The organism is Nocardiopsis sp. KDC1DS13DA1 (assembly GCF_055632325.1).
Genome location: NZ_JBVMUY010000047.1, coordinates 1 through 56818, shown reverse-complemented (window position 1 = coordinate 56818; position 56818 = coordinate 1). Strand labels below are relative to the sequence as shown.

Genomic DNA, 56818 nt, shown 5'->3' with positions numbered 1-56818 from the left:
ACGTGCGCCCCGACGACGTGTTCTGGAACGCCGCCGACCCCGGCTGGGCGTACGGCCTCTACTACGCCATCCTCGCCCCGATGGCCGCCGGCAGGCGCGGACTGCTCCTGCACGCCGGGTTCTCTCCCGCTCTGACCTGGGACGTGATGGCGAAGTTCGGCGTGACCAACTTCGCCGCCGCCCCCACCGTCTACCGCGCCCTGCGCGGGGCCGACGCCCCCGTCCCCGACGGTGTGCGCCTGCGCGCGGCCTCCTCCGCGGGCGAGCCGCTCACCCCCGAGGTCGTGTCCTGGGCGGAGGAGGCGCTGGGCGCCACGGTGCGCGACCACTACGGCCAGACCGAGCACGGCATGGTCGTCGTCAACGGCTGGGCCGACGCCGTGCGCGCACCGGTGCGCCCCGGGTCGATGGGTGAGGTGATGCCGGGCTGGTCGGCGGAGGTCCTCCTGGACGACCGCGACGAGCCCGCCCCGCCGGGGACCACCGGCCGCGTGGCCCTGCGCGCGGACGGGAGCCCGCTGATGTGGTTCACGCACTACGCGGACGCGCCGGACCGGACCGCCGAGCGCTTCTCCGCCGACGGCCGCTGGTACCTCACCGGCGACTCCGGGTCCCGTGACGAGGACGGCCACTTCTACTTCGCCTCCCGTGACGACGACGTCATCATCATGGCCGGGTACCGCATCGGCCCCTTCGACGTCGAGAGCGCGCTGCTGCGGCACGCACTGGTGGCCGAGGCCGCGGTGGTGGGCGCCCCCGACGCACTGCGCGGCGAGGTCGTGGAGGCGCACGTGGTCCTGCGCCCCGGGGCGGTCGGCGACGAGGCCCTGGCCGACGAGCTGCGCGACCTGGTCAAGACCCGGTTCGCCGCCCACGCCTACCCGAGGGCCGTGCACTTCACCGAGAGCCTGCCCAAGACACCCAGCGGCAAGATCCAGCGCTACCTGCTGCGGAGGCGCAGCTCCGACAACCGGGAGTGAGCCGCGTCCGCCCCCGGCGGGTGGTGGGCCCCGCTTCCGTCACCCGCCGTGTCGGCGGCCCCGCCGGGATGAGGGGCCGGGGCGCCCTCCGCACCGCCGCCGACTGGCTCCGGTCCGAGGACGAGTCCTCCGGTCTCTCCCATGCCTACCGCCTCGCCCTCGCACCGCTTCGGCGGGCGTCCGGAACCCCCGCTGACCGGGGTGTCGGTGCTGACCGGGGCCGCCTCCGAGCACCGGGGGAGGGACGACCGGCTGCCGCCCGCCATCCTCGTCAACGTCAACCGCGTGGGGCGCTCCCTGAGGACGGAGGGCCGTGTCATCCGGGTGCCGTTCGGTCCGCTCCTCCCCGGTGGCCGGTGGGGCCGCGAACCGCGGCCGGTGAGTTCCTCGACCCGGGAAAGCAAGAGAATCGACAGGTGGTGGGGAAGGTACCGACCGGGGTGTGCCGGGTCGCCCCGCGTTCCGCTGGAAGGCGTGCACCCTCCGGGTGCGCGGGGTCTGGTCCTGTGGTGCATCCCCGCGGGTGTACCGGACTCCTGTCACTGCCATCGGATGAGAAGTCCGGTGATCTGGTGTTACTCCGTGCCTTTTCGTGCCGTTTCGTGTCACCCCATCCGATCCTCCGTGCCGTCTGAGGCCGCATGATGCCGCCTGGTGTCGTGCCAGTACGGAACTGCGGAGCATAAACGGAGCACGAACCGGGGGTGGGCGGCGTCCGATGGATGGCTGGCTTTGTTGTCAGTTACCTTGCTCGGAAGGCTTGGGATCTCTCGAGTCGTGTACTTCGACCAGGCGGTAGGTGTCCTGCTGACCGTCGGCGTGGTGGCCGGTGATCCGGCTGATGCGAGGGGCGTTCGTTTCCGGGGTGATCTCCAGTCTGGTGATGTGGTCGGCGGCGGCTCCGTCGTAGGGAGAGGGGGTCCTGTGGTTCGGGGTCGCGCTCAGCGCGGTTTCCGTGGAGTCGGCTGCTGCTGTGACGTCGGTGAGCAGGCCGATGATTCTGTGGGGTTCGATGAGTTCGGCGAACCAGTCTCCTGCCCAGAAGGCCCAGTCCGCCTCGTGGACGGCCTGCGGGTCGATGTGTTGTTCGGTGGTGTCCTCGCCCAGTCGCAAGTGGATGGTGTCTCCGCAGCGGCTGATGATTCGGTCGTGTGCTCGCACGGTCCACACGTCGTGGCGTTCGATCTCCACCTGACGTCGTAGGTGGGTGAACTCGTTGCTGCCGTGGTCCACGTAGGGGGCGAAACCGCGCCGTGGTTCTCCCTCCGGTGTCACCGTTGGCGCGGCCTGGTGTGCCTCGGCGATGAACAGGCCGCGGGCGGGTAGGGCGGCGGTGGTGGCGAGCCGAGCCAGAGCACTCGCGGCTGCGATCCGGTTACTTTCGGCCATGAGATGTTCCCTCCCCCATTCAGGTGGATGTGGAGTCCCTCCAGGCGTATGAGACGTACTCCTCGACGGGGCCGTCAGGGGGCTGCTCTGGCCTGATCCATGTGGCCTGGAGGACGTGGTAGGCGGAGCACCTGTGAGGTCGGGTCTGTACGTGGATGGCGTCGTCGCCCAACGGGTGGTAGACACACACTTTTCCTGCTGAGACCCCCGTATGTGGTTGGGGCTGTTCCACGCACCTTTCCTCGGTGGATGTGGATTCGTCGGGGATGCCGCGTTCGTCGACGTGGGGGAAGGAGAGCAGGACGACACGGATGGGCGAGTTGCCGGTCAGGATTCTGGCTTGTCCTGTGTCGTTTTCGAGTTCGGGCCAGGCAAGGCTTTCTGGGGTGGATTTCGGGTTCCGGCCCAGGGTGGAGAGGAACGGGGTGAGTTCCAGGTCCCCGATCTCCAGGAGCGGGGGTTCGGGCGGTGGGGTGCGTTCAGACACTTGTCTCCAGACGGTGCCGGGCACTGTCTCGCCTTCGGGGGAGGCGGGGGAGGGAGGAACAGAGCATGATGTGAGGAGGAGACAAGCCCCCACGCAACGCCATGCTCGGTGGGCGAAGGCTCTCAGCCGCATGTGATCGCGTTGTCGTTCTGTTCATACGATGCGGCGGAGAAGGTCTGCGTGCCTGTGCTGACCTCTCCGAACCCCTCCGTGCGGTAGCGGTATTGGCTGCCCTGGTCGCACGGTGTGGTGATCGTTCGGCGGTACTCTTGCACGTTGCCGCTGGTCTTCGTTTTTGGGTCGAGAGTGGAGACGCGCTGCCAGCCGAACCAGCGTGATCGGTAGGTCTTGGCCGAAACGGTGTTGGAGACCAGGACAAGGTCCCTGCAGAAGCTGGTGACCCGGGTGTGGATCTCTTTGTATCGGGTGCTGTAGTGCGGGTAGTTGACCTGGATCCCGCAGTTTCCGCTGGGCTGCTGGGCCCGTTCCACGGCGGTGTAGGGGGCTTCGGAACGCGGGAGGCCAGGGGTGGCCTCATCCTGGTCTTGGGCGTGGGCGTGGGCGGGTGTGGCCAGCCCGCAACTCATTGCTATGGCGATCACTACGGCAGCGAGTCGGTGGGGCCGGGGGTGTTTAGGGCTGCGCATGCGCTCAAGCTATCACTAAGAGTTACTAGAATCCCGCCCTTCGTGAACACGTGGGTGGTGTCGTGTGGGGGCCAAGGACCCTCTACCGACGTTTCTCAAGACGCGTGCCGGGATCGCCTTCCCGTCACTCATGAGAACCGGGTAGCCGTCAAGGGGGTGTTGGGTTCGGTCGGCGTTGTGTCGCTGGAGGCATTCCGGTAGGCGGTCGAGCGGCCCGCTTGGTTGGTGCTGCGGGACTATGGGAGGGCCCGTCGGTACGGGTGGGGGCGGGGTGTGAACAGGGGTCTGGTCCCATCTCGGTCCCACCCTGGTCCCATCAGTGCGGCGAGTCCTCTGAGGCGAGGTCGCGAGCCCTGTCTGAACTGGGTTTTTGTGGCGCGCCCGGCAGGATTCGAACCTGCGGCCCCCGGATGAGAAGTTCGCTGGTTACGCACCGAGATGTGTCGCTACGTAACGTTCCGTGCCGCACCATCCGATCCACTGTGCCGCCCGGTGACATGCCGTGCCGCCCCGTTCCAAAACCGCGGAGCACCGACGGAGCACGCACGGGCCGACGGTGGCGTCCGATGGCACCTTGAGAGGTCCTGGCGTGTTGCGGTGGATTCTCGCGCGAGTCCGTTGGACGGCCTTTCGGCCGCGCTCGTCTTGCGTGTGCACCTCAACCCTCGGCGAACAGCCCGTGGGTGAGCAGCCGCTGGTTGGCCGCGCTGCGTTCGGCGACCACCGCGGGGTCGAAGACCGGTGTGTCCAGGCCCGGTCGCATCGCCGGTTCCAGGAGCATGGGACCCAGGACGAGGAAGAGTACCTGGTAGGGGGCCCACCGCTCGTCCGTGCCGCCCATCGCCGAGAGCCGTACCCGTACCCCCTCCAGGAGACGGGCGAAGAGGCGGGCGCTCAGGTCGCTGCCTTCTGCCAAGGCGCGGCGGAGGTATTCACGCCGGATCGCGTCCGTTCCGAACAGCCTGGCGCTGGCCTCGCCGAAAGCGGCGAGGCTCTCCGGTTCGCCTTCCCGTTCGCCGATGTCGGAGAGGATCGTGTCGAAGGCGTCCAGGACGTCCTCGTCCACGGCCTCGCGCAGTTTCTCCTTGGAACCGAAGTGGTGCCGGACCAAGGCGTGAGAGACCCCGGCGTCGGCCGCGATGGCGCGGAGCGAGGTGCTGGAGAAGCCGTGTTCGGCGAACAGGCGCAGCGCGGACATCCGGATGCGGGCCCGGCCGGTGAGATCGGCACTGTGCGTCATGGGCGCACAGCCTAGCCGTCCCACCGGCGGGGTGCCGTTCACAGCACTCGGCGAAGGTAGGGGGTTCGACTGGCGGCCCAGGCCAGGGCGAAGCTCAACACCAGGCCGCCGACGGCGGACAGGGCGAAACCCTCCCACGGGCCTGCGGCGAGGGCATCCGCCGTGTACTGCAGGGCGACGACCACCGGAACGTGGATGAGGTAGACGGTGAAGGCCAGCCCCGCCAGGGCGAGCGGCAGTCGGCTCGGCCGGGCGGCCCGGCGGCGGAACAGCACGAGCAGGCCAATGGACAGGGAGACGCACATCAGCGTCTCCATGGTCGACCACAGCAGGGAGCCGGTGTTCCAGCCGCCTGCGGTGTACCACCTGCCCAGTTCCTCACCGAAGGCCAGGTGGGCTCCGGCGAGCGCCGTGCCGAGGGCGAGCCAGGCATACCCCGAGCGGTCGGGGAAGGCCGTGAGCCAGCCCTGCCGGTAGGCGAGGAGGCCTGCCACGAAGAAGGAGGACTGCAGGGCCAGGTCGGCGGGCTCGGCCTGGATGAATTCCAGGAGCGGGACCCAGGTGTCCACGGGGTACCAGACCCGCAGTGCGAAAGTCGCCAGCGCCACCAGGGCCACGAAGAGCAGGATCGCGGCGGTCGAGGGGGCCCGGGGAGAGGTGTCCGTGGAGGAGGGCGCCTGGCTGGGCAGCCGGGCTGTCAGAACGCGCCACAGGGTGTACAGGACGGCGTAGACCAGCAGGTGCTGGATGAACCACAGGTGGGCGAACTGGCGGTCCGGCCAGATGGGGCCGGACCAGCCCTGAGGTCGTTCGGCGCCGCCCATGTAGATGTCGGCGTAGTAGGTGGCGAAGCCGAGGTCGGGGTGGGGGCGGAAGTTCAAGTAGTAGGCGTACATCAGGACCGGGACGACCACCAGGAATCCGATGAGCACCAGCGGCAGGAACCGCCGGAAGCGTTCGCCCAGGAAGGCCTTGGCGCCCTTGCGGTCGTAGGCCGCGGGGACGAGGTAGGCGGAGATCAGGAGGAAGAGGCTCATCAGAAAAGTGCCCGCGACGAGTGCGGCGTTGGAGAGCAGGGGTGCCTGGGTCTGGCCCTCGAAGTACCACCAGTCGGCGGGGCCGTAGGGCTGTGCCGCGTGGAGGAGCACGACGAGTGCGATGAGTAGGAGTTTGAGGTGGTCGAGGTAGTACAGCCGACCGCTGTCGGCCGACAGGTGCTGTCCAGATGGATTTTTTACTGTCCACATGGACAGCACACTAGATGGGCGCATCAACGGCTGCCAGGGGTCCGCGTGGATATCAGGGAACTCTCCGGGATCTCCCCGGGGTGCGTGTCAGAGGCGGCCGTTGGTGCCACGGCCTCAACGGTGGGCTGGCATGTACCGGGTGGCCTTCTGTGTCCGTCACCGCGACCGCCCCGAACCGTCTGTCGGGGACACCGCCTTCCCCAACAGCTCACCGGAGCGGCGGTGGATCCCCGGCTCGGCCTGCAACTCGGCGATGCGCTTGTTCGCCGCGGCCAGCCCGGTCTTCTCGGCGCCGGTCAGACCTGGGGTTCTGTGGCGCACCCGGCAGGGTTCGAACCTGCGGCCACCGGACGAGAAAGGCTCCTTCGTCAGGAGGACACCGGGAATGGCGCTGTTCAAGATCGGCGCAAGGTGTGTTCAAGGTCCGGCTGGGAGGATCCTGCCATCGGATGGATGCCTGCCCACGTAAGTGAAATCCGATGGTCGGCCGGTCCGCTCCGCATTCCAGACAACCAGCTACTCCGACATCTTCCAGGTAGGGCGTGCTGGCACCGTGCCCTCGAACGAGACGCACGTCCCTTACTCCTAAGGATCACCACATGAGCACCACGCGCATCGCCCGCCGCGTCGCGGGGCATCGTCGTGCCCTCACCGCAGCCGTCCTTGTGTCGACTATGGCCACGTTGTCCCTGGTGACCGCCGCACCCGCGTATGCGACGCCTGACAACTGCACGAGGTGGACTTCGGGCTCGCGTGGGCAGACGATCAACGTCGTATGCACGAGTGGCACGGGGCGCTACGGCATCGCCGCAGCATGCTGGGATGGAAGGTCTGCGACCAGCAGGGTCGTCGACATCGGACAGACCGCCTCTGCTATCTGCTACAACAGCTCCGTTCGCAGTTCCGTCCTCCACTTCTACTCCTAGGAGCTCATCTCCTGTGGTGGGTCTGCGTTAACAGATCCGTGTGCGGGCGATGCCGGCGAGGGCCGGGAAGCGATCGGCCGGTACCGGCGGTGTAGGCGGCGGCATCCGGCCAGCCACGCCATGGTGCGCGCGATCCGCCACCGGTGCCGCCCCCACCGCTTCGAGGACTCCACCCCCGTGCCGGCCAGGCGGTGCGCGACCTCCGCTCGCGCAGCCGGACCGGCGCGATCCCCTGTACCAGGGGCACCGAACCCGTCCGGCGCCAGCCGTTCCGCCGTCGGACGCGTGGCCGGGTCACCGAGAACCCACATGGGATGAGCCCACAGGTCCGGGGCGATCGCCCCTGCCGTCCTCGTGCCCCGGCTCCGAGAAACGGGTGGAAGAGGGCTCACTGCTCCCGCACCCCTGTCCTCCCTGTTCCGGCGTTCACGGCAACAGCAGCATCGTCATGGCGGAAGGCGCCCTGTGTCAGGGTTTTCGCGGATAGGCTGGCGATGCGTACGCATCCCCGCTTTCGGTCCACCGACTCCTTGTGCGTGGAAGGGAACCGTGTGAACCAGTCCCCCCGGATCACACCGGACGAAGCCCAGATCATGCTGGCCATCGTCTGCGAGAACGCCTCCGCCGTGCGCGACCGGCTCAGTGACCGCCCCCAGGGCTCCGCGTTGGTCGACCAGGTCGGGGACGCGGTGCGCTCGGGCCAAGACCCGGCCTCCGCTCTGCAACTCCTCCACACCGCCCTGACGGTCTCAGGTGTCCTACACGGCCTGTACGCCTTCGACTCCGTACCTACGCTCCCCCCAGAGCTCCGGAGCCTGAACGCGGCCGGGATCGGCCGGGCCCGGCCAGCCCCGGCCGACTACCGCTGCCCCCAGGACCGGTGTGCACGGTCCTGGAGACCGAGCCCCGCCGAAGAGACCCCCACCTGCCACATCGACGGTGCGCGGATGACACCCGGCCCGAGAACCTAGACGATGGGCGGACTGCTGGCGGCGCTGGGAAAGAAGCTCACCGAGCAGTGGCTGACCCTGCTCGCCCTGCCCGGGGCCCTGTACGTGGCGGCGGCTGTGGGCGCGCGGACTCTGGGACGGGACCACACCTGGGACCTGGATCATCTCATCGACCAGATCACGACGTGGGCCGAGGACCCGCGGATCGATACCGTCGCCGGGCAGGTGGTCGTGCTTGTCGCGGTGGTGGCCGCCGGCGCCCTGCTCGGGCTCTTCGCCCAGGGGGTGTCCGCGGCTCTGGAGCGGTTGTGGTTCGCTGCCGACTGGGCTTCCTGGCCCTGGTTTCTGCCCCGTGTGGTGGCCCCTGTCGTCGGGTGGCGCCAGAGGCGGTGGCGTGCACGCCACACCGCCGTTGAGCAGGCCCGTTCCCCCGAACACCGGTACCGGTCCGCAAAGGGCCACACCTATGAGGTCGCCTACGACCGGATGGCTCGGACGAGTACGGAAAGCCCGCAGCGTCCGACCTGGTGCGGGGACCGGCTGAACGCGGTGGCGCAGCGGCTGGAGCGGGACCACGGTCTGGACGCGGCGGTGGTGTGGCCGCACCTGTGGTTGGTGCTGCCCGACCAGGTGAGCTCGGAGATCGCCGAAGCCCGTCAGAGTCTGGGTCGGGCCATCACCCTGGTGGCGTGGGGGGTGTTGTATCTGGGCCTGGCGGTGTGGTGGTGGCCTGCGGTAGGGGTGTTCGCGGTCCTGTGCATGGTGGGGTGGTGGCGGACGCGGGCGGCGACCGAGGCGTACGCGACCTTGGTGGAGGCGGCCGTGCGGTTGCACGTGGGCGACCTGACCGAGCGACTCGGTGTGGAATACGACGGGTTGCTCACCAGACGGGTCGGGCAGGACGTGTCCAATCGGTTGCGTGCCAGCTTTCCTCCGGCCTCGAGCACCTGAGGAACGAGAACCTTGCATCCGGGGCAAACGTGCGGGGACGGTCCAGCGGACTCGTGTCCGCGACCCCGGATAAGGCCGCCGTCGCCCCCGACCGCGCGCGTGGTCGGACCGGGGCGCCGTGCTTCCTGCCGACCGCCGCATTCCTCGGCCGGTGCAGCGCGCCGGCCGTGGGCTGAGGTCTGATCTCGGAACCAGCCACTGTGCTAGGCGCCGATGTGCAGATAGGCCGCCCAGAGCGTTGGCGCGGCCACGCGGTCCCATCCCCCGAGCTCCGACGGCAGGCCCGCACCGTCGCGTACCGCTCGGACCGCGCCGCGCAGAGCCGCTGCCACCCGGGTGAGATCGGGCCTGTCGCCGCCCGTGCGCAGGCGCGCGTAGAACTCGTCGGCGACGATCACGGAGACCGCGTCGTTGATCGGCCACAGCGTGCCCACCACGTGCGGGAACCCGGCCAGTTGGAAGGCTGTGCAGACGTGGATGGACTCGTCCCACAGGTCGGGGACCCGAACGGTGGCCGTCTCACACGCCGAAAGGTAGGCCAGGCGTGCCCGGTCGAGGCTGACGGTGCCCAGCCGGGCTACTGTCAGCGGGGAGGAGGCGTCGTCGGCCAGCACCAGCCGGCTGAGCGAGGGATCATCGGTGTGGCTCACGCCGTGGCAGGCGAAGTGCGCTACGCCGCGGTCGGGCAGGGCGCGCAGGACCGCGTCGCTGCTGATCGGTGTTCCGTCCGACCCGAGCATGACCGCTCCGGGCAGGTGACCGACGACCTTGGACGCCTCCTCCTCCACATGCTTGAGCAAGGGGGTTCCGGCCTGGCCCGCGACCCCGGGCATCGCGACAACCAGCGCGTGACCGCCCTCCTCCTCCTTCTCCTTGAGGATCGCGGCCTTCTCACGGCCGCGTGCGTGGCGCAGGGCCCGGACACTGGGCGTGGCGGAGGAGACCACGCGGTCCAGCACCGTGCGCGGGGGCCCCTGGGCGCGGGAGGCGTGGTGGCCCGCGGCGTGGATCGGCAGCTGCCCGAACAGGCCGCCGGTCACCCACCAGATCCGCGGCGGATCCTGCTCGGATCCGGTGATCCCCAGCGCGTCCAGGACGGGTCCCGCGGCCACGTCCCACAGCCAGGCCAGGGTGTCCGACAGAACCTCCTGGGTGCTGGTGCCGCCTGCCGCCTCCTGGCCGGGCACGCCCGGGGTACGCACCTGTCGCAGGGCCTCGACCCGGTCGGCCAGATCGCGGTGGGTCACGTCGGGCAGGGGCAGGTGCCGGATCCCGGACTCGGTGAGCAGGAGGGCGTCGCACCGCTCGGGGCTCGCGTTCAGGACCACGATCGGCCCCCGGTCGGCCTCGGCCAGCAGCTCGTCCGGTCCGGGAGGCAGCCCGAAACCGGTCAGGCCGGTCTCGGCGCGGATGCGCTCGATCAGGGTGTCGAGTTCACGGGAGAGCCTGCGCCGGTCCAGTGCGGGGCCCCGCGCCCACACGCCTGTGGTCTGTCCCTCGTCGGCCGGGCCGGACCCGCCCGCCAGCGCCGCCAGCGCGGGTTCGGCGGCCAGGGTGCGGGTGGAGGGGGCGAGGGACGCGAACGCGGACTCGTCCAGCGTGTCGCGCAGCGTGACGAACCGTTCGGCCAGTGCGGGGTGCCCGCGCCGAAGGTCGGTGAGTTCGCCGCGCATGTCGAGGGCCTGGCCGATGAGGACGCCCCGGCCCGTCTCCAACGCCGCCAGTGCACGCACGGCCCGCTCGGCGGGTGTGCCGTCCGGGGCGTTCAGCGCCGCGGCGGCGGCCCGGGCGGCCAGCCCGGGGAAGCGCTCCAGCGCGTTCTGCTGGTCGGCACGGCGAAGGCTGCGCGGCGCCGCCCGGACCAGCAGACGCACGGCGGCGTCCAGGACCTCGTCCGTCTGCGCGGGATCGGTCGTCGTCTGCGCGACCCCGAGGGCGGCGCTGATCCGCAGGGTCGCAGGCACCGACTCCGGCTTCCAGGCCCGCTCGAAGGCCACGCGAGCGGCCGTCCGGTCGGTGGGCCGGTTGGTGAGCCGCCACCGGTCGTACAGCGCGTTGCCCAGGCCGAACAGTGCCCGGGCTCCTTCGGGAGCCCTGTCGAAGCCCTCGGGTACGGCGGTCTGGAACTCCTGCACGGCCTCGTCCAGGTCGTCCGGGTCGCCGCCGTACGTGAAGCGATTGTGCAGGGCCTCGGCCAGGAGTGCGCGGTGTGCGGGCATCATGGAGTGCCCGTCCGGTAACAACGCGACGGCCTGGCGCATGCCCAGAACGGCCTGGTCCAAGCCGCCCCCGTCACCGCCGCGGTACCGGGCCAGGTGTGCGCGGGCCAGGCCGTTGAGGAAGACGGGCAGGTCCAGGTGGTCACCCGGAGTGGCCGTGACCGCGGCGGCGTTCGCCTCCACCGCTTCCTCCAGGTCCTTCCGGTTTCCTGTGCCGACGAACCGCGAGACCAGTGCCGCGCCGAGCGCGTGGGAGGCCGTACCCCGGTGCGGGTCGTCCTCGGCCAGCGCGGCGGCGCTGGCCCGCAGGGCGGTGACGGACTCGTCGGCGTCCTCGGTGTCCCCGGTGCACAGGTAGCGCGCGTGGAGGGTTCCGCCGAGCGAGTGCAGGGCCAGGGCCCGCTCAGCCCGGTCATCGGGGCAGGCGTGTACCGCGCGTCGGCCGAACCGGACGGCCTCGTCGAGGGCGGATGCGTCACCGGTGTGATCGAAGCGCGTGCGTAGCGCCACGCAAAGGTTGATCTGGGCCCTGATCCGGACGGGGTCGCCCTCCGGGGCGGCCCCGGCGGCCTGTTCGAGGCGGCTGAGGCCCTGCTCCAGGTCGTCGTGGTTCCGGGTGCGCCAGAACCGCACGACCCTGAGCAGCCCCAGGTTGGCGAGGAGCCCGGCCAGGTCCTCCGGCGGATCGGGCCTGCGCTCGGCCGTGTCCACGGCCGCGGTGGTGACCAGCACGGCGCGGTCCAGGGGCGCGGGGCGGGTGGTACGGCCCGCCTGGAGGCTCAGGGCCTTGCCGAGGTTGCCCAGGGCCGCGGCCCGGTCGACGTCCTCCGGCGGGGTGGCGGAGACGATGCGCTCCCACAGGTCGACCGCGGAGTCCACGGTTGCGGCGTGGTCGAGGGCGGCCGCCATGTCCAGTCCGATGACCGCGCTGGCGAAGGCTCGTTCGGCGAGCAGGGGGAGGAGGTCGCCGGGCAGCGGCTCGTAGCCGAGGATGAAGTGCTGCCCCAGGAGCTTGGCGGCAGCCGCCCGCTCGGCTTCGCGCTCCTCACCGGACAGTGCCTCCGCCCGGGACCATCGCGCCCAACCGAGGACGAAGGCGATCTCCAGGTCGTCAGGGGCGGCCTCGTGCCACTCCCGGAGTTGTTCGACCTCGGCCACGGCCTGCGGTTCCCACAGTCCGGCCGGGTCCGCGCCCGACACGTGTCGGTTCACGCGCTCGAACACGGTTCCCAGCAGTTTCTTCCGCATCCCGCGCCTTCCTGCCGGACGTGTGTCGTCGGCGTCAGGATGCCAGCACTACCGGGACCGGTGGACGCGATTGTTCGGCGAAGGCCGGAAGCGGCCACCCGGGTTTCGGGTGCGGGGTGTCGTGGGCCGCGTGCGATCGGGGCCCTGGTACGCGCCGGGGCCGCCTCGCGGAACCCTCCTCGCACCGGTGCGCCGCGTCGGCCTCCGCCTGGGGGACGGCGAACCCGGGGAAGGGTCCGTACCCGCGGCCTTCGCCGGCCGGGTACGTCACGGGGCTGGGCGTCACCCCCGAACTCCTTCGGGGCGCCGTCTTCGCCTGCGGCGGCGTGCGGCCCCGAGGGGTCCGGACCGCGCCGCCGCGGGTGGCGGAGAAGAATCCCGGACCATTCCTCCCGTCCTGTCACACAGGCGCGTCGCGCGGGGTCATCACATCGAGATCAGGGGGCGACCCGCCGCACCGACCGCGTGCGGGCGTCCACGAACCGACAGGAGCGTCCGTCATGTCCACCGCCCACACCGTCCTCACCCTCGTGGCCGCCGCCATGGTGGCCTTCTCCGCGGTCTCCGTCTTCCTGCGCGTCTCGTGGGTGGTCGATCCCCTGGACGACTACGGCGTCCCCCGTTCCTGGTGGCCCTGGCTGGGGGCCGCCAAGGCCGCGGGGGCGGCGGGTCTGCTGGTCGGCCTGTTCGTCCCGGTCGTCGGCGTCCTGGCCGGGGCCGGCCTGGTGCTCTACTTCACCGGTGCCGTCGTCACCGTGCTCCGGGCGCGGGCGTACACCCACGTGGCGGCTCCCCTGGTGTACGCGGCGCCGGTGGTGGCCGCCCTCGTCCTGGGCGCTGCCGCCTGAGCTTGCGCGGGCACCGGCGGGGGAGTGTGATGGGGGTGAGGGGGCGCTTTCGCGCAGAGCGATGAGCCCCACCATCTGATACTCGATCTCTTCTGGGCTTGGGTCTCCAGTTCTAGGATGGTGACATGGAACGACCGCTCCCACGCCCGGAGTCACTTCGCGAGCGCAAGCAACGGCGCACCCGCGGGGCGATCATCGAAGCCGCACACGCCCTGTTCGCCGAGCGCGGTTTCGACCGGGTCACCGTCAACGACATCGCCGAACGGGCCGAGGTCGGCCGGGCGACGTTCTTCCGGTACTTCGGGGACAAACAGGAGGTGATCTTCAGCGACCAGCAGCATCCCGACCCCGCCTGTATGAGCGAGTTCGTACCGCCCCCCGAGGAGTCCCTCGGCGACTCCCTGGAGGCCGCGCTCACCCATCTGCGCCTGGTCGTGGCCGCGCTGGTGGCGCGGCTGGTCGAGGACCACGAGGTGTACCTGCGCCACGAGCGCCTGGTGTCCCAGCACCCCGAACTCTTCGCCCGCAGCCTCACCAAGTACCGCGGTTACGTCGAGGCGATGGACCGGATGCTGCGCGACCGCGGGGCCGACCGCGCCACCGCCGTGCTCGCCGCCGAACTCGCGCTCGCGTGCTTCCACACGGGCCGGGACGAAGCCGCGGACGATCCGGCGCGCCTGCCCGGAGCAGTCGACGCGGCCTTCGCCCGCCTCCTGCGGTGACGCTCCGGCCACTCCCCGCCGAACCGGGCGAGGAGCTCTCCGGCCTTGTGCGTCAGGGCCGCTGCTCCCCGGCGGTGTCCGGCTCGGGCGCCTCCTCCGCCGCGACCCAGCTGGAGAGCAGCATCAGCGCCTCGTGCGAGGGGGAGGCGGGCTCCGCGGTGTAGGCGGTGATCGTGAGGCCGGGTGCGGCCGGGAGGTCGAGGGCGTCGAAACGCAGCGTCAGCTCGCCGACCGCGGGGTGGCGGAACAGCTTGCTGCCGTTCCAGTGGGCCCGTACGTCGTGGGCGGCCCACCGGGTCCGGAACTCGGTGCTGCGGGTGGCCAGCTCTCCGACCAGCGTGGTGACGGCCTTGGAGTGCGGTGACCGGGCGGCCTCCATGAGCAGGAGGGCGACGGCGTCGTCGGCGGCCTTCTCCCAGTGGGGGAAGAGCTCGTCGGCGCGCTCGTCCAGGAAGAGGAACCGGGCCAGGTTCGGCTGCGCGGTCCGGCGCTCGAAGACGGGCGCGTAGAGGGCCCGGCCCAGTCGGTTGGCAGCGATGATGTCCAGGTGGGCGTTCTGCACGATGGCCGGAGCGGTGACCATGGCGTCGATGAGCCTCTGGACGCTCTCGGAGACCGGGGTCCGGTTACTGCGTGCCCGTGGCGGTTTCCCGGCCGGCCTCGCGCCGACGGCCCGGGCCAGGTCGAACAGGTGCGCCGTCTCCACCTCGTCGAGCCGCAGGGCCGTGGCGACGGCGTGGAGGACCTCGTCGGAGACCCCGGCCACGCGTCCGCGCTCGATCTGGACGTAGTACTCGGTGCTGACCCCGGCCAGGATGGCGACCTCCTCCCTGCGCAGCCCGGGGACCCGGCGGCGGATCCCCGGCGGCAGCCCCACCTCCCCGGGGGTGATCCTGGCGCGACGGGTGGTCAGGAACTCTCTGATGTCCTTGCTGGTCTCCATACTCCGAGGCTAGGCCGGTCGGGGGCGGTGAAGGAGAGACTGCCAGTACCCCTGACAAGCGGCGTCTCCCACGGGCCCGCACGGTCCCGCAGTCTGGGTACAGCCGCCCGGACGGGGCGGACGACAGCACAGGAAAGAGCACTGACGATGGAAGCCATCACCTTCCCCAACGGCCCGGTCACCATGGCCGGCAACCTCCACCTCCCGGCGGACTTCGACCCGCGGGGCAGCTACCCCGCGATCGTCACCGTCCACCCCGGCGGCGGAGTCAAGGAACAGACCTCGGGCCTGTACGCGGCCAAGATGGCCGAGCAGGGCTTCGTGGCCCTGGCCTTCGACGCCTCCCACCAGGGCGACAGCGGCGGCGAACCGCACCACCTGGAGGACCCGGCCGCCCGCGTGGAGGACGTCCGCGCCGCCGTCGACCACCTCCAGTCCCTGGACTACGTCGACGCCGAGCGCATCGGCGTCCTGGGCGTCTGCGCGGGCGGCGGCTACGCCGTCAACGCCGCGATGACCGACTACCGCATCAAGGCCGTCACCACGGTCAGCGGCCTCAACATCGGCACCTCGTTCCGCCGCGGCTGGTACGGCACCTCCTCGGACGCGGCCGCGGTACCGACCCTGGAGGCCGTCGCCCGGCAGCGCACCGCCGAGGCCACGGGAGCCGAGCCCGCCATGGCCCCCTACGTCCCGGCCGAGCCGGACGAGAACACACCGCGCGACCTGGTCGAGGCCAGTGACTACTACCTCACCCCGCGCGCCCAGCACCCCAACGCCAAGAACCGGTTCCTGTTCACCCGGAGCGTGTCCAGGATCTTCACGTTCGACGCCTTCCACATGGTCGAGGACCTGCTCACCCAGCCGATCCTCATCGTGGCGGGCAGCCAGGCGGGGTCGCTGTGGATGTCCACCGAACTGCACTCACGGGTGCGTAGCCCCAAGAGGCTCGTGGTCGTGGACGGCGGAGCGCACATGGACTTCTACGACGTGCCCGAGTACGTCGAGCGCGCCGTCTCCGAGGCCGTGCCGTTCTTCAGGGAGAACCTCGCCGCCGACCAGGGCTGAGGCCCACCCTTGCGCCGGGCGTCGGCGGGGGATCGCACACCCCGCCGACGCCCCTTCGCGTTTCGGCCGCCACGCGTTCCCCCTCTGTCCGGGGGCCGACCGGGGGGCGACGGTGACGGCCCGGCGTTCCACCCCCTCAGCGGAGGCTGTCGCCGTACACGTGCTCGACCGTCATCGTCATCAGCACTCTGCGGTCGGCGACCATCGCCGCCCGGTACTCCTCCCAGTCCGGGTGCTCCCCGGCGGCGCGCCGGTAGTAGTCCACCAGCGCCCCCGCCTCGGGGCCGTGCGGGTCGCCGCCCGGGCCGATGAGCGTCACCGCCCCCTCGGCGGTGGCCCACGCCCTCCCGTCGGGGGCGGTGACCTCCAGCGCCGCCCACGGGTCGCGGCGCAGGTTCGCCGTCTTGGCCCGGCCCTGGGTCATCGACACGTACAGGGTCTCGGACGGCCGGTCGTAGAAGGGCATGACCGGGGAGAGCTGCGGTCGGCCGTTGGCCCTGATCGTGGCCAGGACGCCCAGCCGCGCCCCCGCGAGCAGGGCACGGGGGTCGAACGGCGCTTCGGAATCGTGCATCGGTGCTCTTCCTCGACGTGGGTGGGTGCTCCCGACCCATCATCGACCGTCACACCGGTGTGACGGCCAAGGCCGCGCCCGGGTGCGCCCCGCCCGGCGCGCCGGTGGCGCACACCACCGCACACTTCGCGTGCGTGCGACGTCACACCGGGGCCGTCTCCTTCAGCATGCCGCGGGACCGCGCGGACGCGGACGCCGAGTCCGTGGCCCAGAGCCGGGACCGCGACCTGTACATGACCGCCCGGTCCCGCGCGTACGGCGTGGTCCTGGAGGCGGTGGACGCCGGAGAGCCGGAGCAGGAGAGCGACTCCGTCCTCGTGCACCTGCCCGGCGGGGTGTTCGTCCAGGTCCTCGCGCTGGCGCAGCACCCCGGGGGGCCGCCGTCCCGCGACGAGGTCGACGCCGCCGCCGTCACGGCCGCCGAAGCGCTGCTGTGAGCGCCGCGCCGCGCAGCCCCCACCACACCGCCGTGTAGGTGGCGAGGCCCGCGCACCCACCCGTCACCAGACCGATCAGGAGATCACGCACCGCGTCGTACGGGCTGGGCGCGGGCCCGGAGGCCAGCCCGGTGACCACCGCTCCGGTCACCGCGCACAGGGCGATCGTGCCGAGCACGGCGCCGCGCGTACCGCGTCCCAGCCCGTCGGCCCCCCGGTCCCCGGCCCGCGCGCGGCGCACCGTCCACCAGGCCACCGCCGCCAGGCCGACCGCCGAACTGACGTACATCAGCACGTTGAACAGCAGGTGCGGGCCGACGATCGGGGTGCTCAGCAGCGGCCACGCCCGCACCGCCGCCCCGCCGAGCTGGGTGAAGGAGTCCCACACCATGTGGGTCAGGGCCCCGGTCGCCAGCGCCGCCCCGGTCAGGAGCACCCTGCGCGGAAGTGCCCCCGCCCCCGCGGCGGAGCCGTCCACCGCGGGCCGGGCCTGCGCGGACGCCGCCAGGGCGCGCAGCGGGGCCCGGAGGACGAACCGGTACAGCACCAGGACGAGCGCGCCCAACAGCACGTCCGTGCCCACACCCCACGGGTGGTGGGTGTGCGCCGACGGCACTGGGACCGGCAGGTAGTACGGCAGGTCGGGCACGAGGGCGCCGACGACGAGGGCGGCCGTGGGCAGCCGGGTGCGGGACAGCGGCAGCACCGCCGCCGCGTGGCTGATCGTGAAGGGCATGGGGGAGATCCTGGCGCACCCGGGGCGCCGCCGGACGCACCGGGCGGTCCGGGTGCGCCGCTCACCCCCGGTCGCCACCGGACGCGCGCTCCACGAGCCAGCGGAACAGCGACGGGTCACTCCCCATCTCCGGGTGCCACTGCACCCCCAGGACGTTGAACCGGTCGGTGTACTCGATCGCCTCCACCGTCCCGTCGTCCGCCCAGGCCGTGGCCGTGACGTCACCGCCCGGCTCCGCCAGCGACTGGTGGTGGTAGGTCGGCACCTCCAGCTCCGTGCGCCCCAGGACGCCGGCGGTCCGCGAGAACTCGGCCACGGTCACCGGGTGGGTGCCGAACACCCCCGTCTCCTCCCGGTGTCCGTGGTGCCCGACCAGGTCGGGCAGGTGCTGGTTGAGCGTGCCGCCGCGCACCACGTTGAGCAGCTGCATGCCCCGGCACACCCCCAGCACCGGCAGCCCCCGCGCCAGCGCCGCCTCCAGCAGTTCGATCTCGGCGGTGTCCCGCGCGCCCCGCACCCCGGCCGTGCGATCGTCGGTCGGCGCCCCGTACCGCCCCGGGTCGATGTCGCCGCCGCCCGCCAGCAGCAGGCCGTCGAGCCGCTCCACGGCTCCGGCCACCCCCGACACGGGCGGCAGCAGCACCGGAACGCCGCCCGCGTCGGCGACCTGGTCGGCGTAGGCCCGCGGCAGCAGGACGGTGGGCAGGTTCCAGGCCTCACCCCACCGGGCCTGCTCGGCGTAGGCGGAGATCCCGATCACGGGCCGCATCGGCCCCCCTTCCACGTACGGTCGTCGCTGACATGCCCTACAGCGGGGTGACGTACGCCCCGGAGATCCCGCCGTCCACCAGGAAGTTGGACGCGGTGATGAACGACGCGTCGTCGCTGGCCAGGAAGGCCACGGCGGCGGCGATCTCGGTCACCTCGGCGAACCGGCCCAGCGGCACGTGCACCAGGCGGCGCTGGGCGCGCTCGGGGTCCTTGGCGAACAGCTCCCGGAGCAGCGGCGTGTCCACCGGTCCGGGCGACAGGGCGTTGACCCGGATGCCCTCCCGTGCGAACTGCACGCCCAGCTCCCGGCTGAGCGCCAGTACCCCGCCCTTGCTCGCGGTGTAGGAGATCTGCGAGGTGGCCGCGCCCATCGTGGCCACGAACGACGCCGTGTTCACGATCGCCCCGCGCCCCTGCTCGCGCATGTGCGGCAGGGCGTACTTGCAGCACAGGTACACCGAGGTCAGGTTGACCTCCTGCACCCGCCGCCAGGCGTCCATCCCGGTGGTGAGGATCGAGTCGTCGTCGGGCGGCGAGATCCCCGCGTTGTTGAACGCCACGTCCACGCTCCCGTAGGCCGAGCGCGCGGTCGCGAACGCCTCGCGCACCTGGTCCTCGTCGGTCACGTCGGTCCGGACGAACATCCCTCCGGTGTCCTGGGCGACCCGCGCGCCGCCCTCCTCGTCGACGTCCACGGCGACGATCCGCGCGCCCTCCTCCGCCAGCCGCAGCGCGGTGGCCCTGCCGATCCCGCTGCCCGCGCCCGTGATCACGGCCACGCGCCCGTCGAACCGCTGCATGTTCCCCCCTCGGGTCGATGTTCCTGCCTGCTCCCGGCACGCTCGCGCGCCGGGTGTCCTGATGTCCTGGTGTTGCGGCACCCCGCCGTTCCCGTGCCCGGGCGCCCCGGTGTCCTCAGGTGTCGTCGGACACGAAGACGGTCTTGGTCTCGGTGAACGCCTCCAGCGCGTCCGGGCCCAGCTCGCGGCCGATGCCGGAGTGCCCCATCCCGCCGAACGGCGTCCAGTACCGCACCGCCGAGTGGGAGTTCACCGACAGGTTCCCGGCCCGGACCCCGCGCGCCACGCGCAGCGCCCGTCCCACGTCGCGGGTCCACACCGACCCGGCCAGCCCGTACTCGGTGTCGTTGGCCAGCGCGACCGCCTCGGCCTCGTCCTCGAAGGGCACCACGCACATCACCGGGCCGAACACCTCCTCGCGCAGTACGCGGGCGTTCGGGTCGGTCGGGGTGAGCACCGTGGGCGGGAACCAGAACCCGGGGCCGTCGGGCGCCGAGCCGCGGAAGGCCACCGGCGCGTCCCCGGGCACGTAGGAGGCGACCCGGTCGCGCTGGGCCGCCGAGATCAGCGGCCCCATCTGCGTGGCCGGGTCGGACGGGTCGCCCACGGCGATCCCGGTGACGGCGGGTTCCAGCAGTTCCAGGAACCGGTCGAACACCGACCGCTGCACCAGCACCCGCGAGCGGGCGCAGCAGTCCTGGCCCGCGTTGTCGAACGCCCCTCCGGGCGCACCGGCCGCCGCCCTCTCCAGGTCGGCGTCGGCGAAGACGACGTTGGCGCTCTTGCCGCCCAGCTCCAGGGTCACCCGGGTGAAGTCCTCCGCGGCGGCGGCCATGATCCGCCGCCCCACGGCCGTGGACCCGGTGAACACGACCTTGGCCACGTCCGGGTGCCGCACCAGGCGCTCACCCGCGACCGGCCCCGTGCCGGGCAGCACCTGGAACACGCCCTCGGGCAGCCCGGCCTCCAGCGCCAGCTCGGCGATCCGCACAGCGGTGAGCGGTGTCAGCTCCGAGGGCTTGACCACCACCGTGTTCCCGGCCGCCAGCGCGGGGGCCGCGCCCCAGGACAGCACCGGCATCGGGAAGTTCCAGGGCACGATCACCCCGACCACGCCCAGCGGCTCGGCGAAGGTCACGCTCCACCCGCCGGGTACGGGGATCTGCCGCCCGGTCGCCCGTTCGGGCGCCGCGGCGAAGTACTCGAACACGTCGCGCGCGTTGCCCGCCTCCCACCGCGCCTGTTCCACGGGGTGCCCGGCGTTGCGCACCTCGGTCCGGGCCAGCTCCTCGCGGTGCTGGTCGATCCTCGCGGCCACGGCGCGCAGCAGCCGGGCCCGGTCGCCCGGGGCCATGGCCCGCCAGGCGGGGGCGGCGGCGCGGGCGCGCCCGACGGCCGCGTCGACCTCCCTCTCCCCGGCCAGAGGGACCTTGGCGATCACCGCCCCGGTGGCGGGGTCGACCACCCGTTGGACGGTGGGTTCGTCGGACATCGTGCTCCCTCGTGGTGTCAGGGGTGGTGATGGCGGCTCGGGCGCTCGGTCACAGGCGCTCGAAGCCCCGGTACATCTCCCAGTCGGTGACGGCCGCGTCGAAGGCGGCCAGCTCCACCCGGGCGTGGTTGGCGTAGTGCTCGACCACGTCGTCGCCGAACACCTCGCGGGCCAGCGCGCTGTCCTCCCAGGCGGCCAGGGCGTCGCGCATCGTGGCGGGCACGGTGGGTAGGTCGGAGGTGTAGGCGTTGCCCGTCAGCGGGTCGCCCGGTTCCAGCCCCTGGTCGATCCCGTGCAGCCCGGCCGCGATGAGCGCCGCGTTGGCCAGGTAGGGGTTCACGTCCCCGCCGGGCACCCGGTTCTCCACCCGCAGCGAGGGTCCGTGCCCGACCAGCCGCAGCGCGCAGGTGCGGTTGTCGCGGCCCCAGGCGATCGCGGTCGGGGCGAAACTCCCGGGCACGTAGCGCTTGTAGGAGTTGATGTTGGGCGCCAGCAGCAGCGTGAACTCGCGCAGCGCCGCCAGCTGGCCGGCCAGGAAGTGGCGGCCGGTCGCCGACAGGCCCTCCCCCTCGGCCATGACCGGGGTTCCGTCCTCCTCGCGCAGGGAGATGTGGATGTGACAGGAGTTGCCCTCGCGCTGGTTGGGTTTGGCCATGAAGGTGATCGACATGCCCTCCTGGGCGGCGATCTCCTTGGCCGCGTTCTTGTACACCGCGTGGTGGTCGCAGGTGCGCACGGCCTCGTCGTAGCGGAAGGCGATCTCGTGCTGGCCCAGGTTGCACTCGCCCTTGGCCGACTCCACGTACAGCCCCGCCGCGCCCAGCTCACGCCGGATCCGGCGCAGCAGCGGTTCGACCCGGGCGCCGCCGAGCACGGAGTAGTCGACGTTGTACCGGTTGGCCGGGGTCAGGTCGCGGTAGCCCCGGTCCCACGCCTGCTCGTAGCTGTCGCGGTAGACGACGAACTCCAGCTCCGTCCCGACCATCGCGCGCCACCCCCGTTCGGCCAGACGGTCGGTCTGGCGGCGGAGGATCTGCCGGGGCGAGGCCACCACCGGGGATCCGTCGTGCCAGGTCAGGTCGGCCTGGACCATGACCGCGCCCTCGGCCCAGGGGGTGCGCCGCAGGGTGGCCAGGTCGGGGGCCATGACGAAGTCGCCGTAGCCGGTGTCCCAGGAGGACATCGCGTACCCGTCGACGGTGTTCATGTCCACGTCCACGGCGAGCAGGTACCCGCACCCCTCGGTGCCGTGCCCGACCACCTCCTCCAGGAAGAACCGCGCCGAGAGCCGTTTGCCCTGGAGGCGGCCCTGCATGTCGGTGAAGGCCACCAGGACGGTGTCGACGGTGCCGGAGGCGGCGTCGCGCCGCAGGTCGTCGAGGGTCAACGGCGGGTCCGGGGCGAACGGGGGGATCTGTGGCACGGGGTTCTCCTTGCTCGCGTCGCGGTCCGGCGTGCGGGGCGTGGCCCGGGTGTGGCTGTGGGCGGTCGCCTCGAACGAGTCTTTGGTTCAGGAGCAGACCAATGACGTGAATAGAACCAGGGGTCCGGGGGCGTGTCAATGGGTGCGCCCCCGGAAACCCCGTTGTGACCTGGTGGAAACGGAACGTCGTCAGCTGTGGTCCGGTTTCCGGGAAGGGTCGGAACACCCCTTGACACCCCGGTCGGCGCGGCGCATGATCACCAGTCATCAAAAGGACCGACCATAGACCTTTGTCCCCCGGGTCTGGTCGGGGGCGACCGGTGGGGCTGGTTGACCGAGCAGAGGAAGCGCCCATGGCAGACTCCGACCACACGAGCTCCCAGGGACCGGCCGACGGCCGTGTCCACGTGCAGGGAGCCGACTACTCCCGCGCCAGCGACGACTACCTCCGCAAGCGACAGCTCCGCAAGGGCGCGGCCGGATGGGTCCTGCTCGCCGGGCTGGGCGTGGCCTACGTCATCTCCGGCGACTTCGCCGGATGGAACTTCGGCCTGGCCGAGGGCGGTTGGGGCGGACTGCTCATCGCCACCCTCCTGATGGGGGCCATGTACCTGTGCATGGTGTTCGGCCTGGCCGAGCTCGCCTCCGCCCTGCCCACCGCCGGAGCGGGCTACGGCTTCGCCCGGCGCGCCCTGGGCCCCCTCGGCGGGTTCGCCACCGGCACCGCCATCCTCATCGAGTACGCCATCGCCCCCGCCGCGATCGCCGTCTTCATCGGCGGCTACGTCGAGGCGCTGGGACTGTTCGGCATCACCAACGCCTGGCCGGTCTACCTGGTCTGCTACCTGCTGTTCGTCGGGGTGCACGTGTGGGGCGTGGGCGAGGCGCTGCGGCTGATGTTCGTCATCACCGGCGTCGCCGTGATCGCGCTCGTGGTCTTCGCGGCGGGCATGGTCCCCCGGTTCGAGGTGGCCAACCTGTTCGACATCGCGCCCACGGACGCGGCGGGCGCCAGCGCCTTCCTGCCCTACGGGTACGCCGGGATCCTCGGCGCGTTCGTCTTCGGCATCTGGTTCTTCCTCGCGGTCGAGGGCGTCCCGCTCGCCGCGGAGGAGGCCCGCGAACCCAAGCGGGACATGCCCCGCGGCATCATCGCCGCGATGTCCGTGCTCCTGGTGACCGCCGCGCTCATGCTGGTGCTGGCCCCCGGCGGCGCCGGGGCGGCGGTGCTCGCCGAGTCCGGCAACCCGCTGCCCGAGGCGCTGCGGGAGGCTTACGGCGGCGACACCGTCCTGGCCGACTTCGTCAACTACGTGGGTCTGGCCGGGCTGGTCGCGTCGTTCTTCTCGATCATCTTCGCCTACTCCCGGCAGCTGTTCGCGCTGTCCCGCGCCGGTTACCTGCCCCGGTTCCTGTCGGTCACCGGCAGGCGCCGCACCCCCTACGCGGCGCTCGTCGTCCCGGGCACGATCGGGTTCCTGCTCGCCGCCACCGTGGCCGACGGGGACCTGCTCATCAACATCGCGGTGTTCGGCGCGGCCGTCTCCTACGTGCTGATGATGGTCTCGCACATCGCGCTGCGCCGCCGCGAGCCCGACCTGCCGCGCCCCTACCGGACCCCGGGCGGCACCGTCACCACCGGGATCGCCCTGGTCCTGGCCGTGTGCGCGGTGGTGGCGACGTTCTTCGTCGACATGGTGGGGGCGGCCATCACCGCCGCCATCCTGCTCGCCTTCCTCGCCTACTTCTGGTTCTACTCACGGCACCGGCTGGTGGCCAACGCGCCGGAGGAGGAGTTCGCGCTGATCGAGGAGGCCGAGTCGGAACTCAAGTAGACGGATCGGCCGCCGGGGGAGCCCCGGCGGCCGATCGCGCGTCGAAGGGGTGAGGGGGCCGCGACCGCCGTGCCGGAACGGGTTCCGGCACGGCGGTCGTACCCTGGTTGTACGACTGGGCGTACGAGATCGAACACGCCGACCGGGCGCGACAGGGAGGGGCCGCATGGCCGACACCGGGACCGGGACCGCGGCCGCCACCGGCACGCTCCCGGCGGAGCCCGCGGCCGACGCCGTGTTCCGCCCGGTCCAGGCGGGCAACGCCTTCGAGGAGACGGTCGAACGGCTGCTGTCGGCGATCAAGCTGGGCGTGGTCGCCCGGGGCGAGCGCTTCCCGGCCGAACGCGACCTGGCCACGCGCCTGGGCGTCAGCCGCATCACCCTGCGCGAGGCGATCCGGGCCCTCCAGGAGGCCGGGTACGTCGAGTCGCGGCGGGGCCGCTCCGGAGGAACCTTCGTCACGTACGTGCCCCCGCGCCCCAGCCGTGCGGAGGCCCGGCGGGTCCTGGCCGACATGGGTGGCGACCTCGACGACATCTTCACCCTGCGCCGCGCCCTGGAGGTCGGGTCCGCGGTGCTGCTGGCCGGGCGCGGGCTCACCGCCGAGCAGGAGGCGCTGCTGGCCGAGCGGTTGGCCGCCGTGGACGGGGCGGCCGTGGAGGACTACCGCAGGCTCGACACGGTCTTCCACCTCACGCTGGCCGAGCTGACCGGCTCGCGCTCCCTGGTGTCGGCGCTGACCGAGGCGCGCATGCGCCTGAACGGGCTGCTCGACGCCATGCCGATGCTCGTGAAGAACCTGGAGCACAGCGGAGCCCAGCACCACGCGATCGTCGCCGCGATCCGCGCCCGCGACCCCGAGGCGGCCCGGCTCGCGGTGGACGAGCATCTGGAGGGCAGCGAGGCGCTGCTGCGCGGTTTCCTGTCCTGAGCGCTCCACCGGAGGCCGTTCGGGGACGCCGGAGGTCCGTCGGACGACGCCGGACAGATCGACGAAACGGGCACGGGCACGGGCGCGCGGTGCTAGAAAGATGCGTACGTGTCCGCATTCCTCCCCCGGAGGCCGTATGTCCGCACCCCCCTCAGGTCAGCCTTCGTCCGGTGTGTCACCCCTCGTCGAGGGCGACCCGGACCGGATCGGTCCCTACCGCCTGGTCGGGCGCCTCGGCGCCGGAGGCATGGGCACGGTGTACGCGGGCCTGACCGCTGAGGGGCACCGGGTGGCGGTCAAGGCCGTGCACCGCCGGTACGCGACCGACCCGGAGTTTCGCGCCCGCTTCGCACGCGAGGCCGACCTGCTCGGGCGGGTCCGGTCCGCCTGCGCGGTGGGGGTCCTGGACGCCGACACCACCGGACCCCGACCCTGGCTGGTCAGCGAGTACGTCCCCGGACCCACCCTCCGCGAGTACGTACGCGACCACGGCCCGCTCACCGGTGCCACCCTGCTGGGCGTCGTCGCCGGGATCGCCGAGGCCCTGCGCGCCGTCCACGCGGCGGGTATCGTCCACCGCGACCTCAAACCCGGCAACGTCATCCTGTCGCCGAACGGGCCGCGCATCCTCGACTTCGGCATCGCCCGTGCCATGGAGGAGACCGCGATCACCCGCACCGGCGGAGTGGTCGGCACCCCCGGCTGGCTGGCGCCCGAACAGTACGACGGAGCGGTCCCCGAGCCCGCGGCGGACATGTTCGCCTTCGGTGCGATCGCCGCCTTCGCCTCCTCCGGACGCGAACCCTTCGGCACCGGTCCCGTCGACATGCTCGTCTACCGCACCCGCCGTGAGGAACCCGACCTGACCGGTGTGCCCCCGCACCTTGCGTCCCTCGTGCGCGCGGCCCTGGACAAGAACCCCGCGGCGCGTCCCACGGCCGCCGCGGCGCTGGACGGAGCGCTGGCCGCCTGGCCCGAGCGGGCGCCCTCCGCCGACGACACCCTCGAACTCACCCGACTGCTGCACACCGGCTGGTCCCTCCCGGCCGCCGTGCCCGCCGACACCCGGGTGTGGGCGCCCGCGCCCCCGCCGCGCCGCCGGAGGCGCCGTGCCCCGCTCGTGCTGACCGCCGCGGCGCTGGCCCTCCTGCTCGTGGCCGGAGCGCTCACGGTCGCGGTGCCGCCCCTGCGCGACGCCACCTGGGGCCGTCTGCCTCCCGGCGGGGTACAGGTCGCCGCGGACGACGCCGCCGACCCCGACGCGGCGGAGCCGGTTCCCTGCGACCCCGACGACGAGGCCCGGACCGCCGCCCACGAGGCCGCCGCGCACTGGCGGCCCTTCGACCCCGAAGCGCTTCCCTCCCAGACCTACGAGTGGCTGCTGACGCCCGTGCCCGAGGGCGAACTCGTCACCTCCGCCGAGGTCTGGCCGGGGATCGGACTGCTGGACCACGACACCGCGGACTTCGTCCTTGCCACGCCGGAGCTGGAGGGGGGTTTCCCGGTCGTGACCGTGTGCTGGGCGGCCGCGGAACCCACCCCCGAGGGGACGGAGTTCACCGCCCGGTTCACCTACCGCCCCACCGTGGGCAGCCACCGCGTGTACGCCGAGGACTTCCTGGTCCTCTACGCCCAGGACATGGCCGCCACCGGCACGGACAAGCAGATCCACCGCGGCGGGACGGGCGTGGACTGGGGCGGTCCGCTCACGGAGGTGGCGGTGCTCGATCCCGGCTCCCCGGTCCAGGAGGTCACCGTCCTGGTGCCGGAGTCACCCGACCGCGGGGGGATCGGCTACCGGCCCTCCGCCTACAACGGAGCACTGGTCCACGACCTGACCGGCCACTGCTACGACGTCGACGGCACCCTGGACTGGCGAGACGACGCCCACCCGGGTTCCGAACAGTTCGCTCTCGCCGACTACCGCCCCGAGCAGAGCATGCTCATCGACTGCCCGGTCTGACCCCATGGCCCGCCTGTTCACCCACGGGCCGGTCCCCGACCGGCTCCAGGAGCTCACACCCGCCGATCCCGAGCGGATCGGCCCCTACCGCGTGGCCGGGCTGCTCGGCGCGGGCGGCATGGGAGCGGTCTACGCCGCGGCGGACGCGGTCGGCCGGTGCGTCGCCGTCAAGGTCGTGCACCCCGAGTACGCCGCCGACCCCGACTTCCGCGCCCGGTTCGCGCGCGAGGCCGGCCTCATGCGCCGGGTCGGCGGCGCGTGCACGGTCACCGTGTTCGACGCCGACACCGGGGCCGCCCGCCCCTGGATCGCCACCGAGTACGTGCCCGGGCCCACCCTGCGCGAGCGGGTACGCGACGGTGGCCCGCTCATCGGGGGCGACCTCGCGGCCTTCGCCGGGGGCGTGGCCGAGGCCCTGCACGCGGTCCACGGCGCGGCGGTGGTGCACCGCGACCTGAAGCCCGGCAACGTGATCCTCGCGCCGGACGGACCGAAGGTGCTCGACTTCGGGATCGCGCGCGCGGCCGACGGGACCGCCATCACCCGTACCGGCGGACTCATGGGCACACCGGGATGGATCGCTCCCGAACTGCTGAGGAGCCGCCCGCCCGCTCCGGCCGCCGACATGTTCGCGTGGGGCGGTCTCGTGGCCTACGCGGCGACGGGGCGGCCGCCGTTCGGCGGCGGGAGCGCGGACACGGTGGTGCACCGGACCCTCGTCGGCCCCCCGGACCTGGCCGGGCTGCCCGACTGGGTGCGCCCGCTGGTCACCGCGGCCCTGGACAAGGACCCGGACCGTCGGCCGACCGCCGCGCATGCGGTGCGGGAGGTGGGTGCCCGGTGGCTCGGCGGCGCGCCCACCCTGGTGGAGGAGCCGCCGACGATCCTGGCCACGCGGTTGATGGAGCGGGAGTGGTCACCGACCAGGACGTCGGCCGCCCACCGCCGCTCGTGGTCGCCGCTGCCCACCCTGGCGGCTGCCGCGGCGCTCCTGCTCGCCGTGCCCGTGGTCGGTGTCGGCGGCTACGCGCTGGGCGGGGTCGGCACCGGGTCCGGTTCGGCCTCGGAGGGCGGTGACGCGGAAACCGGCGACGCGGGGACCGCCGACGGGGCCGCTGAGGGCTCCGGATCCGGGGACGGCCCGGCCGGGGAGGTCGGAGTCCCACCCGACCCCGAGACGTTCACGCAGGTCGCCGTGGACGAGGGCACCGGACTGGTCACCGCGGTCCTGGGCGACGACACCTTCGTGTCGGAGACGCTCGTCATCACCATGGGCGAGGTGACCGCCGAGGGCGACGGCGTCGTGATGACCGGGATCCGCGCGCCGCGTGCGGCCCCCGGTCCGGTCCGGCGCCGGAGCTCGTTCGCGCAGACCTTCACCGCAGGAGCGGCGGGCACGGAGGTGGCGGGCCGGGTGTCCGGTGCCACGGGCACCGACCTCGCCGCGGAGACGGTTCCCGGGAGGTTCACCGTGGCCTTCTCCGGAGCGCCCGAACGGGGCACCCTCGTCTTCGAGCAGCGGCTGGACGGTGAACGGGGACCGGTGTACGCGACCCCGCGCCTGTGCTACGACACGGCGGCCGGGTTCTCGGCCCCGCGGCCGGACGGGGAGTGCCCCGCGTGAACCGCACCCTGGGCGGGCTCGCCTACCGGCTCTGGTCCCGACCCGGACTCCTGGCGGCGGTGGCCGCCGTCGTCCTCGTGCTTGTTCTGGCCGCGGGCTACCTCGCGGGGGCCGTCACACGCGAAGCGCCCCCGTCCGGGGCCGATCCGGAGGCGGAGGAGGGCGGAGCGGCCCCGGACGGGGGAGCCGGGGAGGTGGTCCCCTCCCTCCCGTCCGGCCTGGCCCCCGCCGACCCCGCCCTCGCGGGAGAGGCCGTCCTGGTCGTGCACGGGTCGGACCGCGTGACGCTCTACGTGGAGGGCAACGGGGTGCTCAGTCTGCTCGTGGCCGACGCGGCGGGGGACGGCGACGGCGTCCGCGTCACGGGTGCCGCCCGCTACCACCTGGAGGAGGGCGGGTACGCGCCGCGTCCGGTCCAGTTCGTGCTCGGCGGTGTCCCGGCGGACGGCGACGACAGCGAACTGCCGGACCTGACGGCCGCCGCCCCCGTCGCCGCCTTCGACCTCTCCTTCCCGGGTGCGTCCCTGCCCGCGGTGTTGGCGGTCAGCGCCCCCGAGGCCGCCACCGGGGACATCGACGAGGCCATGCTCTGCGTCACCGCCGACGGCGGCACCGACACCGACGTCCTCTCCTGCTGAGGTCCGTCACCGGGGAGTCGGCGGGGAGCGGCCGCTGGCGGCCGATGACGGGACATTGGCCGGATCCGGCCAAACATGAAATTCGCTCACCTTTGTGACGGCTTCACCACGTCCCGGCGAACGCGACGCGACGCGCGAACGGCGGGCGGACGGACATCGGTCGATCACCGTGTGTGACGTATCGGTCGCTCCGCCCCTGGCGTCCGGAGCGAAACCCGCCACCCTACCCCGGGCCGCTCCGGTTGCCTACCGACGGGTAGGAAACCGTCCCCCGCACCCCCGTTGCCCCTGACCGCCCCGCCGGTCTTCAATGACGACGCCCCACCCCCACCGGCCACCCCCGGCCGGGGCCGAAAGGACGTCGCACACCCATGACTCCCCTCAACCGGCGCGGATTCCTCACGACCACCACGGCAGGACTGGGCGCCGCCGCCCTCGGCCTGTCCGCCGCACCCGCCTCCGCCGCCGCCCACGACCGACTCGTCCGCCAGACCATGTCCCGGGTCGCCCGGCCCGACGGCACCACGCTCACCCAGGTGGCCACGCCCGTCGGCGAGGGATACCGCCTTCTCACCGCCGGGCCGGGATGGCCGATCGAGGTCCGCGAGGACCTGGTCCCCGCCCAGTCGGGCCGCGACGACCGGCGTACCGCCCTCGCCGCGTTCGTCCAGTTCACCGACCTGCACATCATGGACGCCCAGAGCCCGGTGCGGTTCGAGTACACCCACCCGGTGATCGGATCCAGCGCCCACCGCCCCCAGGAGGCGCTGTCGGCGCTCGGCGCGTCCGCGCTGGTCAAACGGGTGAACTCGCTGCGGGTCGGTCCCGTGACCGGCCGCCCGTTCGACTTCATGGTCACCACCGGGGACAACACCGACAACCACGAGACCGTCGAGCTGGAGTGGCTCATGGCTGTCCTCAACGGCGGCACCCTCACCCCCAACACCGGAGACCCCGCCCGGTACGAGGGCGTGCAGAACTGCGGCAGCGAGCTGTACTGGCAGCCCGACAGCGACCTCGCCGACCGGTACAAGACCCGGGGCGGCTTCCCGGTCCTCCCGGGCTTCCTGGCCGCCGCCGTCGCCCCCTTCGAGAGCCCCGGCCTGGACGTGCCCTGGTACTGCACCATCGGCAACCACGACGACACCCCGGCGGGCACCCTGCCCGCCGGTTCGATGGACGAGGCCTACCTGGGCGACCGCAAGATCATGTTCGCCGACGACGAGGTGCGCGACCAGGCGGCCGAGGCGATGACCAACGAGGACGAGCTCGGCAACGTCCCCGAGGAGGTGGAGTCGCCCGAGGACACCGTCTCCACGGCCGCCGTCACCTCCACCGTCACCCCCGACGACCGGCGCGCCCCCTTCGACACACGGGCCTTCGTCGCCGCGCACCTGGAGGAGGCCAACACCGGCCCCGGGCCCGTCGGCCACGGCTTCACCGACGACAACGCCGACGGTGTGGACTGCTTCTACACCTTCCGGATCGCCGACGGGGTGACCGGCGTCAGCATGGACACCACCACGCTGGCCGGACTGGCGGACGGGTCGATCGGCAAGCACCAGTTCGACTGGCTGGAGCGGACGCTGCGCGCCTCCAGTTCGGTCTACTACGACTTCTGGGGGCGGCGCCGCACCCAGCAGGTCACCGACGAGCTGTTCGTGCTCTTCTCCCACCACACCAGCGGGACGATGGGCAACGTCCTCCCCGACAGCCGACGCCCCGGCGACCTGCGGCTGACCGGCGACATCCTCGTGCACATGCTCAAGCGCTACCCCAACGTGCTGGCCTGGGTGAACGGGCACACACACCACAACCAGATCCAGGCGCACACGCACGGCACCGCCGAGCGCGGCTTCTGGGAGGTCAACACCGCCTCGCACATCGACCACCCGCAGATGGCGCGGGCGATCGAGATCGTGGACAACGGGGACGGGACGATGTCGCTGTTCACGACCCTGCTGGAGGCGGACAGCCCGTACCGGGCCGACCACGGGGACTTCTCCGCCGACGGGCTCGCCTCGCTGTACCGGGAGCTGTCGGTCAACGACCTGTACGCCGACCCGGCGGGCTACGGCGGTCCGCGCGACCGCAACGTCGAACTCCTGGTCGCCGCCCGCAACCCGGCCCGCTAGGCGGTGGTCGTCCGGGGCCTCCGATGAGCTCGGGGCCTCCGCCGCGCCCGGGCCCGTCCGCTCGACGGGCACCCCGGCCTTCCGCCGGGGTGCCCGGGCGACCTACGGGTGGGCCCCGACCGAGTCGCAGATCCGCTGGGCCAGGTCCGAGGCCGCCCCCTCGCGGGCGCAGTGGGCGCTGCAGAAGAACCGCCCCTCCACCTCGACCCCGTGGCCGATGATGCGTGAGGTGCACTTCTCGCACACCGGAGCGAGCCGCTGGATGGCGCACTCGAAGCAGTCGAAGGTGTACCGCTCCCCGTTGATCGTCTCGACGTCGAACGACATCCAGTAGTCGTTGTGGCAGGTGTCGCAGACAGCCATGGGAACATCCCCCCTGTCGGGGTGTGTGACTCAGGGCCCGGTCCCGACACGGCCGTGGTGTCCTCTCCGACCACCGGCGGCTGGGACCGGCCGCTGCTGCTACTTCCGACGCTAGCCAGTCATCGGCCCGTCCGCACCCCCCGCCGCGCGTCTCTCCTGCCTCCGGCCGACCGCCGGGAACCGCCGTGGCCCGCTCCGCAAGGGGCTGGACCGCACCCGTCGCGCCGCTCGCGCTCAGCGCCGTTTTGGTGCTCGCGGGGGGCGCTGACCACCGCCACCGCCAGGGGGGAAGAGCCAGTACCCGGGAGAAACTCTCCCTGTTGCGCCCCCGGACGCCCGGGCAGCATGGAGCCTGTCAGCGGCCGACCCGCACGGGGACGGTCCACACGGGTTCCGCGCCGGCGCGGACGATCCGCGCGCGAGCGGTTCCGACGGGGGAGACACGACATGACGAAGGTACTGGTGCTGGGAGCCGGCGGTCGGATCGCGCGGTGGGCGATCGACATGCTCGCCGAACAGGGAGCCGACCTCACCCTGTTCGCCCGTGACGCACGCCGCGTCACCAACGCGCCCGCCGCGGCGCGGGTGATCGAGGGCGACGTCCTGGACCGCGGCCGTCTGGCCGAGGCCGTGCGCGGCCAGGACGTCGTCTACGCCAACCTGGCGGGCGACCTCGACACGCAGGCCGAGCGGATCGTCGAGGCCATGGCGGCCGAGGGCGTCCGACGCCTGGTCTTCGTGCTGGCCCTCGGCATCTACGACGAGGTTCCCGGAGCCTTCGGTGAGTGGAACCGCCAGATGATCGGCGAGGCGCTGCGCCCCTACCGGGCGGCCGCCGACACGATCGAGGCGTCCTCGCTCGACCACACGATCCTGCGGCCCACCTGGCTCACCGACGACGACGAGGTCTGCTACGAGACCACCGGGCGCGACGAGCCGCTCGTGGGAACGGAGGTCTCGCGCAGGAGTGTGGCCGCGGTGGTGGTCGAGGCCGTCACCCGCCCCGAAGAGTGGACCGGCGCGAACGTCGGCGTGCACAAGCCCGGCACGGAGGGCGACCGGCCCTCCTTCATGTGAGTCTTTGCGACGCGGACAGCGGACACACGACAACGACCAAGGAACGCAGGACATGACGACCGGAACCATCGAGCACATCACCATCAAGGCACTGGCCTGGGACATCGCGGCCGACGTGCACTTCCCACCGGACTTCGACCAGACCCGGCGGTACCCGACCATCATCAGCGCGCACCCCATCGGCAGCTGCAAGGAGCAGACCTCCGGCAGCGTGTACGGGGCGCCCCTGGCGCGGGAGGGCTTCGTCGTCGTCGCCTTCGACGCCAGTTTCCAGGGGGCCAGCGGGGGCGAGCCCCGGTTCATCGAGGACCCCACCATGCGGGTCAAGGACTTCAGCCACGTCATCGACCACCTGGTCACGCTGCCCTACGTGGACGCGGACCGCATCGGTGCCCTCGGTATCTGCGGCGGGGGCGGCTACGCGACCAACGCCACCATGACCGAGCGCCGGATCAGGGCCCTCGGCACCGTGGCGGGGGTGAACTTCGGGCGGCTCATGCAGGAGTCGTTCACCGGGTACGACCCGATCACGGCCCTGGAGGCCATGGCCGAGCAGCGCACCGCCGAGGCCCGTGGGGAGGAACCGCGCGTCGACGAGCTGATCCCGACCTCGCCCGAACAGGTCGAGGAGCTCGGCCTGACCGAGATCGACGTCGTCGAGGCCGTGGACTACTACCGCACCGACCGGGGGCGCAGGCCGAACGGCGCGACGCGCGCCCTGTTCTCCCACATGACGACCGCCGTCGGCTGGGACGCCTTCAACCGCGTCGAGACGCTGCTGACGCAGCCCCTGCTGGTCGTGGTGGGCGACAAGCCGGGTGCCTTCGGCTCCTACCGTGACGGCGTGGAACTCCACCGCCGGGCCGGCGCCGCGGACAAGGAACTCGTCGTGGCCCGGGGGTGGTCCCACTACGACCTCTACGACCGGCCCGAGCCCGTCGCGATCGCGTTGGAGAAGCTGATCCCGTTCTTCCGTCAGCACCTGTAGGGGGACCGGGCGGTTTGGTCCCGCTGCGCGTCGGGACCGAGGGGCGCGCACGGACGTCCGTGCGCGCCCCCTCGGCGTGACCTACCGTCGCCGTGTCGGCCGTGCACGGGGGCGTCGGACTCCCGCCGGTCGCACCGGCGGTGCGGCCGGGCGGCGAACACCGTGACCGCGCCCGAGCCCTCACACGGAGATCGCGGTGTCCACGTGCCCGCAGCCCCGGCGCGCGGCGAGCGGCCAGGGAGCGAAGGTGCCGTCGGGCAGGCGCACGAACACCTCGTGCCCGTGCGCGACGACGCCGGTGGCGCGGCCGTCGAGGAGCCGCTCCAGCACGTAGGCGGAGGACAGGCTGGTCACGTCCCGGATGGTGCCCAAGGGCAGGAGTGAGCGGGTCTCGGCGATCGCCTCGTGCTCACCCGCCCGCAGGACGACCCTCGTTCCGGGGGAGACGCCCTGGGCGGCGATGGAGACGGCGATGTTGTCCAGGTCGTCGGAGCCGACGGCGGCCAGGGCCCGGGCGCGGCGGATGTGCAGCCGTTCGAGGACGGTCCGGTCACCGCCGTGTCCGGCCACCACCGGGATGCCCAGGGAGCGGGCGAGGCGTACGTTCGGCGCGTGCGGGTCCCGTTCCACGCCGACGACGGGGACGCCGAGGCGGCGCAGCTCGCAGCACAGCCGGAGCCCGACCTGCCCGACGCCGACGACGATCACGTGCCCGAACCGGGGGACGGTGCGGGATCCGATCAGACCGACGAGCCGGGGACCGAGCATCCGCTCGACGAGGCCCGCGGTGAACATGGCGGTGAACACGATCGTGCCGAGCATGAGGGCGCTGGAGACCAGCTGGTAGGCGGTCGAGTGCTCCGCCGCGGCCGCCGGTCCGACCGCGGAGACCACGCGCGCGGCGTTGAAGAGGGCCTCGGCGGCCGGATGGCCGAGGCTGAGCAGCCACAACCAGTCGAGGAGCAGTGACGCGACGATTCCGGTCAGGCCGCCGAGCATGAGGCGGGTGCCCGGGTCGTACGAACGCAGCTGGCTCGCCAGTCGGCCCCACCACGCCCGCCATCCGGTGCGTCCGCGGGTCCACTCCTCGGCGTGCGGCCGGGCTCCGTCGGCCACCCGGACCGCCGGCGCGTGGGCGGCCTCGCCGTACAGCGCGACGATGCCGGGGTCCGCGCACGGTCCGGCCAGGGCGGGAGCCACCAGGTCGGCCGGGGACGTCACGTGGCACTGCGGAAGCAGCCGGAGCAGTTCGTCGGCCACGGTCCGGTCGAAGATGGTCACGACGATCCGGATGTCGGGGGACATGTGCGCGACCGCCAACGCGTACCGCAGGGCGGCGGCGTCGTCGTGCAGCAGCACCGCCACGGCGTCATGCGAGGCCGACATCACCTCGCGCAGCTCCTGGTCCTTCGGCTGGACGAGGTGCCGGACGGCGTACGTCTCCTCCTGGAGTGACGCGCACACCCCGCGCGCCAGGTTGGTGTCACCGATGATGACGAACGAGCGTTGCTGGACGGGGGCGTGCGCTTGACTCATGGGTCGGTTCATCCCTGGCGGGGCACGGCCCCACCGGTGTCGTGGTGATCGGATGATCCCGGTCGGGACGCGCGACGGTGTGGGGCGCGGGTCGGGCCGGGGCGGGACTCGTGGTCATCGCACCGGGGGACGGCGCGAACACCGCGCCGTGACCGGACAGGGGGGAGACAACGACGGATTCCTGGCGAACAGGGACGAGTCCGTCGTACGGGTCACAGTGTAGAGGGCGGTGTCCTCGCTGGTCGGTCCGGGGTCATGGCGGGCTGTCGGCATCCCGGTCGGCGGCCGGGGGCGACGGTGCGCGCGAGCCGGGGGCCGGTGTCGGCACCGGCCCCCGGACGCGGGCCGGTCACGGGGTGAGGAGCACCTTGGTGGCGCGGCGCTCGTCCATGGCCCGGTAGCCCTCGGCGGCCCGGTCGAGGGGCAGGGTGAGGTCGAAGACCTCGCCGGGGTCGATCTCGCCGCTCATGATCAGGTCGATCAGTTCGGGCAGGAAGCGCCGCACGGGAGCCGGTCCGCCGTGCAGGTGGACCCCGGAGAAGAACAGGTCCAGACCGTCGAGCTCGACGCCGTGGGTCACACCGACGTAGCCGACGTGTCCGCCGGGACGGGCCGAGTGGATGGCCTGCGTCATCGACTCCTGCGTGCCGACGGCCTCGATGACCGAGTGCGCGCCGAGCCCGTCCGTGAGTTCCCTGATCCGCGCGACGCCCTCCTCACCGCGCTCCTCGACGATGTCGGTCGCGCCGAACCTGCGGGCCAGGGCCTGACGGTCGGAGTGGCGGCTCATCGCGATGATCCGCTCGGCGCCCAGGCGCTTGGCCGCCAGGACCGCGAGCAGTCCGACCGCCCCGTCGCCGACGACCGCGACCGTCCTGCCGGGCCCAGTCTCGGCGGCGACCGCGGCGAACCACCCGGTGCCCAGCACGTCCGAGGCCGCCAGAAGGCTCGGGACCTGCTCGGGCGTCGGCTCCGACGGTGTGGCCACGAGCGTCCCGTCGGCGAGCGGGACGCGCGCCCGCTCCGCCTGGGTGCCGATCGTCCCCATGATCACGTTGTGCACGCAGCGGCTCTGGTAGCCGGACCGGCAGATCTCACAGGTGTTGTCGGAGGCGAAGAACGACCCGACGACGAAGTCGCCGACCTTGACGTTCCTCACCCGCGAGCCGACCTCCTCGACGACGCCGACGTACTCGTGCCCCATCGGCGTGGGACCGTTGAGCTCCTCGACGCCGCGGTAGGGCCACAGGTCCGAACCGCAGACGCACGTGGCCGTGACACGGATGACCGCGTCGGTGGGTTCGACGATCCTCGGGTCCTCGCGCTCCTCGACCCGTACATCGCCGGGAGCGTGCATGACGACTCCACGCATGGTGGTGTTCCCCCCTCGTTGACTGTTCGGCGACCATCTGAGCACGCGTCCGGCCCACGTGGGAGTCCCGGGTGTTGGGGGTACCCGGAGGGCCTCCTCCAGCGTCGGGATCCCGTCTACCGTGGATGGCATGGACAACCGAGCAGAGGTACGCGAGTTCCTCACCTCGCGTCGGGCCCGGGTCACACCGGACCGGGTCGGGCTGCCGACCGGAACGAACCGGCGTGTGGCCGGGCTGCGCCGCAGCGAGGTCGCCACCCTCGCCGGGGTGAGCGTCGAGTACTACACGCGGCTCGAACGCGGCGCCATCAGAGGTGCGTCACCGGAGGTCCTCGACAGTCTCGCCAGGGCGCTGTGCCTCGATGACGCCGAGCGGGCGCACCTGTTCGACCTCGCCCACGCCGCGGGCCCGGTGGCGCGGCCGCCCAGGCGCCGCAACCCCAGGACCTGGGAGCCGTCCCGGAGCCTGCAGTGGGTGCTGGACGCCGTCACCGCGGGCCCGGCGTTCGTCCGCAACGGCCGTATGGACCTGTTGGCCGCCAACCCCCTGGCGCGGGCGTTCCACAAGGACGTCTACGACATGCCCGGGCGTCCGCCGAACCTCGCGCGCTACACCTTCCTCGACGACCGGGCGCGGGACCTGCACGCCGACTGGGAGGCCGCGGCCGACGCGGTCGCGGCGATCCTGCGCGCCGAGGCCGCCCGCGATCCGCACAACAAGGACCTCCACGACCTGATCGGCGAGCTGAGTACCCGTAGCGAGGAGTTCCGGCGCCGGTGGGGTGCGCACGACGTCCGGCACCACGGCTCGGGCCTCAAGACCTTCCACCATCCGGTCGTCGGCGAGATGACGGTCGCCTACCAGGGCTTGGAGATGGCGGCAGAGCCCGGCCTGACGCTCACCGTCTACGCCGCCGAGCCCGGCTCGGCGTCGGCGGAGGCCATGCTCCTGCTCGCCTCGTGGGCCGCCGGCGAGTACGGCGACGCCCGGCCCCAGGAGTCCGGGAGGCAGCGGTCCGGGAGCTGACCGGCCCGTCACCGCGGGCCCCGCGGGGAGTTCAGACGACCGACGCCCGGAACGGATCGGTGGGGACGATCGCCGCCTCGTCGAAGAGCCGCTCCAACGCCTCGTGCCCGTACCGTCGGCGGAACCCGATCTCGGCGGCGGTCACGGGCAGGGCCCACAGGACGCGGGCGCGTCCCCCGGGCAGCGGGCAGTGTTCGAGGTCGGGGCCGTGCAGGTAGGGCAGGCTGATCAGCAGGTGGTCGCAGGCCGACCCCGGCACCCACGGTTCGCCGATCGGCAGGCTGTGCTCCACGTCGAGCCGGTGCCCTCCGCGGTGGTAGGAGGCGACCATCCCCATGAGTTCGACGAACCGCCGGTCACGGACGTGCGCGGTCATGACGAACTCGCGTCCCCGGCCCTCCTCCTCCGCCGGGGCGCAGCACCCGGCGGTCACGTAGGCCCAGCCGTCGCCGCGGGGGCCGGGTCCCACGACGAGAACGCGCAGGCCGGGAACGACCTCCCGCCGCCCTGGCCCGGGGTCGTGGTCGACGGCCTCCACGGAGTGCCCGGTGAAGAACGCCCGGACGTGTGTCTCGACGGCCTCCACGGCCAGCGGTCCCGTATCGCTCACCGGGGCATTCTCCCAGGCCGGGACCGGACGGCGGGCTGCTCTACGCCGTGGCCAACGCCGCGCTCAGCGTGCTCTTGACCGCCGTCATCGCCTGCGTCGTCATGGCGGCCGTCCTGGACAGCGTCCGGGGCAGGAGGCGCTGGTCAACGGAGCGTCCGGGGGCGTGGGCACGTGCGCGGTCCAGATCGCCCGGGTGTCGGAGGCGCGGGTGACGGGTGTGTGCGGCGCGAGGAACGCCGACCAGGCGCGCACTGGGGGCGGACCGCGTCATCGACTACGCGGAGGAGGACCTCACCCGGGGCCGGGACCGCTACGACCTCATCCCCGACCCGGTGGGGAACCACACGCTGGCGGGGCTGCGCCGGGTGCCCACGCCCGGCGGGACGCTCGTACTCTCCTCGGGGCGCGGGGCCGCTGGTGCGGCCCCCTGGGGCGCATCGCCACCGCCTGGGCGGTGCCGCCCTTCGTCGGACAGCGCCTGCCCTCGTTCGGGGGCGGGGCCGACCGCGAACGGCTGGCCGCCCTGCGGGGGTTGGCCGAGGCGGGGAAGGCCGTCCTGGCGGTCGAGGCCGGCCACCCGCTGGAGGAGGCCCCCGAGGCGCTGCGGCGCTTCGGGGAGGCGCACGCGCGGGCCAAGATCGTCGTCACCGTGTGAGGCGGACGTCCGCACCGGCCGCTGTTCACGGGCCTGGGGCGGACGGCCGGGTGCGGCGCGCGACCAGCTTCTGTTCCAGGGAGCGGGCGAAGGGGGGCTTGGTCCGCCAGTCGCGTTCGTACTGCTCCCGGAGGAGGGAGACGAAGGCCTCCTCCTCGTGCAAGCACTCCAGGTCCGGGTCGCGCGCCAGGAGTTCGGAGGGGCGGCAGTGTTCGCACACCGAGGGATTGAGCGCCGAGCGCAGTGTCGAGACGACCTCGTCCACGGCCTCTGCTCTCTCCCGCGGGCTGAGCGGGATCCCGGACTCCACCTTCTGGGTGGCGATCAGGGAAGCCTTGTTGTAGGTGAGCGCCCACATCCCCCACCCGGGGTTGATCCTCCCGAACCCGTCGATGTCCTCCTCCGTGCGCGCGAGCGCCACCGCCTGCCGGTGCCGCAGCAGCCACGGGCGTGGAGGACCGTCGGCTCCTCCCTGCGCCGATGCGATTCTGCTCGCGATGCTCCTGTGCAGCAGGCGGAGCCCGACGTCGTAGTACCTCCATCTGCGCCAGAAGGACTCCTGGGAGGCGACGCCGGGAGGCAGGACGCTGTAGGGGTTCCTTCCGTGCCACCTGATGTTCTCGAAGAAGAGCCTTCTTCGGGAGAAGTGCCTGCTCATCCCGTCGGCCTCCGCCGCGGCGACGCGGAGCAGGGCGAGGCGGAGCCTGCGGGGGCCGTCGCCCTCCTCCTTCGGCGAGACGAAGTCCTCCTCGCTGATGGGCGCGGAGGCGCCCGCCCCCGCTGCTCTCGGTCCGTCCAGGAGACCGGCCAGTTCCAGGGCGTGGAAGATGTCGCGCAGGTCCCGCGGTTCCGCGCGCCTCCACACCTCCGTGAACCTGTGGTTGGCGATCATCTTCAGGAGAACGATCATCCGGTAGCGGCTTCGCTGGAAGATCCTGTTCCGGCCGGTTTCCGACGAGTAGTGGGCGCGGTTCACGGCGTGCAGGCGCAGCGCCCTGACATGCTCGCCCCTCTGCTCGTACAGCGACGCCAGTTCATAGCGCACCACTCCCGAGGCGCGTCGGGAGTCCGCCGCGGGTTGGAGGATGTCGATGCGCTCCCGCTGCATCGCGTGGAACGTGTCGTAGTCCTGGCCGGGGTCGCCGCGGCGCCGGTCCCAGCAGCCTCTGTCGAGTCTCGGCAGTTCCCTGGCCATCAGGTAGGCGGCCAGGTCCTCTCCCTCGTACCTCCCCTTCGCCCACTCCGGTACCAGGGGATCCTCCGCGAACACACGGGAGGCGACGAACCCGGCCGCCCGGATGGCGGCCAGGTCCGAACGCAGCGGCGGCAGCGTGGTCTGGTGCAGGGTCCTCCCGGATATGCGGTCGTGCACCTCGACCGTGGCCGACACGTACCCGTCGTCCTCGGGGGCGTTTCCCTCCGGTCCGTCGGCCCGTACCCGGACGCCGTAGGACGGGGGAACCGGAAGGACGAGGGCGAGTACCCGCATGAGCGCCGAGGTGACCGCGGACCCCGGCAGGTCGCTGCCCTCGACCATGGCGGCGACGGCGTGCCCCGGGGGCGCACCGGGCTTCCACGCCGGTGCGAGCACCTCGATGGCGGGCAGCCGCGACCGCACCTCATGGCTGAGTTTCCTGGTCGCCTCGTTGTCCTGCTCCCTGGGATCGGACACCTGCACACCGGGTTCGTGCCTGACCGCGGTGGTCTCCAACCACAGGTACCCCCCGACCAGCAGGACCAGGAGCGCGGCCGTCCACCCTCCTCGGATCGGATCGGGCCAGTCGGGAATCCGTTCGGAGACCTCGGGAAAACGGCTCCACGCGGTCCAGACGACGGCTGTCGCGGCCATCGCCAGTGCGGAGAGGCGCAGGCCGCGCCGACCGACGACGTGCGCGACTCCCCGAAGCAGGAGGAACGAGGAGACAAGTGCGGTGCCGCTGAGGACGGCGAGGACGGTGAGATAGGGGATGCGCGGATCCGCGGCGAGCACGGGGAACATCGCGTCCAGCAACCGGTCGAACCAGTCCTCACCGAGGAATCCGCAGAGGCACGGGGAGGCCGGAACCGGAACCACCGAACCGGGGACCCCTCCGCAGCAGCGTGTGCCCACCAGTTCGAGGACGGTCAGGGCCGTGACGCTGGAGAAGAGGGGGAGCAGGGCCACGGCTCCCAGGAGGGCCGGGTTCCCGAGTTCCTCCCGTATCTCCTTTCTGCAGTACCAGAGGAGTACCGCCGCCACGGGGACCAGTGCGAACACGGCGAACGGTGCGGGGGCGGCCGGAAGGGCCGACGACGCGACAGCGAGCACGACGGCCGTGAGGCCGAGAAGGACACAGATACCGATGTTCGTTCCGTACATGTGACGCACCCTCACAGCGCGGACGCGGATCCGCGTGCACTTCGGGACTCCGGCGCCGTGCACGGTCCTGAGACGGAGTCGCCACCACTTCACCGTCCCACCGCCGCGGTGCGGGTGCGAGCCGAGTGTCATGCCGTTGACACAGTCGGCCCTCGGCCCTCGGCCCTCGGACCCCGGGACGCGTTGCGCGGGTGGACCGGGGGCATGCGACGATCAGGTCCCGCGACCCGGGCAGATCTGACAAACGCTCGGCGGGCGGCGCCGGAGCAGTCGCCTGTGAGAGGCGTCACGCCCGGGCGATCGCCGGTGCGCACCGGGCGGCGGCCGACCGACGGCATGCGGTTCCGGGCACGGACCGGTATACCGCGGCGGGACCCGCCCGGACGGTCCGGTCCGTGGGAGACGGGACACGGGGCTGTCGCGCCGCCGACTGCGCGGGGCACCCGGCACCGCTCCTTCGAGCAGCTCAGGGCCCGGGCCGACGCCGGGGAGCCGATCACCCGGGAGGTCGCGGTGGACTCCGCCGCCGCCCGCGCCCACCAGCACGCGGCCGGTGCGCCCGTCCGGAACGCGGTACGGGCACGGGCCGTTGTCCGGGGCGGGCGGGGACGCGCGGCGTTCCTGGGAGCCGTCGAGGCCCAGTAGCGTCATGACGTTGGTGGCGCGGCCGCTGCGGATCCGCGTCCCACCGGTGCGGAGGTCGGCGTTGAGGAGCTGTCGAAGATGTTCCAGGGACTGGCGCGGTATGTGCCCACGGTGCATGACGCGACGGTGCGCGGGGTGGTCTACCCCCGGCGGTCCCTGATCCTGGTCGCCGGGGTACCCGGGGCCGGGAAGAGCACCCTGCTGCGGCGGCTGTTCGGGCTCCGCGGGGACGAGGAGCGGACCGTGCTCACCGCGGACGGTGTGCGGGTGATCGACTCGTTGCAGTCGCGGTACCGGCTGGGGCCGCGGCTCGGCCGGGTCCCCTATCCGCTGTGGCGCTGGGTGGTGCACGTCCTGCACCTGGCCCGGGTGGCCGCGGCGCTGCGCGGCGACCCGGTGGTGGTGCACGAGTGCGGGACCCGGCGCCCGGTCCGCGTGCTGCTCGCCCTGCTCTGCCGGCTCCGCCGGTACGAGGTGCACGTGCTGATGATCGACGCCACCCCCCAGGAGGCCCGGAGCGGGCAGAACGCGCGGGGTCGGCGGGTGACCGAACGCAGCCACCGGGCGCATTCGCGGCGCTGGCGGCGGCTGCGCTCGGCCGCCCGGCACGGTCCGGCGGCGTTCGCGCCGGGCGCGCGCAGTCTGCTCGCCCTCGACCGGAACCGGGTGCGGGAGCTGGCCTGGATCCGGTTCGGTCCCTGCGCGGATGCCCGTGGTCCCCTGTGCGCCGCGACGGAGTCACCCTCCACCCGGCTCCAGCTCGTGATGTCCCCCACCCGTGACACCGGTCGGTCACGGCGGTACGACGCCCCCATGAGGTAGGCGCGGGGAGCGGGTCACCCGGGGAGCCCGGACACGCGCCGAGGCGCAGCGGAGGGCCCCGAGAACACCGCCTAGTCGTAGGCGGGGGTGCCGGACGTTCGCCGGTCGCTCTGGCTGGGCAGACGCGACGCGAGCAGGGCGACCGTGCCGACCAGCGCTCCCATCAGGAGGAAGGCGGCCCCGTCGGTGCCCGCGAGCGCGGTGGCGGCGGTCGCGGCGGCCAGGCCCAGCGCTCCGCCGAACTGCTTGGCGGTGTTCATCAGACCCGAGGCCGCCCCCGCCTCCTCGGCCGGGACACCGGTGGTCACCGTCGTGGCCAGCGGTGTGTTGAGCAGCCCGCCGCCGACCCCGACCACCAGACTCGGTCCGAGCACCGCGAGTACGTAGGCGTCTCCCGCGGCGAACGCCTGCCAGACCAGGCCCGCGGCGGCGGTCGCGGCTCCGAGCGCGACGAGGGTCCGGGAGGGGACACGCGCCATCAGGCGCGGGGTGATCCAGGTGTTGACCACCAGCACGGTCACCGTCAGCGGCAGGAAGCCGAGGCCCGCCCGCAGGGGGGAGAACCCCATCGGCCCCTGCATCCGGTAGGTGAGGAAGTACCACAGTCCCACCTGGAAACAGGTGGCGGTCAACGCGACGGCGACGTTCCCGCGCACCACGAGCCGGTTGCGCAGCAGCCCCCGTGGCACCAGCCGATGGGCGGTCCGGCGCTGCTGCGCGCCGAGCAGGACGAACAGCACCGCACCCGTGACGGCCGCGGTACCCGCCCACACGGGGCTCGCGTGGCCGCCCGCCGCGGACAGCGCGTAGGTCGCGCAGGTGAAACCGCCGGTCGCCAGGACCGCGCCGACCAGGTCGAGCCGCCCGCGCCCGGGGACGGCGGGCGCGTGCCGGTGCAGGACGGCCGCCCCGGCGAGGACGGCCAGGCCGACGGGCAGGTTGACCAGCAGCACCGCGCGCCAGGAGACCAGTTCGGTGAGGGCGCCGCCGAGGATGTTGCCGACACCCCCTCCGGCCAGACTGACGGCCGTCCACACGGCGACGGCCCGTGTCCGGCTCGGGCCCTCCGGGTACGTGGTGGTGAGCAGGGTGAAGGTGGCCGGTGAGACGACGGCCGCGCAGAGCCCCTGGACGGCGCGCGCGCCGACCAGGACCGATCCGTCGGCGGCGAGCCCGCCCACCGTGCTGGCCAGGGTGAACGCGCCCAGGCCCCACAGCAGGACCCGTCCGGTGCCGAGGACGTCGGCCAGCCGTGCGCCGACCAGCAGCGCCCCCGCGAAACCGAGGCTGTAGGCGAGCGCGATCCAGGGGGTCAGCGTCGGGCCGGTGGCGAGGTCGGCGCGGATCGAGGGGAGAGCCACGTTGACCACGGAGACGTCCAGCACGACCAGGAGTTGGGACACGCACGCGACCCAGAGCGCGAGCGTTCGGGGAGTGATCGCCACACAACCTCCTTGATACGCCTGTATCAACTTGATACGAGCGTATCATCGGTGTGTCGGAGGGAGCCGGAGTGTCGGAGACGCAGCGCCGTGAGCAGATCCTGGACGCCGTGGAGCGCCTGCTCGGCCGGGAGGGCCTGCACGCGGTCACCATGCGCGCGGTCGCGGCCGAGGCGGGGGTGTCGCTGCGCCTGGTGCAGTACTACGGAGAGTCCAAGGAACGGCTCCTGACGGCGGCGCTCGAACGCCTCGCGGACCGGAGCCTGCGGCGGTGGCGGGACCGGACGGCGGCACGGGGCGAGGGCGCGGCGGTGGCGGCGGTCCGGGCGTTCCTCGACGAGGCGCTGCCCGTCGACGAGGACGGCCGCGCGTTCCACCGGGTCGGCGTCTGTCTCGAACTGCTGGCGATCACCAGGCCCGACGCCGCCACGACCGCCTACCGGGACCACCTGCGGGAACTCGCCGACCACCTCGCCGGGATCATCGCGGCGGACGCGCGGGTGGACGCCGGGCGGGCGGGGCGGATCGCCACGGAGGTCATGGCCCTCGCCCACGGGCTCGGATCACTCCTGATGGCCGGGGGCGTCACCCGCGAGCACGCCGAGGGGGTGGTCGACGACTACGTGGCGCGGCTGGAGGAGCGGTGGCCGGAGTGAGGGGTCGCGCCGCCGGTGCCGCCGTCCCGACGCCGACCGCGCTCCCGGGCGGTGCCCGACGCCTACGCCGACGCGCCGCCCTTGGTGTACTCGATCTTGGCGGGCCCCTCGCCGTCCGGCCGGTTCCCGCGTGACCACCCGCAGGCCTCGTGGAACGTGTCGGCCGCGGTGTCGCCGACGAAGCTCTGGAGCCGGACGGCCCGGTACCGGGCCAAGAGTGTCTCCTCCGCGTGCCGCAGCAGGAGGCGGCCCAGTCCCCGGCGGTGGTGGTCCGAGTCGATCATCATCAGGTCGACCGCGGGGCCGTCGAGAACGGAGAACCCGACGACCAGGTCGTCCCCGCAGAGGCAGTACATGCCGCCCCGCGGGATCTGCTCCCTGACGTAGGTGTCCGAGGCGCCGCTTTCCGATGAACCAGTCCACCCCCTCGTCGCCGAGGAAGCCGCGGTAACCGGCGCTGATCGTGCGGCGGGCGAGAGCCTGGAGCCCGTCGAGGTCCGCCTCGGCCGCGGGGCGGATCGTGGGGCGGTGCTGTGCGGCTGCCACGGTGACTCCGACGTCGGTGTGCGGGGTTCCCGGCCCCCGCCACGCTGGCCGCCCGCGACCCCAGGCGGAGAGGGGGCGGGCGAAGAATCCTGGTCTGTCCGTTTGCCGAGGGTAACCGGCACGGAGGCGGAGTCAGCCCTGGCCGGTGTCGAACCTGGAGACCTTCCCGTTGGTCACCGTGAACCGCCAGCGGGTCTTCATCGCGCCCCAGGTGTCGTTGCGGTAGTCGGCGACCAGGGACCGCCCCTCCTCGCTCGCGGAGACGACGGTCATACGGCCGCGGGCGGAGAAGATCTCCTTCTCCGCCCACTGGAACAGATCGCGCTCGGACCCGTCGTCGGACATCGTGGCGTCGGGGGTGAGTGCCTCGGCGAAGGCCTCGCGGTCGCCCGCGTTGATCGCCTCGATCAGATCGCGTACCGCCCGGTCGGTGACGTCGGGGTGGGGCATGGCGGTGTGCCTCTCGTGTCGGGCCCGCCGCCGTGGTCGGCGGGCGTGGCTACCACGCCTTCCTACCCCGGGCTCCACACCGCCCGCCGGAAGGCACCGCGGCCTCCCGTCGAGTCCTTGCCGTTCCGTTCCCGGCTCTTGGCGGTCGGCGCGGCCCGGGCGCGTGCCACGGCCTTCCGGAACCTCCCCCCGCCTGCGGAAACGGAGCCGAAACCCGTCATGGCACCTTTCCCCCGGCTCCGTGCGGGTACGTGCTAGGAAACGAGGAACCACCACCCGCCCCGGCCCCTCGGGGCGGGACGACGCCGGAGGTGTACCGCCGGTGCCCGACCACATCGAGATCGAGACCACCTACTCGGCCGACACCCGTACACGACTGCCCGACCTGGCCGACCTCGCGCCCGGCGGGATGGGGCAGAGCTCGCACGAGCTGGACGCCACCTACTACGACACCGACGCCCTGAGCCTGGCCGCGCGCCGCATCACACTGCGCCGACGCACCGGGGGAACGGACGCCGGATGGCACCTGAAGATCCCCTGGGGCCCGGACGCCAAACGCGAGTTCCACGTCCCGCTGGGCGGGGACACCGACACCGTCCCCGCCGAACTGGCCGTGCTCGCGGCCTCGGCGGCCCGGGGAGAACCCCTGCGCCCGGTCGCCCGGATCAGCACCCGGCGCACCGAGTACGAGCTGCGCGACACCGCCGGCGAGCCCCTCGCCCTGGTCGCCGACGACACGGTCACCGGCCAGACGACCACCACCACCGCCTGGCGGGAGATCGAGATCGAACTCGCCTCGGGCGGCCGGGAACTCCAGCACGACATCGGTCGGCGCCTGACCTCGGCCGGAGCCACCCCCTCCGCGACCGGCAGCAAACTCCTCACGGTGCTCGGCGACCGCGTCCCCCCACCCGTGCCCCGCCCCCGGGGCGACACCGCGGGCGACGTGGTCCTGGCCTACCTGTGGGACCAGGTCGAGCACCTGCTCACCCACGACCCCAGGGTCCGCCTGGACGAACCCGACGCCGTGCACCAGATGCGGGTGGCCACCCGCCGGATCCGCGCCGTGCTCCAGGTGTTCCCCTCCGTCCTGGACCGCGGGTCCACCCGGCCGGTCGCCGACGAACTCCGCCGCCTGGCGCGCGTGCTGGGTCTGGCGCGGGACCTGGAGGTCCTCCGGGACCGCTGCGCGCGGTGGATCGACGACCTTCCCGAACGCGTCGCCGGGCACCGGTCCACCGACACCTGGCTGCGCGCCGTCGACGACCACCGCGCCACCGAGATGGAGCGGATCACCGAGGAACTGTCCGGCCCGCGCTACTTCGCGCTGCTGGAGGCCCTGGACCGGCTGCGCGCCGACCCGCCGCTCACCGAGGCGGCCCGCCGCGGGGCGCGTCCCGTCCTGGCCGCCGACCTCGTCGGGGCCTGCCGCCGGATGTCCGCCGCCCACGACCGAGCGGCGGCCGCCGAGGACGCCGACACCCGACTGACCGCCTGGCACGACGTCCGCAAGGCCGCCAAGCGCGCCCGCTACGCCGCCACACTCGCCGCCCCCGTCCTGGGCAAACGCGCCAAACGCGTGCGCAGGTGGGCCTCCCACCTCCAGGAGGTGCTCGGCGAACACCAGGACGGCGTGGCCCTGCGGGCCTACCTCGACGAGCACGCGCCGACCCTGGTCGAGGCGGGCGGCCACGACGCCGTCCTGGTCACGCTCGGTGCCGTGGCCGGGGCCGAGGCGGTCAGGGGGCGGGCACTCATCGACGAGGCCGCGCGGCTGTGGAACTCGGGCCCCGACCCGCGCGACCCCCTCGCCTGAGCATCCGGATCCGACACGGGCACCCCGGACACGCTGTTGATCCTCATCGATATCCCGATCACGCACGGTTACTGTCACCCCGTTGGAGCGCTACGGAGACGGGCGTGCCCCGGGCATGCCCGGTATCGAGGGGAACACATGGACGCACGCGGGAACGGCACGGAACAACGCTCAGGCCCACCCGGCGACACATCGGTGACACTGATGCTCCGGGTCAACGCAGAACCGCGTGAACTGCGGATCGAACCGCGCGTGTCCCTGCTCGACGCGCTGCGTGAACACCTCGGTCTCACCGGCACCAAGAAGGGCTGCAACCAGGGAGCCTGCGGCGCCTGTACGGTGCTGGTCGACGACCGGCGCGTCGTCTCCTGCCTCGCCCTGGCGGTGCAGTACGAGGGGCGCGACATCACCACGGTCGAGGGGCTGGCGCGGGACGGGGAGCCGCACCCCCTCCAGGCCGCGTTCATCGCCAACGACGGCTTCCAGTGCGGGTACTGCACCCCTGGTCAGATCTGCTCGGCGATCGGGATGGTCAACGAGTTCAGGGACGGACTGCCGAGCGCCGTGACCCGCGACATGGCGGCCCGGGACATCGACCTCTCCGAGGAGGAGGTCAAGGAGCGGATGAGCGGCAACCTCTGCCGCTGCGGCGCCTACGTCGGCATCCACGACGCGGTCCGCGAGACCTTCGCCGACGGGGTGGGCCGATGAGGGACTTCACCTACACCAGGCCCGCCGACGTGGAGACCGCCGTCGAGCTCATGGCGCGGCAACCGGAGGCGCGGTTCCTCGGCGGCGGTACCAACCTGGTCGACCTGATGCGCGAGAACGTGGAGCGGCCCGGCGCGGTCATCGACGTCACCGCCCTGCCCCTGGACCGGATCGAGGAACTCCCGGACGGCGGGCTGTCGATCGGCTCCATGGTGCGCAACACCGCCCTGGCCAACCATCCGGCGGTACGCGAACGCTACCCGTTCCTGGCGCAGTCGATCCTGTTCGGGGCCTCCGGGCAGATCCGCAACATGGCCACCGTGGGCGGCAACCTGATGCAGCGCACCCGGTGCCCCTACTTCTACGACCTGGCCGCGCGGTGCAACAAGCGCACCCCCGGCGACGGCTGCGACGCCGTCGGGGGACACAACCGCGACCACGCGGTCCTCGGCGCCTCCGCGTCCTGTATCGCCACGCACCCCTCCGACATGTGCGTCGCGCTGGCCGCGCTCGACGCCACCGTGCGGGTGGAGGGGCCCGAGGGCGGCCGGACGATCCCCTTCGCCGGCTTCCACCGGCTCCCGGGTGACACGCCGCACGTGGAGACCGAGCTGCGGTCCGACGAGCTGATCATCGCGGTCGAGGTCCCGGCCCTGCCGCTGGCCGCAACGTCGGTGTACCGCAAGGTGCGGGACCGGCGCAGTTACGCCTTCGCACTGGTCAGCGTGGCCGCGGCGGTGGAGTCCGACGGCGACCGGATCACCGGGGCCCGGCTCGCCCTGGGCGGTGTCGCGCACCGGCCCTGGCGTGCCCGGGCCGCCGAGGAGGTCCTGCGCGAGGCCCCGGCCACCGAGGAGACCCTGCGCGAGGCGGCGGCCGCCGAGCTCGCCGCCGCCCGGGGCCACGCGGGCAACGCGTTCAAGATCGAACTCGCGCGGCGGACGATCGTCGAGGTGCTGCTCGGACTGCTCGAACGGGGAGGCGCACGGTGAGGGAAGGACAGCAGACCGCGGAGACGGTGGTCGGCTACGCGGCGGACCGGGTGCCGCAACCGCCCGGCGGCCGCTACGTCGGTCAGCCGGTCCCGCGCGTCGACGGGTTGGCGAAGGTCACCGGGACGGCCCGGTTCGCGGCGGAGTACCGACCCGACGGCCTGGCCCACGCACGGCTCGTGTGCAGCACGATCGCCAGGGGCCGGATCACGGGGATCGACGCCGCCGAGGCGGAGAGCGCGCCGGGGGTGGTCGCCGTCATCACCCACGAGAACAACGTCGGGATGGCGCGGCCGCCGCTGCTGGACCTGGAGAACTGGGAGGGAGGGATGTCGGCGAGCGACCTGCCCGTGATGCAGGACGCCGACGTCCACTGGAACGGCCAACCGGTGGCGGTGGTCGTCGCGGAGACACCAGACCAGGCCGAGCACGCGGCGTCGCTCGTGCGCGTGAGCTACGACGAGCGGACACCGGTCGTGTCGTTCGACGACGCCAGGGCCGACGCCGTCGTGCCGCCGCACGTGCTCGGCGAACCGCCCGAAATCGCGCTCGGCGACGCCGAGCGGGAGCTGTCCTTCGCGGCGGCCAGCGTCGACCACGTCTACCGGACGCCGTGGCACAACCAGAGCGCCCTGGAGCCCCACGCGACGGTCGCCGCCTGGGACGACGGCTCCCTGACGGTCTTCGACTCCACGCAGTTCGTCATCGGGGCGCAGCACGTCCTGGCGACGATGTTCGGGATCGCGCCGGAACGCGTCCGGGTTCTGGCGCCGTTCGTCGGCGGCGGGTTCGGCGGCAAGTGGCCGGTGTGGAGCCACACGCCGCTGTGCGCCGCCGCGGCCAGAATCGTCGGCCGTCCCGTGCGCCTGGTCCTGTCGCGTGAGGAGGTCTTCCGTATCGTCGGCGGCCGACCACGCTGCGAACAGCGTGTCGCGCTGGGATCGGACGAGGACGGGAGGTTCACCGCGCTCATCCACACCGGCGTGTCCGCGACCACGACGCACGCGCGCTACCCGGAGCAGTTCTCCCTCCTCAGCCGACACCTGTGGCGTGTGGAGGCCGTGGACATCGGACAGCGGATGGTCTGTCTCGACACGGTGGCCAACAGCTGGATGCGCGCGCCCGGCGAGTCGATCGGCACGTTCGCGCTGGAGTCGGCGGTCGACGAGCTCGCCCACGCCCTGGGGATGGACCCGATCGACCTGCGACGGATGAACGAGCCGGAGACGGATCCGACCACGGGAGCGGAGTTCTCGGCCCGCAACCTGGCCCAGGCCTACGAGCGCGGCGCGAAGCTGTTCGGGTGGGACGAACGTTCCGCCGAACCGCGCTCGCGGCGGGACGGGGACTGGCTCGTCGGGCAGGGTGTGGCGACCGCCTTCTACCCGGTCTTCCGGTTTCCCGGGACCGCCCTCGTGCGTCTGTGGTCGGACGGCACGGCGCTGGTGCGGACGGCGGCCAACGAGATGGGCATGGGCACCGCCACCGCGCAACTCCAGCACGCCGCGGAGAGCCTCGGCCTGCCGATCGACCGTGTCGCGTTCGAGTACGGCGACTCGGCACTGCCCGGCGGCGCGCTGTCCGCAGGGGGATCGAGCCAGACCGGGAGCGCGGTGGCGGCGGTGCGGGCCGGGGTCGAGGACCTCCACCGCGAGCTGCTCAAGATCGCGGTCGAGGACGGTGGGTCGCCGCTGACGGACGTGGCCTACGAGGACGTCGAGGCGCGGGACGGCGGCCTGTACCGCACCGACGACGGACGCGGTGAGACCTACGAGGCCATCCTGGGCCGGGCGGGCAGGGACTTCGTCGAGGCCGAGGGCCAGGGCTCCGTGCCCACGGAGCTCTCGGAGTACTCCATGGCCTCCTACGGTGCGCAGTTCTGCGAGGTCAGGGTGCACGAGCGGACCGGTGAGGTGCACGTGTCCCGGTGGCTCGGGGTGTTCGACTGCGGCCGGATCATCAACCCCGCGACGGCCACCAGCCAGATCCGCGGCGGGATCGTCATGGGCATCGGGGCGGCGCTGACCGAGGAGACGGTGTTCGACGAGCGCACGGGACGCGTGGTGAACCGGTCGCTGGCGGGATACCACGTCCCGGCGCACCTGGACGTGCCGCACATCGACGTCAGCCACATCGACGTTCCCGACGAGCACGCCCCCCTGGGTGCGCACGGCGTGGGGGAGATCGGCATCACCGGCGCCGCTGCCGCGGTCGCCAACGCGGTGTTCAACGCGACCGGCAAGCGGGTCCGCGACCTGCCGATCACGCTGGACAAACTGCTGTGAGCACCTGAGGAGGGGTCGCCCCGGTCGCGCGCCGTCGGGGCGACCCTCGACAGTTCGGAGGCACTGGACCTCATCAGAGGTTGGGCCTTCTCGTCGATGGTATCCAACTCACCAAAAAGCTTGCGCTTCTCGCGTGGATCGAAGTTCTTGCTCCTGGTGATTGTATTTCTTATCTGCTCCTGGGTTTTTGTGAAAACCATCGACTCCTGTAAGTTGAACGGAGTACTTCTCTCCTTTTTGGGTCGTTCGATCGCACTCATCCCCTGGGCTGGAGTGTTCGATGCTCCACCGCGCTGGAAGAACACGGTATTAACTTCTCCCAGCTCACCCGAATCAATGGCTTTCGCGACGCGTTCCACACCTGCGTAGCATTCGTTATGGATCTCCGGATCGACATAGCGGTCGACGTCGTACTTGGCCACCGCCTTGACATAGTTCTCGAAATCGTCTGGAGTGCGAAGGGCGGATTCAATGATCACATCGTTCCGGCGGTCCGGGTGGCTCGCGTAATCCTGCGCCTTGTTCCACCAGGAGAGGCCGTCGGCCCAGAGCAGGTCGCCGGATTTCTCTGGAGATTCTCTTCTCAAGGCCGCCTCCCTCCAGGACCTCCCGTCCCCTCGGCACGTCTGGGCTCTCCTCCCCGGCGGGAGGGCTCAGACCCGGGCTTCCCGTGCGGTGCCCCGCCCTGGCCGCGCGGCTCGGCCTCGGCGGCCGTTGCGCTGCCCGGGGCGTGCGAGCAGCAATCCTGTACGCCCGCCGGTGTGCACCGACCATGACCACCTCCCCAGCGGGGAGGGCCGACGCGGCGACCGCCGGAACGGGGCCCTGCGAGCATCAGCGTCAGACACTTCCCCCGTGCTCACGGCCCTCGGCGGTGGTCGAGGCCCGTCTGCGGGCCCGGTAGGCCGCGGCCTTGACGCGGTTGCCGCACGCGTTCATCCCGCACCAGCTGCGCCGGGCGCCGCGCGAGCGGTCGAGGTAGATACGGGTGCAGCCGGTGCGACCGCACTCCTTGAGGCGGGCGTGCGGATCGGCGAGTACCGCGATACCGCTTCTGGCGATCTGGGAGAGCACCGCTTCGAGCTCCCCCGACACGCGCAGACCCGCGTCACCGAGCTCGACCGCGGGTACCGGACCGGCGGCCGCGGTGTTGACGACCCTGAGGCTGTCCGGGTCGAAGGGCCGATCGAGCACGCGGTCGAGGGCGAGGCGGTAGACCGCCTCCCGCAGCGACAGCGCGGCCCCCAAGCCAGCCGGGTCTACGGTCACCCGGTCGGGCAGCCCGGCGCACTCGGCCACCCACCGCTCCAGGTCCGCGGGCGTGGCCAGGGCGTCGACGGGCTGGTGCCGACGTGACCCCACGGTGCCGGTCAGGTCGAGGGCCGGATCGCCGCTCACGAACACGAAATTCACGTCACCATCTTGACCGGTGACGCTGTTGGGGGCAAGAATCGTCACCTGTTGAGGTGGTGACTCTGGTATGGGCGGGGGAACGCATGGTGGAGATCGGTGACATCGAGGTGGTCGTCCTCGATGTCCTCGGAACGCTGGTCGACGAACCCGGCGGGCTCCGGAGGGGGATTCGCGACGCGGTGCCCGGGGCCGGGGACGCCCTGGTCGATGAGCTGCTCACCGTGTGGCAGCGCCATGTCGAGGTCGAGCAGCGACGCATCGGGCAGGGACACCGCGCCTACGCCAACAGCGAGGCCATCGACGGTGAGGCCGCCCAACGGGTGGCCGACCGGGCCGGACTCACCGATGCGGCGGCCATCGCCTGGTTGGCGGCGGCGGGGCAACGCCTGCCCGCCTGGCAGGACTCCGTCTCCGCTCTCGACCGGCTCTCGCGGCGGTTCCCCGTGTTCGGTCTCTCCAACGCCAGCCGTACCGCCCTGCCGCGGCTCAACGCGCACGCCGGGCTGCGCTGGCACCAGGCCCTGTCCGCCGAAGCCGTCCTGGCCTACAAACCCGCACCGGAGGTCTACCGGCTCGCCGTCGACGCCGCCGGATGCCCGCCCCGACGCGTGCTCATGGTGGCCGCCCACGCCTGGGACCTGCGCGGAGCCCGGGCGCAGGGCTTGCGGACCGCCTACGTCCGTCGGCCGGTGGGGGACCCGCCGACGGACTCCGACGTCTTCGACTGGCGGTTCGACGGGCTGGACGAACTGGTCACCGCGCTCACGGCAGGGTAGCCGGGTCGGTGCGTCCACGGTGCCGGGGCCGGTCGTGACCGGGCTTCGACACCGTGGAAACCGGGGCCACGTCGCCCGTGGCCCCGCATGGGTCGTGGTCAGCCGGAACCCCGGGTTCGCTCCGTGCTCTCGGCCCCAAGGAACCCGGCCACAGGGTCACACGGCCGCGCGGTCGCGCAGCTGTCGGCGCAGACGGCCGAACAGCTTGGGGTTGTTCATCGCGAGCACGCCCACTGGGGCTCCCCGGCGGCGGTACTCCGCGACGAAGCGGCGGTCGTTCGGCGACCCGTCGACGACGGTCACCTCGTCGGCGTCGGCGGGGTGACCGGCGACCTGCAACCGGGTGCCGTACTGGTCGGACCAGAAGTAGCCGGACGGCCGGTACTCCTCGACCGTCGTGCCCGCCAGGAGGTTGCGCACGGCGGTGGCGGGCTGCTCGGAGGCGTTGGTCCAGTGCTCGTGCCGCACCGGTCCGTCGGGGCCCTGGTAGCGGGCGACGTCGCCCACCGCGACCACGGAGGGGAACGCGGTGACGCATCCGGCGTCGCAGAGCACACCGTTCTCGACGGGGATCCCGGACCCGGCGAGCCACTCGGTGTTGGGCAGCATGCCGATGCCGACCACGACCACGTCCGCGGGCAGGTGCGTGCCGTCGGCCAGGTCCACACCGGTGACGCGCTTCCACGGGCCAAAGCCCGTCCAGGTCAGGGACCGCACGCCCACACCGGTGCGCAGGGCCACGCCGTGGTCGGTGTGCAGCGCCGCGCAGACCGAGCCCATGGCCGGGCCCAGGACGCGGGCGAGCGGTGCCGGGTTCGCCTCGACGACGGTCACCGGCCGCCCGAGCGCGTGGCAGGTCGAGGCGACCTCGGAGCCGATCCAGCCGGCGCCGATCACCACCACACCCGTGGAGCTGTTCTCCAGGTCGGCGCGCAGTGCCGCCGCGTCGTCGAGCGTCCGGACGGTGTGCACCCCGGCCAGGCCCTCCGAACCGGGGAGCGGGCGGGCCCGGCCGCCGGTGGCGATGACCACGCCGTCCGCGGCGATCTCCTCCCCGTCGGACAGCCGGACCGACCGGGTGAGGGGGTCCAGGGACGCGGCGCGGACCCCGAGCCGCCACTCCGCGGCCAGCTCGTCCGTCTCGGACCGGTCGGCCAGCCGCAGGCTCTCGGGCGCGCAGGCGCCCGCGAGGTAGGCCTTCGACAGCGGCGGGCGGTCGTAGGGCTGGTGCGGCTCGTCGCCGATGACCGCGATCCGGCCGTCGAAACCCTGTGACCTGAGCTCCTCGACCGCGCGCAGCCCCGCCAGCGAGGCCCCGACGACAGCAACGGTTCTCATACGACTGCCTCCTGGTTCTGCGGGACCACGTGGATCACGCCGTCCTGGATCACGACCGAGTGGGTGCGGACCGGCTTCTTGGCGGGGGCGCCGGTGGGCATGCCCGTGCGCAGGTCGAAGCTGGCCGCGTGCAGCGGGCACTCGATGAAGCATCCTTCGAGCCACCCCTCGGAGAGCGAGGCGTCCTGGTGGCTGCACGTGTCGTCGATGGCGTAGATCCGGCCGCCGACGTTGAAGACCGCGATCGGGACTTCGCCCATGACGCGGACCGCCTCACCCTCGGGCAGGTCCGTCACGGCACATGCTGGGATCATCACGCCCTCCGTTGCGCTATGCAGAACAACTTGTTCGATACGCAACACAATGATGAAAGCGGGATCGACGCTCCGTCAAGGCGTGCGGGGGCGAATTTTCGGCAAGTTGCGCCAATCGGTTATAGTTGCACTATGAGCAACAAAGAAATCACAGAGGAACGCGAGCCGGCGGTCGTCCAGTCGGTGGACCGCGCGATCACCATCCTGGAGCTCCTCGCGCGGGGCGAGAGGGGCGTCACGGAGATCGCCGCCGAGCTGGGGGTGCACAAGTCCACCGTGTCGCGGCTGGTCTACACCCTCCAGGCCAGACGGCTCGTGGAGCAACACGGGGAACGCGGCAGATTCAGCATCGGCATCGGCATGCTGCGGTTCGCCGGTGCCGTGGCCGGTCAGCTCGACATAGTCCAGGTCGGCAACCCGGTGTGCGAGGAGCTGGCCGGCCGCCTCGGCGAGACGGTGAACGTCGCGGTGCTCGACTCGGCGAACGCGATCAACGTCAGCCAGGCGCTGGGCACCTCGGCCGTGGCGGCGCAGAACTGGATCGGCCAGCGCACCCCGTCGCACGCGACCGCCAGCGGCAAGGCGCTGCTGGCCTTCATGCCCCCGGGTGAGCTGGACGAGCTCCTCGACGGGGGGCTCGTGTCCTACACGGCGCGCACGATCACGGATCCGCAGGACCTGGGGGAGGTCCTCAAGAAGGTGGCCGAGGACGGGTACGCCACCTCCTTCGAGGAGCTGGAGCCGGGTCTGCACGCGATCGCCGTGCCGGTGTTCGGGCCCGGCCAGGAGGTGGTCGCGGCGATCAGCGCGTCCGGTCCGGCGTACCGGCTGTCGAAGAAGCGCATCCCCGAGGTGGTGGAGGAGCTGCGCCGGGGGGCGCGCGAGCTGTCGGACCGGATGGCCTACGTGGGCCGCTGAGGCACGACGGTGACCGTGGTCCGGTCGCCGTGTGCGGTTACTGATATATCAATCCATGATTAACCGACGATCAAGTCGCAAGAACTAGTCCTTCAGGGTCTTGACAGACCTGCGAGTAGCCCTCACTGTGATCCCCAATCGTGTTGTGCATCACGGAATGCGTTGCGTAAAGCGCAACGAAAGAAGGGAGTGCTCGTTGGCTTCCACCGCACCCGGCGTCCCGGTCCCCGACCGGACCCTGGGCGACCTCGACCCCGAGGTCGCCGACGCGGTCGCGCGTGAACTGCGCCGTCAGCAGACCACCCTGGAGATGATCGCCTCGGAGAACTTCGCTCCGCGGGCGGTCCTGGAAGCCCAGGGCACCGTGCTGACCAACAAGTACGCCGAGGGCTACCCCGGCCGCCGCTACTACGGCGGCTGCGAACACGTCGACGTGATCGAGCAACTCGCGATCGACCGCGCCAAGGACCTGTTCGGCGCCGA

At 72.3% G+C, this 56818-nt stretch carries 50 protein-coding genes and 2 pseudogenes (1 of these 52 cut by a window edge); 26 read left to right on the top strand and 26 right to left on the bottom strand.

Annotated features, from left to right (window positions below):
* Positions 1–980 carry the 3' portion of an AMP-binding protein gene (locus ACTVAJ_RS27255; protein WP_470391144.1) on the top strand. Its footprint begins 709 nt before the window's first position, so only the last 980 of its 1689 coding nucleotides appear in the window; its start codon lies beyond the left edge, outside the window; its stop codon occupies positions 978–980.
* 738 nt (positions 981–1718) lie between these two features.
* Here ACTVAJ_RS27255 and ACTVAJ_RS27250 read toward each other — a convergent pair.
* From ACTVAJ_RS27250 to ACTVAJ_RS27220, 7 genes and pseudogenes are all read right to left on the bottom strand, one after another.
* Entirely contained in the window at positions 1719–2369 is a 651-nt protein-coding gene (locus ACTVAJ_RS27250; RefSeq protein WP_470391143.1) for a hypothetical protein, read from the bottom strand.
* Positions 2370–2388: 19 nt separating this feature from the next.
* Positions 2389–2856 (bottom strand): hypothetical protein, encoded by a 468-nt coding sequence (locus tag ACTVAJ_RS27245; RefSeq protein ID WP_470391142.1) that lies wholly within the window; start codon positions 2854–2856, stop codon positions 2389–2391.
* A gap of 122 nt (positions 2857–2978) precedes the next feature.
* Positions 2979–3458, bottom strand: a complete 480-nt coding sequence (locus tag ACTVAJ_RS27240; protein ID WP_470391141.1) for a hypothetical protein — start codon at positions 3456–3458, stop codon at positions 2979–2981.
* Positions 3459–4161: 703 nt separating this feature from the next.
* Positions 4162–4743, bottom strand: coding sequence for a TetR/AcrR family transcriptional regulator (locus ACTVAJ_RS27235; RefSeq protein WP_470391140.1), 582 nt, complete (start codon positions 4741–4743; stop codon positions 4162–4164).
* Positions 4744–4781: 38 nt separating this feature from the next.
* Positions 4782–6014, bottom strand: a complete 1233-nt coding sequence (locus ACTVAJ_RS27230) for an acyltransferase family protein (RefSeq protein WP_470391139.1) — start codon at positions 6012–6014, stop codon at positions 4782–4784.
* 132 nt (positions 6015–6146) lie between these two features.
* Complete coding sequence (locus ACTVAJ_RS27225) at positions 6147–6311, bottom strand: hypothetical protein (RefSeq protein WP_470391138.1); 165 nt, start codon at positions 6309–6311, stop codon at positions 6147–6149.
* 632 nt (positions 6312–6943) lie between these two features.
* Positions 6944–7116, bottom strand: a pseudogene (locus tag ACTVAJ_RS27220) (IS5/IS1182 family transposase); the annotation flags it as partial.
* A gap of 351 nt (positions 7117–7467) precedes the next feature.
* On the opposite strand from ACTVAJ_RS27220, the gene ACTVAJ_RS27215 reads away from it, so the two are divergent.
* Positions 7468–7887, top strand: a complete 420-nt coding sequence (locus ACTVAJ_RS27215; RefSeq protein ID WP_470391137.1) for a hypothetical protein — start codon at positions 7468–7470, stop codon at positions 7885–7887.
* Positions 7888–7890: 3 nt separating this feature from the next.
* Entirely contained in the window at positions 7891–8817 is a 927-nt protein-coding gene (locus ACTVAJ_RS27210) for a hypothetical protein (protein ID WP_470391136.1), read from the top strand.
* 203 nt (positions 8818–9020) lie between these two features.
* Here ACTVAJ_RS27210 and ACTVAJ_RS27205 read toward each other — a convergent pair whose 3' ends face one another.
* Positions 9021–12284, bottom strand: coding sequence for a CHAT domain-containing protein (locus tag ACTVAJ_RS27205; RefSeq protein WP_470391135.1), 3264 nt, complete (start codon positions 12282–12284; stop codon positions 9021–9023).
* A 500-nt stretch (positions 12285–12784) separates the two neighbouring features.
* Here ACTVAJ_RS27205 and ACTVAJ_RS27200 point away from each other — a divergent pair, with 500 nt between their 5' ends.
* Together ACTVAJ_RS27200 and ACTVAJ_RS27195 are read left to right on the top strand one after the other, a co-directional pair.
* On the top strand, positions 12785–13132 hold the full coding sequence (locus ACTVAJ_RS27200) for a DoxX family protein (protein ID WP_470391134.1): 348 nt from the start codon (positions 12785–12787) through the stop codon (positions 13130–13132).
* 125 nt (positions 13133–13257) lie between these two features.
* Positions 13258–13854 carry a TetR/AcrR family transcriptional regulator gene (locus ACTVAJ_RS27195; protein ID WP_470391133.1) on the top strand — a complete coding sequence of 199 codons (597 nt, stop codon included), beginning with the start codon at positions 13258–13260 and terminating at the stop codon, positions 13852–13854.
* Positions 13855–13906: 52 nt separating this feature from the next.
* Here the strand turns inward: ACTVAJ_RS27195 and ACTVAJ_RS27190 are convergent, their stop codons facing one another.
* The gene (locus ACTVAJ_RS27190) at positions 13907–14797 is read right to left on the bottom strand and encodes a helix-turn-helix domain-containing protein (RefSeq protein WP_470391132.1); all 891 of its coding nucleotides are present in this window, start codon (positions 14795–14797) and stop codon (positions 13907–13909) included.
* 27 nt (positions 14798–14824) lie between these two features.
* On the opposite strand from ACTVAJ_RS27190, the gene ACTVAJ_RS27185 reads away from it, so the two are divergent.
* A complete protein-coding gene (locus tag ACTVAJ_RS27185; protein ID WP_470391131.1) occupies positions 14825–15865 on the top strand; it encodes an alpha/beta hydrolase in 1041 nt (346 codons plus the stop codon).
* A 136-nt stretch (positions 15866–16001) separates the two neighbouring features.
* Here ACTVAJ_RS27185 and ACTVAJ_RS27180 read toward each other — a convergent pair whose 3' ends face one another.
* A complete protein-coding gene (locus tag ACTVAJ_RS27180) occupies positions 16002–16439 on the bottom strand; it encodes a PPOX class F420-dependent oxidoreductase (RefSeq protein WP_470391130.1) in 438 nt (145 codons plus the stop codon).
* A gap of 134 nt (positions 16440–16573) precedes the next feature.
* On the opposite strand from ACTVAJ_RS27180, the gene ACTVAJ_RS27175 reads away from it, so the two are divergent.
* Positions 16574–16876 carry a hypothetical protein gene (locus ACTVAJ_RS27175; protein ID WP_470391129.1) on the top strand — a complete coding sequence of 101 codons (303 nt, stop codon included), beginning with the start codon at positions 16574–16576 and terminating at the stop codon, positions 16874–16876.
* On the opposite strand, the gene ACTVAJ_RS27170 is transcribed toward ACTVAJ_RS27175, so the two are convergent.
* The 5 genes from ACTVAJ_RS27170 to ACTVAJ_RS27150 all read right to left on the bottom strand — a co-directional run bounded on the left by ACTVAJ_RS27170 (position 16851) and on the right by ACTVAJ_RS27150 (position 22098).
* On the bottom strand, positions 16851–17612 hold the full coding sequence (locus ACTVAJ_RS27170; RefSeq protein WP_470391128.1) for a DUF4184 family protein: 762 nt from the start codon (positions 17610–17612) through the stop codon (positions 16851–16853). The genes ACTVAJ_RS27175 and ACTVAJ_RS27170 overlap by 26 nt on opposite strands.
* A 61-nt stretch (positions 17613–17673) precedes the next feature.
* Positions 17674–18381, bottom strand: a complete 708-nt coding sequence (locus ACTVAJ_RS27165) for a gamma-glutamyl-gamma-aminobutyrate hydrolase family protein (protein ID WP_470391127.1) — start codon at positions 18379–18381, stop codon at positions 17674–17676.
* A gap of 37 nt (positions 18382–18418) precedes the next feature.
* Entirely contained in the window at positions 18419–19183 is a 765-nt protein-coding gene (locus tag ACTVAJ_RS27160) for a 3-oxoacyl-ACP reductase (protein ID WP_470391126.1), read from the bottom strand.
* A 115-nt stretch (positions 19184–19298) separates the two neighbouring features.
* Entirely contained in the window at positions 19299–20675 is a 1377-nt protein-coding gene (locus ACTVAJ_RS27155; protein ID WP_470391125.1) for an aldehyde dehydrogenase family protein, read from the bottom strand.
* A gap of 49 nt (positions 20676–20724) precedes the next feature.
* A complete protein-coding gene (locus ACTVAJ_RS27150; protein ID WP_470391124.1) occupies positions 20725–22098 on the bottom strand; it encodes a glutamine synthetase family protein in 1374 nt (457 codons plus the stop codon).
* A gap of 353 nt (positions 22099–22451) precedes the next feature.
* On the opposite strand from ACTVAJ_RS27150, the gene eat reads away from it, so the two are divergent.
* The 6 genes from eat (at position 22452) to ACTVAJ_RS27120 (ending at position 31224) form a co-directional block, all read left to right on the top strand.
* Positions 22452–23933, top strand: a complete 1482-nt coding sequence (gene eat, locus ACTVAJ_RS27145; RefSeq protein WP_470391123.1) for an ethanolamine permease — start codon at positions 22452–22454, stop codon at positions 23931–23933.
* Between the two features lie 166 nt (positions 23934–24099).
* Positions 24100–24864 (top strand): FadR/GntR family transcriptional regulator, encoded by a 765-nt coding sequence (locus tag ACTVAJ_RS27140; RefSeq protein ID WP_470391122.1) that lies wholly within the window; start codon positions 24100–24102, stop codon positions 24862–24864.
* 172 nt (positions 24865–25036) lie between these two features.
* Positions 25037–26827, top strand: a complete 1791-nt coding sequence (locus ACTVAJ_RS27135) for a protein kinase domain-containing protein (protein WP_470391121.1) — start codon at positions 25037–25039, stop codon at positions 26825–26827.
* A 4-nt stretch (positions 26828–26831) separates the two neighbouring features.
* Positions 26832–28451, top strand: coding sequence for a protein kinase domain-containing protein (locus ACTVAJ_RS27130; RefSeq protein WP_470391120.1), 1620 nt, complete (start codon positions 26832–26834; stop codon positions 28449–28451).
* Positions 28448–29089, top strand: coding sequence for a hypothetical protein (locus ACTVAJ_RS27125; RefSeq protein WP_470391119.1), 642 nt, complete (start codon positions 28448–28450; stop codon positions 29087–29089). The genes ACTVAJ_RS27130 and ACTVAJ_RS27125 overlap by 4 nt, the downstream gene beginning before the upstream one ends.
* A gap of 371 nt (positions 29090–29460) precedes the next feature.
* Positions 29461–31224: a TIGR03767 family metallophosphoesterase gene (locus ACTVAJ_RS27120; protein WP_470391118.1), complete on the top strand. Its 1764-nt coding sequence runs from the start codon at positions 29461–29463 to the stop codon at positions 31222–31224.
* Between the two features lie 102 nt (positions 31225–31326).
* Here ACTVAJ_RS27120 and ACTVAJ_RS27115 read toward each other — a convergent pair whose 3' ends face one another.
* Entirely contained in the window at positions 31327–31587 is a 261-nt protein-coding gene (locus ACTVAJ_RS27115; RefSeq protein WP_470391117.1) for a Prokaryotic metallothionein, read from the bottom strand.
* 447 nt (positions 31588–32034) lie between these two features.
* Between ACTVAJ_RS27115 and ACTVAJ_RS27110 the strand changes: the two genes are divergently transcribed.
* Both ACTVAJ_RS27110 and ACTVAJ_RS27105 read left to right on the top strand, forming a co-directional pair.
* Positions 32035–32664 (top strand): NAD(P)H-binding protein, encoded by a 630-nt coding sequence (locus ACTVAJ_RS27110; RefSeq protein ID WP_470391116.1) that lies wholly within the window; start codon positions 32035–32037, stop codon positions 32662–32664.
* Between the two features lie 52 nt (positions 32665–32716).
* Positions 32717–33652 carry an alpha/beta hydrolase gene (locus tag ACTVAJ_RS27105; RefSeq protein ID WP_470391115.1) on the top strand — a complete coding sequence of 312 codons (936 nt, stop codon included), beginning with the start codon at positions 32717–32719 and terminating at the stop codon, positions 33650–33652.
* A gap of 180 nt (positions 33653–33832) precedes the next feature.
* Here the strand turns inward: ACTVAJ_RS27105 and ACTVAJ_RS27100 are convergent, their stop codons facing one another.
* Positions 33833–35188 carry an NAD-binding protein gene (locus tag ACTVAJ_RS27100; protein ID WP_470391113.1) on the bottom strand — a complete coding sequence of 452 codons (1356 nt, stop codon included), beginning with the start codon at positions 35186–35188 and terminating at the stop codon, positions 33833–33835.
* A gap of 349 nt (positions 35189–35537) precedes the next feature.
* The gene (locus tag ACTVAJ_RS27095; protein ID WP_470391112.1) at positions 35538–36560 is read right to left on the bottom strand and encodes a zinc-dependent alcohol dehydrogenase family protein; all 1023 of its coding nucleotides are present in this window, start codon (positions 36558–36560) and stop codon (positions 35538–35540) included.
* A gap of 130 nt (positions 36561–36690) precedes the next feature.
* On the opposite strand from ACTVAJ_RS27095, the gene ACTVAJ_RS27090 reads away from it, so the two are divergent.
* Positions 36691–37587, top strand: coding sequence for a helix-turn-helix transcriptional regulator (locus ACTVAJ_RS27090; protein ID WP_470391111.1), 897 nt, complete (start codon positions 36691–36693; stop codon positions 37585–37587).
* A gap of 31 nt (positions 37588–37618) precedes the next feature.
* Here the strand turns inward: ACTVAJ_RS27090 and ACTVAJ_RS27085 are convergent, their stop codons facing one another.
* Positions 37619–38197 (bottom strand): suppressor of fused domain protein, encoded by a 579-nt coding sequence (locus ACTVAJ_RS27085; RefSeq protein ID WP_470391110.1) that lies wholly within the window; start codon positions 38195–38197, stop codon positions 37619–37621.
* Positions 38198–38651: 454 nt separating this feature from the next.
* Between ACTVAJ_RS27085 and ACTVAJ_RS27080 the strand changes: the two genes are divergently transcribed.
* On the top strand, positions 38652–38852 hold the full coding sequence (locus ACTVAJ_RS27080) for a zinc-binding dehydrogenase (RefSeq protein WP_470391109.1): 201 nt from the start codon (positions 38652–38654) through the stop codon (positions 38850–38852).
* 25 nt (positions 38853–38877) lie between these two features.
* Here the strand turns inward: ACTVAJ_RS27080 and ACTVAJ_RS27075 are convergent, their stop codons facing one another.
* Positions 38878–41211 (bottom strand): hypothetical protein, encoded by a 2334-nt coding sequence (locus tag ACTVAJ_RS27075; RefSeq protein ID WP_470391108.1) that lies wholly within the window; start codon positions 41209–41211, stop codon positions 38878–38880.
* 723 nt (positions 41212–41934) lie between these two features.
* Between ACTVAJ_RS27075 and ACTVAJ_RS27070 the strand changes: the two genes are divergently transcribed.
* Entirely contained in the window at positions 41935–42678 is a 744-nt protein-coding gene (locus ACTVAJ_RS27070; RefSeq protein ID WP_470391107.1) for an AAA family ATPase, read from the top strand.
* Between the two features lie 71 nt (positions 42679–42749).
* Here the strand turns inward: ACTVAJ_RS27070 and ACTVAJ_RS27065 are convergent, their stop codons facing one another.
* Positions 42750–44123, bottom strand: coding sequence for an MFS transporter (locus ACTVAJ_RS27065; protein WP_470391106.1), 1374 nt, complete (start codon positions 44121–44123; stop codon positions 42750–42752).
* A 68-nt stretch (positions 44124–44191) separates the two neighbouring features.
* On the opposite strand from ACTVAJ_RS27065, the gene ACTVAJ_RS27060 reads away from it, so the two are divergent.
* Entirely contained in the window at positions 44192–44776 is a 585-nt protein-coding gene (locus tag ACTVAJ_RS27060) for a TetR/AcrR family transcriptional regulator (RefSeq protein WP_470391105.1), read from the top strand.
* 62 nt (positions 44777–44838) lie between these two features.
* Here the strand turns inward: ACTVAJ_RS27060 and ACTVAJ_RS27055 are convergent, their stop codons facing one another.
* Positions 44839–45444: a GNAT family N-acetyltransferase gene (locus tag ACTVAJ_RS27055; RefSeq protein ID WP_470391104.1), complete on the bottom strand. Its 606-nt coding sequence runs from the start codon at positions 45442–45444 to the stop codon at positions 44839–44841.
* Positions 45445–45454: 10 nt separating this feature from the next.
* A complete protein-coding gene (locus tag ACTVAJ_RS27050) occupies positions 45455–45772 on the bottom strand; it encodes a nuclear transport factor 2-like protein (protein WP_470391103.1) in 318 nt (105 codons plus the stop codon).
* A gap of 322 nt (positions 45773–46094) precedes the next feature.
* Here ACTVAJ_RS27050 and ACTVAJ_RS27045 point away from each other — a divergent pair, with 322 nt between their 5' ends.
* The 4 genes from ACTVAJ_RS27045 to ACTVAJ_RS27030 all read left to right on the top strand — a co-directional run bounded on the left by ACTVAJ_RS27045 (position 46095) and on the right by ACTVAJ_RS27030 (position 51576).
* Positions 46095–47588 carry a CYTH and CHAD domain-containing protein gene (locus ACTVAJ_RS27045; protein WP_470391102.1) on the top strand — a complete coding sequence of 498 codons (1494 nt, stop codon included), beginning with the start codon at positions 46095–46097 and terminating at the stop codon, positions 47586–47588.
* 204 nt (positions 47589–47792) lie between these two features.
* On the top strand, positions 47793–48299 hold the full coding sequence (locus tag ACTVAJ_RS27040) for a 2Fe-2S iron-sulfur cluster-binding protein (RefSeq protein WP_470391101.1): 507 nt from the start codon (positions 47793–47795) through the stop codon (positions 48297–48299).
* Positions 48296–49291, top strand: coding sequence for an FAD binding domain-containing protein (locus ACTVAJ_RS27035; protein WP_470391100.1), 996 nt, complete (start codon positions 48296–48298; stop codon positions 49289–49291). Before ACTVAJ_RS27040 ends, ACTVAJ_RS27035 begins: the two co-directional genes overlap by 4 nt.
* Positions 49288–51576 carry a xanthine dehydrogenase family protein molybdopterin-binding subunit gene (locus ACTVAJ_RS27030; protein WP_470391099.1) on the top strand — a complete coding sequence of 763 codons (2289 nt, stop codon included), beginning with the start codon at positions 49288–49290 and terminating at the stop codon, positions 51574–51576. Before ACTVAJ_RS27035 ends, ACTVAJ_RS27030 begins: the two co-directional genes overlap by 4 nt.
* Positions 51577–52416: 840 nt before the next feature.
* Here ACTVAJ_RS27030 and ACTVAJ_RS27025 read toward each other — a convergent pair.
* On the bottom strand, positions 52417–52989 hold the full coding sequence (locus tag ACTVAJ_RS27025; protein WP_470391098.1) for a CGNR zinc finger domain-containing protein: 573 nt from the start codon (positions 52987–52989) through the stop codon (positions 52417–52419).
* 83 nt (positions 52990–53072) lie between these two features.
* Between ACTVAJ_RS27025 and ACTVAJ_RS27020 the strand changes: the two genes are divergently transcribed.
* Complete coding sequence (locus ACTVAJ_RS27020) at positions 53073–53765, top strand: haloacid dehalogenase type II (RefSeq protein WP_470391217.1); 693 nt, start codon at positions 53073–53075, stop codon at positions 53763–53765.
* A gap of 156 nt (positions 53766–53921) precedes the next feature.
* Here ACTVAJ_RS27020 and ACTVAJ_RS27015 read toward each other — a convergent pair whose 3' ends face one another.
* Positions 53922–55103, bottom strand: a complete 1182-nt coding sequence (locus ACTVAJ_RS27015) for an NAD(P)/FAD-dependent oxidoreductase (protein WP_470391097.1) — start codon at positions 55101–55103, stop codon at positions 53922–53924.
* On the bottom strand, positions 55100–55417 hold the full coding sequence (locus ACTVAJ_RS27010; protein WP_470391096.1) for a bifunctional 3-phenylpropionate/cinnamic acid dioxygenase ferredoxin subunit: 318 nt from the start codon (positions 55415–55417) through the stop codon (positions 55100–55102). The genes ACTVAJ_RS27015 and ACTVAJ_RS27010 overlap by 4 nt, the downstream gene beginning before the upstream one ends.
* 132 nt (positions 55418–55549) lie before the next feature.
* Here ACTVAJ_RS27010 and ACTVAJ_RS27005 point away from each other — a divergent pair, with 132 nt between their 5' ends.
* Both ACTVAJ_RS27005 and ACTVAJ_RS27000 read left to right on the top strand, forming a co-directional pair.
* Complete coding sequence (locus ACTVAJ_RS27005) at positions 55550–56335, top strand: IclR family transcriptional regulator (RefSeq protein ID WP_470391095.1); 786 nt, start codon at positions 55550–55552, stop codon at positions 56333–56335.
* Positions 56336–56531: 196 nt separating this feature from the next.
* Positions 56532–56818 (top strand): annotated as a pseudogene (locus ACTVAJ_RS27000) (serine hydroxymethyltransferase); the annotation flags it as partial.

Coding starts and splice junctions, on each gene's coding strand:
- ACTVAJ_RS27170 (WP_470391128.1), bottom strand. CDS start 17,612: ATGCCCTTCACGATCAGCCACGCGGCGGCGGTGCTGCCGCTGTCCCGC.
- ACTVAJ_RS27015 (WP_470391097.1), bottom strand. CDS start 55,103: ATGAGAACCGTTGCTGTCGTCGGGGCCTCGCTGGCGGGGCTGCGCGCG.
- ACTVAJ_RS27195 (WP_470391133.1), top strand. CDS start 13,258: ATGGAACGACCGCTCCCACGCCCGGAGTCACTTCGCGAGCGCAAGCAA.
- ACTVAJ_RS27035 (WP_470391100.1), top strand. CDS start 48,296: ATGAGGGACTTCACCTACACCAGGCCCGCCGACGTGGAGACCGCCGTC.
- ACTVAJ_RS27190 (WP_470391132.1), bottom strand. CDS start 14,797: ATGGAGACCAGCAAGGACATCAGAGAGTTCCTGACCACCCGTCGCGCC.
- ACTVAJ_RS27105 (WP_470391115.1), top strand. CDS start 32,717: ATGACGACCGGAACCATCGAGCACATCACCATCAAGGCACTGGCCTGG.
- ACTVAJ_RS27050 (WP_470391103.1), bottom strand. CDS start 45,772: ATGCCCCACCCCGACGTCACCGACCGGGCGGTACGCGATCTGATCGAG.
- ACTVAJ_RS27180 (WP_470391130.1), bottom strand. CDS start 16,439: ATGCACGATTCCGAAGCGCCGTTCGACCCCCGTGCCCTGCTCGCGGGG.
- ACTVAJ_RS27070 (WP_470391107.1), top strand. CDS start 41,935: ATGTTCCAGGGACTGGCGCGGTATGTGCCCACGGTGCATGACGCGACG.
- ACTVAJ_RS27155 (WP_470391125.1), bottom strand. CDS start 20,675: ATGTCCGACGAACCCACCGTCCAACGGGTGGTCGACCCCGCCACCGGG.
- ACTVAJ_RS27110 (WP_470391116.1), top strand. CDS start 32,035: ATGACGAAGGTACTGGTGCTGGGAGCCGGCGGTCGGATCGCGCGGTGG.
- ACTVAJ_RS27200 (WP_470391134.1), top strand. CDS start 12,785: ATGTCCACCGCCCACACCGTCCTCACCCTCGTGGCCGCCGCCATGGTG.
- ACTVAJ_RS27020 (WP_470391217.1), top strand. CDS start 53,073: ATGGTGGAGATCGGTGACATCGAGGTGGTCGTCCTCGATGTCCTCGGA.
- ACTVAJ_RS27090 (WP_470391111.1), top strand. CDS start 36,691: ATGGACAACCGAGCAGAGGTACGCGAGTTCCTCACCTCGCGTCGGGCC.
- ACTVAJ_RS27230 (WP_470391139.1), bottom strand. CDS start 6,014: ATGCGCCCATCTAGTGTGCTGTCCATGTGGACAGTAAAAAATCCATCT.
- ACTVAJ_RS27160 (WP_470391126.1), bottom strand. CDS start 19,183: ATGCAGCGGTTCGACGGGCGCGTGGCCGTGATCACGGGCGCGGGCAGC.
- ACTVAJ_RS27040 (WP_470391101.1), top strand. CDS start 47,793: ATGCTCCGGGTCAACGCAGAACCGCGTGAACTGCGGATCGAACCGCGC.
- ACTVAJ_RS27115 (WP_470391117.1), bottom strand. CDS start 31,587: ATGGCTGTCTGCGACACCTGCCACAACGACTACTGGATGTCGTTCGAC.
- ACTVAJ_RS27075 (WP_470391108.1), bottom strand. CDS start 41,211: ATGTACGGAACGAACATCGGTATCTGTGTCCTTCTCGGCCTCACGGCC.
- ACTVAJ_RS27005 (WP_470391095.1), top strand. CDS start 55,550: ATGAGCAACAAAGAAATCACAGAGGAACGCGAGCCGGCGGTCGTCCAG.
- ACTVAJ_RS27210 (WP_470391136.1), top strand. CDS start 7,891: ATGGGCGGACTGCTGGCGGCGCTGGGAAAGAAGCTCACCGAGCAGTGG.
- ACTVAJ_RS27130 (WP_470391120.1), top strand. CDS start 26,832: ATGGCCCGCCTGTTCACCCACGGGCCGGTCCCCGACCGGCTCCAGGAG.
- ACTVAJ_RS27235 (WP_470391140.1), bottom strand. CDS start 4,743: ATGACGCACAGTGCCGATCTCACCGGCCGGGCCCGCATCCGGATGTCC.
- ACTVAJ_RS27140 (WP_470391122.1), top strand. CDS start 24,100: ATGGCCGACACCGGGACCGGGACCGCGGCCGCCACCGGCACGCTCCCG.
- ACTVAJ_RS27120 (WP_470391118.1), top strand. CDS start 29,461: ATGACTCCCCTCAACCGGCGCGGATTCCTCACGACCACCACGGCAGGA.
- eat (WP_470391123.1), top strand. CDS start 22,452: ATGGCAGACTCCGACCACACGAGCTCCCAGGGACCGGCCGACGGCCGT.
- ACTVAJ_RS27205 (WP_470391135.1), bottom strand. CDS start 12,284: ATGCGGAAGAAACTGCTGGGAACCGTGTTCGAGCGCGTGAACCGACAC.
- ACTVAJ_RS27095 (WP_470391112.1), bottom strand. CDS start 36,560: ATGCGTGGAGTCGTCATGCACGCTCCCGGCGATGTACGGGTCGAGGAG.
- ACTVAJ_RS27165 (WP_470391127.1), bottom strand. CDS start 18,381: ATGCGGCCCGTGATCGGGATCTCCGCCTACGCCGAGCAGGCCCGGTGG.
- ACTVAJ_RS27250 (WP_470391143.1), bottom strand. CDS start 2,369: ATGGCCGAAAGTAACCGGATCGCAGCCGCGAGTGCTCTGGCTCGGCTC.
- ACTVAJ_RS27010 (WP_470391096.1), bottom strand. CDS start 55,417: ATGATCCCAGCATGTGCCGTGACGGACCTGCCCGAGGGTGAGGCGGTC.
- ACTVAJ_RS27100 (WP_470391113.1), bottom strand. CDS start 35,188: ATGAGTCAAGCGCACGCCCCCGTCCAGCAACGCTCGTTCGTCATCATC.